48 protein-coding genes and 1 riboswitch (2 of these 49 only partly in view) are annotated in these 57,019 nt (G+C 70.7%); of the genes, 24 read left to right on the forward strand and 24 right to left on the reverse strand.

Translation table 11 applies throughout. The annotated features are described in order from the left end of the window. The 3 genes from ABFX55_RS22365 to ABFX55_RS22375 all read left to right on the forward strand — a co-directional run. Positions 1-1,393, forward strand: the 3' portion of a protein-coding gene (locus ABFX55_RS22365; RefSeq protein ID WP_346123910.1) for a beta-galactosidase. It extends 569 nt beyond the left edge of the window; 1,393 of the gene's 1,962 nt are visible here — the last part of the coding sequence; its start codon lies beyond the left edge, outside the window; it ends in the stop codon at positions 1,391-1,393. A gap of 26 nt (positions 1,394-1,419) precedes the next feature. Then, the gene (locus tag ABFX55_RS22370; protein ID WP_346123912.1) at positions 1,420-1,746 is read left to right on the forward strand and encodes a hypothetical protein; all 327 of its coding nucleotides are present in this window, start codon (positions 1,420-1,422) and stop codon (positions 1,744-1,746) included. 143 nt (positions 1,747-1,889) lie between these two features. Beyond that, positions 1,890-3,617, forward strand: a complete 1,728-nt coding sequence (locus tag ABFX55_RS22375) for a serine/threonine-protein kinase (protein WP_346123914.1) — start codon at positions 1,890-1,892, stop codon at positions 3,615-3,617. Between the two features lie 18 nt (positions 3,618-3,635). On the opposite strand, the gene ABFX55_RS22380 is transcribed toward ABFX55_RS22375, so the two are convergent. Further along, positions 3,636-4,064 (reverse strand): MarR family winged helix-turn-helix transcriptional regulator, encoded by a 429-nt coding sequence (locus ABFX55_RS22380; protein ID WP_221241034.1) that lies wholly within the window; start codon positions 4,062-4,064, stop codon positions 3,636-3,638. A gap of 54 nt (positions 4,065-4,118) precedes the next feature. On the opposite strand from ABFX55_RS22380, the gene ABFX55_RS22385 reads away from it, so the two are divergent. Beyond that, positions 4,119-4,508, forward strand: coding sequence for a PPOX class F420-dependent oxidoreductase (locus ABFX55_RS22385; RefSeq protein ID WP_346123916.1), 390 nt, complete (start codon positions 4,119-4,121; stop codon positions 4,506-4,508). A 4-nt stretch (positions 4,509-4,512) separates the two neighbouring features. Here ABFX55_RS22385 and ABFX55_RS22390 read toward each other — a convergent pair whose 3' ends face one another. The 3 genes from ABFX55_RS22390 to ABFX55_RS22400 are packed head-to-tail and all read right to left on the reverse strand — an operon-like array spanning position 4,513 to position 7,955. Then, on the reverse strand, positions 4,513-5,391 hold the full coding sequence (locus ABFX55_RS22390; protein ID WP_346123918.1) for an adenosine kinase: 879 nt from the start codon (positions 5,389-5,391) through the stop codon (positions 4,513-4,515). 22 nt (positions 5,392-5,413) lie between these two features. Next, positions 5,414-6,439, reverse strand: a complete 1,026-nt coding sequence (locus tag ABFX55_RS22395) for a LacI family DNA-binding transcriptional regulator (RefSeq protein WP_346123920.1) — start codon at positions 6,437-6,439, stop codon at positions 5,414-5,416. A 10-nt stretch (positions 6,440-6,449) separates the two neighbouring features. Next, complete coding sequence (locus tag ABFX55_RS22400) at positions 6,450-7,955, reverse strand: glycoside hydrolase family 13 protein (RefSeq protein ID WP_346123922.1); 1,506 nt, start codon at positions 7,953-7,955, stop codon at positions 6,450-6,452. 380 nt (positions 7,956-8,335) lie between these two features. Between ABFX55_RS22400 and ABFX55_RS22405 the strand changes: the two genes are divergently transcribed. Continuing rightward, a complete protein-coding gene (locus tag ABFX55_RS22405; protein ID WP_346123923.1) occupies positions 8,336-9,619 on the forward strand; it encodes an ABC transporter ATP-binding protein in 1,284 nt (427 codons plus the stop codon). 63 nt (positions 9,620-9,682) lie between these two features. Here the strand turns inward: ABFX55_RS22405 and ABFX55_RS22410 are convergent, their stop codons facing one another. Continuing rightward, a complete protein-coding gene (locus tag ABFX55_RS22410; RefSeq protein ID WP_346123924.1) occupies positions 9,683-10,300 on the reverse strand; it encodes an ACT domain-containing protein in 618 nt (205 codons plus the stop codon). 183 nt (positions 10,301-10,483) lie between these two features. Here ABFX55_RS22410 and ABFX55_RS22415 point away from each other — a divergent pair, with 183 nt between their 5' ends. After that, positions 10,484-11,644 carry a thiolase family protein gene (locus tag ABFX55_RS22415; RefSeq protein ID WP_346123926.1) on the forward strand — a complete coding sequence of 387 codons (1,161 nt, stop codon included), beginning with the start codon at positions 10,484-10,486 and terminating at the stop codon, positions 11,642-11,644. Next, positions 11,641-12,291 carry an SDR family oxidoreductase gene (locus tag ABFX55_RS22420; RefSeq protein ID WP_346123927.1) on the forward strand — a complete coding sequence of 217 codons (651 nt, stop codon included), beginning with the start codon at positions 11,641-11,643 and terminating at the stop codon, positions 12,289-12,291. The genes ABFX55_RS22415 and ABFX55_RS22420 overlap by 4 nt, the downstream gene beginning before the upstream one ends. Before the next feature lie 41 nt (positions 12,292-12,332). Here ABFX55_RS22420 and ABFX55_RS22425 read toward each other — a convergent pair whose 3' ends face one another. From ABFX55_RS22425 to ABFX55_RS22445, 5 genes are read right to left on the reverse strand one after another with little or no spacing between them, the layout of a single operon-like run. Beyond that, positions 12,333-13,574 (reverse strand): right-handed parallel beta-helix repeat-containing protein, encoded by a 1,242-nt coding sequence (locus tag ABFX55_RS22425; protein ID WP_346123929.1) that lies wholly within the window; start codon positions 13,572-13,574, stop codon positions 12,333-12,335. A gap of 57 nt (positions 13,575-13,631) precedes the next feature. Beyond that, complete coding sequence (locus ABFX55_RS22430) at positions 13,632-15,419, reverse strand: glycoside hydrolase family 13 protein (RefSeq protein WP_346123931.1); 1,788 nt, start codon at positions 15,417-15,419, stop codon at positions 13,632-13,634. Between the two features lie 9 nt (positions 15,420-15,428). After that, positions 15,429-16,268: a sugar ABC transporter permease gene (locus tag ABFX55_RS22435; protein ID WP_346123933.1), complete on the reverse strand. Its 840-nt coding sequence runs from the start codon at positions 16,266-16,268 to the stop codon at positions 15,429-15,431. Continuing rightward, positions 16,265-17,833 carry an ABC transporter permease subunit gene (locus ABFX55_RS22440; protein ID WP_346123935.1) on the reverse strand — a complete coding sequence of 523 codons (1,569 nt, stop codon included), beginning with the start codon at positions 17,831-17,833 and terminating at the stop codon, positions 16,265-16,267. Before ABFX55_RS22440 ends, ABFX55_RS22435 begins: the two co-directional genes overlap by 4 nt. A gap of 3 nt (positions 17,834-17,836) precedes the next feature. Further along, positions 17,837-19,120: a sugar ABC transporter substrate-binding protein gene (locus ABFX55_RS22445; protein WP_346123936.1), complete on the reverse strand. Its 1,284-nt coding sequence runs from the start codon at positions 19,118-19,120 to the stop codon at positions 17,837-17,839. A gap of 278 nt (positions 19,121-19,398) precedes the next feature. Between ABFX55_RS22445 and ABFX55_RS22450 the strand changes: the two genes are divergently transcribed. Further along, positions 19,399-20,889, forward strand: coding sequence for a glycoside hydrolase family 13 protein (locus tag ABFX55_RS22450; protein ID WP_346123938.1), 1,491 nt, complete (start codon positions 19,399-19,401; stop codon positions 20,887-20,889). Positions 20,890-20,946: 57 nt separating this feature from the next. After that, entirely contained in the window at positions 20,947-22,284 is a 1,338-nt protein-coding gene (locus ABFX55_RS22455) for a sensor histidine kinase (protein WP_346123940.1), read from the forward strand. Between the two features lie 4 nt (positions 22,285-22,288). Here ABFX55_RS22455 and ABFX55_RS22460 read toward each other — a convergent pair whose 3' ends face one another. Then, complete coding sequence (locus ABFX55_RS22460) at positions 22,289-24,037, reverse strand: cation:dicarboxylate symporter family transporter (protein WP_346123941.1); 1,749 nt, start codon at positions 24,035-24,037, stop codon at positions 22,289-22,291. On the opposite strand from ABFX55_RS22460, the gene ABFX55_RS22465 reads away from it, so the two are divergent. The 6 genes from ABFX55_RS22465 to ABFX55_RS22490 all read left to right on the forward strand — a co-directional run bounded on the left by ABFX55_RS22465 (position 24,012) and on the right by ABFX55_RS22490 (position 32,589). After that, a complete protein-coding gene (locus ABFX55_RS22465) occupies positions 24,012-24,281 on the forward strand; it encodes a sensor histidine kinase (protein ID WP_346123943.1) in 270 nt (89 codons plus the stop codon). The genes ABFX55_RS22460 and ABFX55_RS22465 overlap by 26 nt on opposite strands. Further along, on the forward strand, positions 24,278-24,937 hold the full coding sequence (locus ABFX55_RS22470) for a response regulator (protein WP_346123945.1): 660 nt from the start codon (positions 24,278-24,280) through the stop codon (positions 24,935-24,937). Before ABFX55_RS22465 ends, ABFX55_RS22470 begins: the two co-directional genes overlap by 4 nt. A gap of 82 nt (positions 24,938-25,019) precedes the next feature. Continuing rightward, entirely contained in the window at positions 25,020-27,068 is a 2,049-nt protein-coding gene (locus ABFX55_RS22475; protein ID WP_346123946.1) for an N-acetylneuraminate synthase family protein, read from the forward strand. Beyond that, on the forward strand, positions 27,065-28,027 hold the full coding sequence (locus tag ABFX55_RS22480) for a glycosyltransferase family 2 protein (protein WP_346123948.1): 963 nt from the start codon (positions 27,065-27,067) through the stop codon (positions 28,025-28,027). Before ABFX55_RS22475 ends, ABFX55_RS22480 begins: the two co-directional genes overlap by 4 nt. Further along, on the forward strand, positions 28,024-29,301 hold the full coding sequence (locus tag ABFX55_RS22485; protein WP_346123950.1) for an alpha-2,8-polysialyltransferase family protein: 1,278 nt from the start codon (positions 28,024-28,026) through the stop codon (positions 29,299-29,301). The genes ABFX55_RS22480 and ABFX55_RS22485 overlap by 4 nt, the downstream gene beginning before the upstream one ends. 81 nt (positions 29,302-29,382) lie before the next feature. Then, the gene (locus tag ABFX55_RS22490; protein WP_346123952.1) at positions 29,383-32,589 is read left to right on the forward strand and encodes a S8 family serine peptidase; all 3,207 of its coding nucleotides are present in this window, start codon (positions 29,383-29,385) and stop codon (positions 32,587-32,589) included. A gap of 162 nt (positions 32,590-32,751) precedes the next feature. Here ABFX55_RS22490 and ABFX55_RS22495 read toward each other — a convergent pair whose 3' ends face one another. Continuing rightward, entirely contained in the window at positions 32,752-33,675 is a 924-nt protein-coding gene (locus tag ABFX55_RS22495; protein WP_346123954.1) for an RNA polymerase sigma-70 factor, read from the reverse strand. Positions 33,676-34,322: 647 nt separating this feature from the next. Further along, positions 34,323-34,517: a hypothetical protein gene (locus tag ABFX55_RS22500; protein ID WP_346123955.1), complete on the reverse strand. Its 195-nt coding sequence runs from the start codon at positions 34,515-34,517 to the stop codon at positions 34,323-34,325. A gap of 190 nt (positions 34,518-34,707) precedes the next feature. Here ABFX55_RS22500 and ABFX55_RS22505 point away from each other — a divergent pair, with 190 nt between their 5' ends. The 3 genes from ABFX55_RS22505 (at position 34,708) to ABFX55_RS22515 (ending at position 37,784) form a co-directional block, all read left to right on the forward strand. Further along, a complete protein-coding gene (locus ABFX55_RS22505) occupies positions 34,708-35,463 on the forward strand; it encodes an SDR family oxidoreductase (protein WP_346123957.1) in 756 nt (251 codons plus the stop codon). Positions 35,464-35,501: 38 nt separating this feature from the next. Further along, entirely contained in the window at positions 35,502-35,924 is a 423-nt protein-coding gene (locus ABFX55_RS22510; RefSeq protein WP_346123959.1) for a cupin domain-containing protein, read from the forward strand. Between the two features lie 1,248 nt (positions 35,925-37,172). Continuing rightward, a complete protein-coding gene (locus tag ABFX55_RS22515) occupies positions 37,173-37,784 on the forward strand; it encodes a hypothetical protein (protein WP_346123960.1) in 612 nt (203 codons plus the stop codon). A gap of 754 nt (positions 37,785-38,538) precedes the next feature. On the opposite strand, the gene ABFX55_RS22520 is transcribed toward ABFX55_RS22515, so the two are convergent. From ABFX55_RS22520 to ABFX55_RS22540, 5 genes are all read right to left on the reverse strand, one after another. Continuing rightward, positions 38,539-39,516: an aldo/keto reductase gene (locus ABFX55_RS22520; protein ID WP_346123961.1), complete on the reverse strand. Its 978-nt coding sequence runs from the start codon at positions 39,514-39,516 to the stop codon at positions 38,539-38,541. 135 nt (positions 39,517-39,651) lie between these two features. Next, on the reverse strand, positions 39,652-40,689 hold the full coding sequence (locus ABFX55_RS22525) for a zinc-dependent alcohol dehydrogenase family protein (RefSeq protein ID WP_346123963.1): 1,038 nt from the start codon (positions 40,687-40,689) through the stop codon (positions 39,652-39,654). A gap of 275 nt (positions 40,690-40,964) precedes the next feature. After that, a complete protein-coding gene (locus ABFX55_RS22530) occupies positions 40,965-41,843 on the reverse strand; it encodes a helix-turn-helix transcriptional regulator (protein ID WP_346124121.1) in 879 nt (292 codons plus the stop codon). Positions 41,844-41,934: 91 nt separating this feature from the next. Further along, positions 41,935-43,104 (reverse strand): DUF6716 putative glycosyltransferase, encoded by a 1,170-nt coding sequence (locus ABFX55_RS22535; protein WP_346123965.1) that lies wholly within the window; start codon positions 43,102-43,104, stop codon positions 41,935-41,937. After that, positions 43,101-44,069, reverse strand: coding sequence for a hypothetical protein (locus ABFX55_RS22540; protein WP_346123967.1), 969 nt, complete (start codon positions 44,067-44,069; stop codon positions 43,101-43,103). Before ABFX55_RS22540 ends, ABFX55_RS22535 begins: the two co-directional genes overlap by 4 nt. 69 nt (positions 44,070-44,138) lie before the next feature. Between ABFX55_RS22540 and ABFX55_RS22545 the strand changes: the two genes are divergently transcribed. Continuing rightward, positions 44,139-44,963 (forward strand): aldo/keto reductase, encoded by an 825-nt coding sequence (locus tag ABFX55_RS22545; RefSeq protein WP_346123969.1) that lies wholly within the window; start codon positions 44,139-44,141, stop codon positions 44,961-44,963. An 84-nt stretch (positions 44,964-45,047) separates the two neighbouring features. Continuing rightward, complete coding sequence (locus ABFX55_RS22550) at positions 45,048-46,007, forward strand: Gfo/Idh/MocA family protein (RefSeq protein WP_346123970.1); 960 nt, start codon at positions 45,048-45,050, stop codon at positions 46,005-46,007. On the opposite strand, the gene ABFX55_RS22555 is transcribed toward ABFX55_RS22550, so the two are convergent. Beyond that, positions 45,988-46,449: an SEL1-like repeat protein gene (locus ABFX55_RS22555; RefSeq protein WP_346123971.1), complete on the reverse strand. Its 462-nt coding sequence runs from the start codon at positions 46,447-46,449 to the stop codon at positions 45,988-45,990. The two genes, ABFX55_RS22550 and ABFX55_RS22555, sit on opposite strands and share 20 nt — an antisense overlap. Before the next feature lie 135 nt (positions 46,450-46,584). Then, positions 46,585-46,719: riboswitch (cyclic di-AMP (ydaO/yuaA leader) on the forward strand. Positions 46,720-46,736: 17 nt separating this feature from the next. On the opposite strand from ABFX55_RS22555, the gene ABFX55_RS22560 reads away from it, so the two are divergent. After that, a complete protein-coding gene (locus ABFX55_RS22560) occupies positions 46,737-47,444 on the forward strand; it encodes a CHAP domain-containing protein (protein ID WP_346123973.1) in 708 nt (235 codons plus the stop codon). Positions 47,445-47,694: 250 nt separating this feature from the next. Here the strand turns inward: ABFX55_RS22560 and ABFX55_RS22565 are convergent, their stop codons facing one another. The 4 genes from ABFX55_RS22565 to ABFX55_RS22580 form a co-directional block, all read right to left on the reverse strand. Beyond that, positions 47,695-48,234, reverse strand: coding sequence for an RNA 2'-phosphotransferase (locus tag ABFX55_RS22565; protein WP_346123975.1), 540 nt, complete (start codon positions 48,232-48,234; stop codon positions 47,695-47,697). 134 nt (positions 48,235-48,368) lie between these two features. Continuing rightward, the gene (locus ABFX55_RS22570) at positions 48,369-49,319 is read right to left on the reverse strand and encodes a WD40 repeat domain-containing protein (protein WP_346123976.1); all 951 of its coding nucleotides are present in this window, start codon (positions 49,317-49,319) and stop codon (positions 48,369-48,371) included. 4 nt (positions 49,320-49,323) lie between these two features. After that, positions 49,324-50,346: a hypothetical protein gene (locus ABFX55_RS22575; protein ID WP_346123978.1), complete on the reverse strand. Its 1,023-nt coding sequence runs from the start codon at positions 50,344-50,346 to the stop codon at positions 49,324-49,326. 530 nt (positions 50,347-50,876) lie between these two features. Then, positions 50,877-51,551: a GntR family transcriptional regulator gene (locus ABFX55_RS22580; protein ID WP_346123980.1), complete on the reverse strand. Its 675-nt coding sequence runs from the start codon at positions 51,549-51,551 to the stop codon at positions 50,877-50,879. Between the two features lie 107 nt (positions 51,552-51,658). On the opposite strand from ABFX55_RS22580, the gene ABFX55_RS22585 reads away from it, so the two are divergent. The 3 genes from ABFX55_RS22585 to ABFX55_RS22595 all read left to right on the forward strand — a co-directional run bounded on the left by ABFX55_RS22585 (position 51,659) and on the right by ABFX55_RS22595 (position 54,897). Beyond that, positions 51,659-52,942: an MFS transporter gene (locus tag ABFX55_RS22585; RefSeq protein WP_346123981.1), complete on the forward strand. Its 1,284-nt coding sequence runs from the start codon at positions 51,659-51,661 to the stop codon at positions 52,940-52,942. A 52-nt stretch (positions 52,943-52,994) separates the two neighbouring features. Further along, positions 52,995-53,915 carry an SPFH domain-containing protein gene (locus tag ABFX55_RS22590; RefSeq protein WP_346123983.1) on the forward strand — a complete coding sequence of 307 codons (921 nt, stop codon included), beginning with the start codon at positions 52,995-52,997 and terminating at the stop codon, positions 53,913-53,915. Positions 53,916-54,363: 448 nt separating this feature from the next. Beyond that, entirely contained in the window at positions 54,364-54,897 is a 534-nt protein-coding gene (locus ABFX55_RS22595; protein ID WP_346123985.1) for a hypothetical protein, read from the forward strand. A gap of 182 nt (positions 54,898-55,079) precedes the next feature. On the opposite strand, the gene ABFX55_RS22600 is transcribed toward ABFX55_RS22595, so the two are convergent. Beyond that, positions 55,080-57,019, reverse strand: partial view of an alpha/beta fold hydrolase gene (locus ABFX55_RS22600; protein WP_346123986.1) — the 3' portion only. The gene runs 319 nt beyond the window's last position; the window shows 1,940 of its 2,259 coding nt (coding positions 320-2,259); the start codon falls outside the window, past its right edge — the gene reads right to left on this strand; its stop codon occupies positions 55,080-55,082.

Raw genomic sequence — 57,019 nt, forward strand, 5'->3', positions numbered from 1 at the left:
CACCGACTGGGAGGAGATCGACGCGCCCAGGGCCAACCACACCGCGGTCAACCCCGCCCAGCGCCTCGACTACGCGCGTTTCAGCGACCAGCAGCACCGCGCGCACTACGCGCTGCAGCGCGACCTCATCCGACGGGTGTCGGACCTGCCGGTGACGACGAACTTCGCCGGCACCGTCAACTGCAAGTCGACCGACCTGTGGCAGTGGGCGCGCGAGGTCGACGTCGTCGCCAACGACCACTACCTGTCGGCGGAGAAGCCCGACAACCACATCGAGCTGGCCATGTCGGCCGACCTGGCGAGGTCGGTGGCCGGCGGCAGGCCGTGGCTGCTGATGGAGCACTCCACCGCGGCGGTCAACTGGCAGCCGCGCAACATCGCCAAGCGCCCAGGCGAGATGCGGCGCAACAGCCTCGCGCACGTGGCCCGCGGGTCGGACAGCGTGATGTTCTTCCAGATCAGGGCCTCGCGGTTCGGCGCGGAGAAGTTCCACTCGGGGCTGATCCCGCACGCGGGCACCGACTCCCGCCAGTGGCGCGACGTGGTCGCCCTGGGCGCCGAGGTCGAGGCGCTCGCCGAGGTCGCCGGCAGCGCGGTCGCCGCCGAGGTGGCCGTCGTGTGGGACTGGGAGTCGTGGTGGGCGCTCGAGCTCGACTGGCGCCCCTCGGTCGACGTGGCCTTCCGCGAGCGGGTCGACGCCTTCTACGAGGCGCTGTGGCGCGAGCACGTCACCGTGGACTTCGTCCATCCCTCCGCCGACCTGTCGGCGTACAGGCTCGTGGTGGCGCCGAGCTCCTACCTGGTGACCGAGGCGTCGGCCAAGAACCTGCACCGCTACGTCGAGTCGGGCGGCCACCTGCTGACCACGTTCTTCTCCGGCATCGTGGACGCCCACGACACCATCCACCCCGGCGCCTTCCCCGGCGCGCTGCGCGAGGTCCTCGGCCTGTCGGTGGAGGAGTTCCACCCGCTGCGCGAGGACGAGCGCGTGGGCCTGTCGGGCGGCCTGTCCGGCAGGATCTGGTCGGAGCGGGTCATGCCGGCGGGCGCGCGGGCCCTTCGCTCCTTCGCCGAAGGCCCCGACGCGGGCCACCCCGCCTTCACCCGCCACGACCTCGGCGCGGGCAGCGCCTGGTACCTGGCCACCGCACCGGTCACCGGGCTGCGCGGGCTGCTGGCCGAGGTCCTCGACCACGCGGGCGTCACTCGCCCCCGTGACCTGCCCGACGAGCTCGAGCTGGTACGGCGCGGCCGCCACGTCTTCCTGATCAACCACGGCGACACCCCCGTCACGGTTCCGGGCGTGAGCGGGGTGAACCTGCTCGACGGCGGCGTCCACGACGGCTCCTGCACCGTGCCCGCAGGGGCGGTCGCGGTCGTCCGAGAGGCCTGAAACACCCCACTCCCCAGGAGGGCCCTGTGAAACGAGTCATGGCCGCCTTCCTCTGCGTCGCGGCGTTACTCACCGCTCCTCCCGCCCATGCGGAAGGCAGACCGCTCCCGATCAGGGGCGCGGACGTCTCCAGCCTCGCCAAGTCCGAGGCGCTGGGCGGCGTCTACCGCGACGCGGAGGGCCGGCGCGGCGACCCGCTGCGCGTGTTCACCTGGGAGGCAACCTGGACCGCCGTGCGGGGCAACGGATGGGACCCCGCCGACCCCGCCTCGGGCAACGCGTGGGAGAACCAGGCGCTGTTCGGCTTCGACGACAGAGCGCTGCCCGCGACGCGGGCGCTCGGCGGCCGCTGACCGTCCAGCCCGTCTCCCGTCCCGCGCGGGAGACGGGCCACCCGCGGGCCGTTCCTCGGTTAGAGTTCCGGGTGAATACGGTCATCCGGGCGGAGGACGGTCGGTTGGGACGGCGGGATCACGAAGGCGAGGGGGCAGCGACGGTGGGATCGCCGCTGACCTCTGACGACCCCGCCGCGATCGGGCCCTATCGGCTCGAGAGCCGCCTGGGCTCGGGCGGCATGGGCACGGTCTACCTCGCGACGGCCCCCGACGGGGCCAAGGTCGCGGTGAAGGCGATCAGGCGCGACTTCGCCGCCGATCCCGTCTACCGGGCGCGCTTTCACGAAGAGGTGTCCAACGCCAGGCGGGTGGCCTCCTTCTGCACCGCCCGCGTGCTCGACCACGGCGACGACGGCGGCCTGCTCTACCTGGTCACCGAGTACATCGACGGCGTCTCGCTGGAGGACCACCTCATCGAGCACGGCGCGCTGCAGCCCTCGGTGCTGCACTCGGCCGCCGTGGGCGTGGCCGCGGCGCTCACCGCGATCCACGCCGCCGGCCTGGTCCACCGCGACCTGAAGCCGGCCAACGTGATGCTGACGCTCGCGGGGCCCAGGGTGATCGACTTCGGGCTGGCGCGTTCCACGCAGGTGGGCTCGCGGCACACCAACGTGGGCCTGGTGATGGGCACTCCCGGGTGGATCGCGCCCGAGCAGGTCTTCGAAGGGCGCACCAGCCCCGCCGCCGACGTGTTCGCCTGGGGCTCGCTGATCGCCTACGCGGGGCTCGGCGGCCATCCCTTCGGCTCGGGTGACGCCTACGTGATGGCGGCGCGCGCCCGGACCGCCCCTCCCGACCTGCGCGGGCTGCCCGCACCGCTGGACCGGCTGGTCGCGGCCGCCATCCACCCCGATCCCTCACGGCGTCCCCAGGCGCGCGAGCTGCTGCTGGAGCTGGTGGGCGCGCCCGACGTGGCGGGGGCCCAGCTGGCCGCCACCCGTCACCTGACCGACTCGTGGAACCCCGCCGACCTCGGTGTACGGCAGCCGCCTCCCACGCAGGGCTGGTCGCCTCCCCCCGGCAGGGAACGGCCGCCCCCACGGCAGGCCGCTCCCCCGCCCCCCTCGCGGCAGGCTCCTCCCCCTCCGCCCGCCGAGACGACGATCCCGCCCAGGCAGGGGCCGTTCGTGCCGCCCGCAGAGACCACCGTCCCGCCGAGGCCCGGCCCGTTCGTGCCGCCCGCCGAGATGACGATCCCGCCGGCGGCCACCAGACGGGGTCCTGTGCCGCACGGCGCGAACCCGGCCGAGACGACCGGGGGCGGGCCGATGCCCTATCACGCCACCGGCCAGGGCCCGCTGCCGCAGCGCCCGCCGTACCAGATGACCGGGCAGGGGCCGCTGCCGCCCAGGCCCGCGCGCAGGGGCGGGGTGCTGAGCGGATGCCTGGTCGCCGCCGCCGTCGTGGTGGTCCTGGTGCTGCTGCTGATCGCCGCGGTCGCGTGGATCTTCAAGCCGCCCGCCATCGGGGCCGAGGGTCCCGTGCAGGACGGCAAGCTCCGCTTCACCGTCACGGGGCACAAGTGCGCGAAGGCGGCGCAGGCCGCAAAGGTGCGCACGTGCAAGGTGTCGCTGAAGGTCAGCAACATCGGCCAGGAGGGCCGGGTGCTCTACCCTGGCCAGCAGAAGCTGCTCGACGACGACGACATGAGGCACAGCGCCGCCAAGCTGCTCGACAGGGCGGGCAAGGAGATCCAGCCCATCAGGATCGGGCCGGGCGAGTCGTTCACCGGCGGGCTGGTCTTCGAGCTCCCCAAGGAGGCCGACCCTGCAGGGGTGGAGCTGCACGACTCGGGCCTGAGCAGGGGCATCAAGGTCGTTCTCGGCTGAGGGACGGGGCCGGCCGGGTCAGCCCGACACCGCGCGACCGAAGCGGGCCAGCAGCTCGCGCAGTTGGTCGCGTTCGGGCGGCGTGAAGGCCTTCTCGATCCTGCGCTCGATCTCCACGGCCGCCGCGTCGGCGACCTCCAGCGCCTGCCTGCCCTGCTCGGTGAGGTGCGTCTCGAGCATCTGGCGGTGCCAGGCGTGCGGGCGACGCTCGATAAGGCCGCGCTCGAGCAGGTTCTTCAGCACGACGTTCGAGGCCTGCGGCGTGACCAGGCACTGCCTGGCGAGGGCGGCGTTGGAGATGCCGGGGTTGCCCGCGAGGACGAGCAGCGCCGCGTACTGCGGCACGGTGAGGCCCGCCCGCTTCACGGCCGCGTGCTTGGCGGCCATGAGCAGCTGTTCGGCGCGCTTCACGTCGAGCCCGAGTCGCTCCTCGGCAGGCATTCCCATGCCAGAACCATACAGGTGTTGAGAACCATCAAAGCTTTGATAGTGTCCTCGGCCATGAGCGTGATTCCCGACAGCCATGTCGATCTGCTGACCCGCCCGCTGTTCGCCCACCTGGCGACGCTGATGCCCGACGGCACGCCGCAGGTGACGCCCGTCTGGACGATCTGGGACGGCGAGTTCCTCCGCTTCACCACGACCACGGACCGGCAGAAGGGCAGGAACGCCGCCGAGCGGCCCTCGATCTCGCTGTCGATCAACGACCCCGAGGCTCCCTACCGGTACCTGGAGGTGCGCGGCGTGGTCGAGCGGGTCGAGCCCGACCCCGAGGGCGACTTCTTCGACGTCCTGGCCAGGCGGTACGGGCTGGAGTACGAGGCGCCCGTGGGCGACGCCGAGCGGCGCGTGACGCTGGTGATGCGCCCCCTGCGCTGCACCAGCCAGTAGGGCGTCAGCTCGAGGCGGCGCGGGCCCTCAGGACCGGCTCGGTGATGGGGTTCTCGTGGGTGCCTTCGGACACGCAGGCGTGGGCCCCCGCGATCGAGCCGAGGCGGGCGCACTCCTGCACGGGCTCGCCGCGCAGCAGGCCGTACAGGAAGCCGGAGACGAAGGCGTCGCCCGCGCCGTTGGAGTCGACGACCGGCCCCGGCAGCGGCGCGGCGGGGAAGGCGCGCACATCCGCGTCACGGGTGAGCACCAGGCAGCCGCGCGGCCCGTCGGTGCACACCACGGTGTGGGCGCGCCCGTTCGCGAGGATGTGCCGCATCGTCGCGGCGGGGTCGGCCAGCGCCGTGGCCGACAGGAAGACCAGGCCGGAGCGGTAGGCGAAGTCCTTGTGGTAGTCGGAGGAGCCGTCCCAGTCGTGCAGGTCGGTGGAGGTCGGCACGTCGTCGGGCAGGTCGGCGTAGACGTGCCGGGAGAAGTCCGTGATCGAGACGTGCACGTGGCGGGCGGGCCGCAGGTACAGCTCGCGGGGCAGCACCTCACCCGGCACGCCCCTGGGGTCGAACAGGGAGGTCCTGCGGCCGTCGGGGCCCACCAGCAGGACGCTGCGGCGGGTGCCCGCGGCAGAAGGGGCCCACACGAAGTCGACTCCCTTGGCGGCCAGGTGCTCCCTGATCAGCCTGCCCTGCGGGTCGTCGCCGATGAGGTCGGCGAAGCGGGTCCTGAGGCCGAGCGCGGTGCAGCCCAGCGCCACGCCCGAGCCCGTGTTGCCGATGCGGTCGACGACAGGGGGGACGGCGTAGGTGTCGGCGTAGGGCAGGGGCAGCTCGGGCACGTAGACGGTGCTGTCGACCCCCGCGCCGCCGATGACCAGCACGTCGTACATTCGTCGTCTCCTGGAGGTTCGGTCAGCGGTTGACGAGGGGCCCGGAGCCGGTGGAGCCGCGCACCACGAGCTCGGGCTGGAAGATGAGCTCGACGCGCCGCGCCTGCGCCCCGTTGACCTCTTCCAGCAGCGTGGCGACGGCCGCCGAGGCCATGGCGCCGATCGGCTTGCGGACCGTGGTCAGCGGCGGGTCGGTGAAGGCGATCAGCGGCGAGTCGTCGAAGCCGACCACCGACACGTCGCCTGGCACTGCCAGCCCGCGCTCCCTGCACGCCCTGATGGCGCCGAGCGCCATCAGGTCGCTGGCGCAGACGATGCCGGTGCACCCCTTGGCCAGCAGCTGCGCCGCGGCCGCCTGGCCGCCCTCGACGGAGAAGAGGGAGTGCGCGACCAGGTCGCCGACATCGCCTGCCCCCAGCAGCTGCGTCATCGCCTGCTGGTAGCCCTCGATCTTCCTGATCACCGGCACGAACCTGCGGGGCCCCGTGGCCAGCCCGATGCGCTCGTGCCCGAGGTCGACCAGGTGCTGGACGGCCAGGCGCGAGGCCAGTCTGTCGTCGGGCGAGATGAAGGGCGCGTCGATGTCGTCGTTGTAGCCGTCGACCAGCACGATCGGCAGGCCGCGGTCGATCAGCCTGGTGTAGCGGTCCATCCGCGCGGTGGTGTCGGCGTGCAGGCCCGAGACGAAGACGATGCCGCTGACGCCCCTGTCGACCAGCAGCTCGGTGAACTCGTCCTCGGGCGCGCCCCCCGGCAGCTGCGTGCACAGGACCGGCGTGTAGCCGTTGTGGGTCAGCGCCTTCTCGATGGCCTGCGCGAAGGCGGGGAAGATCGGGTTGTCCAGCTCGGGTGTCACCAGCCCGATCAGCCCGTTGCTGCGCTGGCGCAGCCGCTGCGGCCGTTCGTAGCCCATGAGGTCGAGCGCGGTCATCACGGCCTGCCTGGTGGCCGAGGAGACTCCCGGCTTGCCGTTGAGCACCCGGCTGACCGTGGCCTCGCTCACCCCTGCGTGGGCGGCGATGTCGGAGAGTCGGGCGTGACCGTTCATGATGGACACTTTACGCAACCTTGGCTCTCCACCACGTGGCGGAATCGGGAGCGAGCGTGCCGGGCTCGACCGGCCCGCTCGACAGGACGGGCTCGCCGGGAGCGGGGAAGGCGATCTCCGAGCCGGTGAGGTTGACCGTGCAGACGAAGCCGTCGTCGCGGCTGAAGACCAGCGTGCCTTCCGGTGAGTCGGACCAGCGCAGCTCGCCCGACACGGTACGGCGCAGCCGCAGCGCCTCGCGGTAGAGGGAGAGCATCGAGCCGGCCTCGCCGCTCTGCGCCTCGACGCTCAGCGGGCCCCATCCGCCCGGCATGGGCAGCCACGGGCTGCTCCAGCCGTACCCCTCGGCCGAGGTCCAGGGCATCGGCACCCTGCAGCCGTCGCGGCCGCTGTCGGGGTCGCGCAGCCGCTGGGGGTCGAGGCAGAACTCCTCCGGCAGGTCGAGCACCTCGGGCAGGCCGAGCTCCTCGCCGTTGTAGACGTAGGCCGAGCCGGGCAGCGCGAGCATGAGCAGGGCGGCCGCGCGGGCTCTCTCGACGCTGCCGAAGCGGGTGACGTGCCGCTTGACGTCGTGGTTCGACAGCACCCACGTGGAGGGGGCGCCGACGGAGGCGGCGGTCTCCAGCGACTCGGTGATCACGTGGCGCAGGGGGCCCGCCTCCCACCGCGTGCCCAGGTAGTGGAAGTTGAAGGCCTGGTGGAGCTCGTCGTGGCGGACGTAGCGGGCGAGCCGCTCAGGCGTCGGCGCCCACGCCTCCGCGACGCCGATGCGCTCGCCGGGGTAGGAGTCGAGGATCTTGCGCCAGGAGCGGTGGATCTCGTGGACGGCGTCGTTGTCGAAGTACGGCACGACGTCGCTGCCGATCATGCGGACCTGGTCGGCGTGGCCGATGTCGGGCAGCCCCTCGGGCTTGACCATGCCGTGCGCGACGTCGACGCGGAAGCCGTCGACGCCCAGGTCGAGCCAGAAGCGCAGGACCGACTCGAACTCGGCGCGCACCTCGGGGTGGTCCCAGTTGAGGTCGGGCTGGCTCGAGTCGAACAGGTGCAGGTACCACTGGCCGTCCTCGACCTGCGTCCAGGCCGACCCTCCGAAGATCGACTCCCAGTCGTTCGGCTGGTCGCGGAAGATGTAGCGGTCTCGGTTGACGCCGCGCAGCGCCTCCTGGAACCAGGGGTGGGCCGAGGAGGTGTGGTTGGGCACGATGTCCACGATCACCCTGATGCCCAGGCCGTGCGCCTCGTCGATGAGCGCCTTGGCGTCACCGAGCGTGCCGAACAGCGGGTCGACGTCGCGGTAGTCGGCCACGTCGTAGCCGAAGTCGGCCATCGGCGAGGTGTAGAAGGGCGTGAGCCAGATCGCGTCGACACCGAGATCGGACAGGTAGCCCAGCCGGTCGCGGGCGCCGATCAGGTCGCCGACGCCGTCGCCGTTCCCGTCGGCGAAGCTACGCACGTACACCTGGTAGATCACGGCGTCACGCCACCAGCGGGTGGCTGCCGAAGTATGGATCATGGAAAACGTGTCCCCCGAGATACAGGTCCCTCCTTGTGACGGAACCACCTCATATGAAAGAGCTTGCCGTAAGTTTACGCAAGCCTTTCCAAAGTGGGATTTTTCGCAATAAAGCGAGGCGAAGAGGCTTACGGCCACACCAAAACCTTGCTCAGCAGGGACTCTGGGGACACGCACCGCGCCGGACCCGAGACGTTGACCTTGAAACCGAAACACGACGGTTACTGAATTTTCATGTCAAGTCTGGACACACGGGGGAACACGCGATGTACTACCTCATCAATCAGCCCCGTCACAGGTGACGTCTCACGCCCGCCAAGCAGCGGTGACTCCCCCTAACGCGGGAGTCTGATGCGTATCTACAAGGGTGGAGCGGACCCATGAGCACCGTCGTCCTGGACAAGGTAACCAAGGTCTACCCCGGGGGATACCTGGCGGTCGACAGGTTGAGTCTGCGCGCCGAAGACGGGGAGTTCCTCGTGCTGCTCGGGCCCTCCGGCTGCGGCAAGTCCACACTGCTGCGCATGATCGCGGGCCTGGAGGAGGTCACCGACGGCGACCTGTGGCTCGACGGCCAGCTCGCCAACCACCTCGCGCCCCGCGACCGCGACGTCGCGATGGTGTTCCAGAACGGCGCGTTATATCCGCACCGCACGGTGCGCGGCAACATGGCCTTCCCGCTGGAGATCGCCAAGGCCGATCCCGCGCTGGTGAAGGAGCGCGTGACGGAGCTGTCGAAGGCCCTGCACATCGACGAGACCCTCGACCGCAGGCCCGGCACCCTGTCGGGCGGCCAGCGGCAGCGCGTGGCGATGGGCCGCGCGATCGTCCGCCAGCCGAAGATCTTCCTCATGGACGAGCCGCTGTCCAACCTCGACGCGGGCATGCGCACCGAGCTGCGCATGGAGATCTCCTCCCTGGTCCGCTCCCTCGGCGTCACCACCATCTACGTCACCCACGACCAGGTCGAGGCGCTCACCCTGGCCGACCGCATCGCCATCATGAACCGGGGCGTGCTCCAGGACGTCGGCACGCCGGGGCAGATCTACAACGACCCCGCGACCGCCTTCGTCGCCGCCTTCCTCAGCTCCCAGCAGCTCAACCTGCTGGCCGCCACCGTGCGCACTCCGCAGAACCAGTACGTGCTGCTCGACTTCGGCCCCCACCAGCTGGTGATCCCGTGGAGCGATCCCAGGGCCTACGCGATCTCGCAGCACACCGGCGGCCAGATCATCGTCGGCATCAGGCCCGACGGCCTCGCCCCCGTCCAGGAGTCCTACGAGGGGCCGAGCTTCTACGGCAGGGTCAGGGCACTGGAGTACCACGGGCACGAGTGGCTGGCATACGTGGAGTGCGGCGTGCCCGCGGTGGCCGTGCCCGAGCCGCCCGACCCCCGCCAGAACGCCAACGGCAACGAGGGCGGAGGCGGCGGCCTGCGCGCGATGGTGCGCAGGATGTTCGGCTCGGAGCCCGACGAGCACGCCCAGCAGGAGCAGGTCGGCCACAACCTGCGCGACGGCCACCACCGCAGGGCCGACCTGATCGTCAGGCTCGGCGTGCGGCCCGCGTGGCGCACGGGCGACGCGGCGAAGATCGGCGTGGACGTCACGCGCCTCATGCTCTTCAGGCTCGACGGCAGCCGCATCGACCCGCCCCGCCGCTGACCTCCGTCTCCACCTCGGCCTCCACCTCGGCCTCCGCCACGGTCCGCCGACTCCCGTGCCCCCTCAGTCGTTGACAGGCTCGAAGCGGGCGGCCATGCGGGAGACCACCTCCACGATGCGGGCCGCGCGGTCGAGCTCGGCGCGGTGGAACGGCGGGCCCTCGGAGCGGGCCACGACCAGGTTGATGGCCGTTCCCTTCACAGGCAGCACCATCAGGCGGCGTTCGCCTGCCACGTGGACGGCCGGGCGGGGCGGCAGCGCGGCCAGCTCGAAGACGGGCGGCGCGGCCAGGCTCGCGTGCCGTACGACACCGTCGGCCAGCGCGAGCGCCCACTCTCCCCCGCACAGCCCGGGCAGCGCGTCCACCAGCGTGGCGAAGCCCCGCGCAGGCTCGCCCGCCACGTGCAGCAGCAGGTCGTAGTCGAGCGCCGAGCCCGGCACCTCCTTGGTCGGCCAGACCCCCTCCACCTTTACGCCCGGCACGGACGACAGGCGCTCGTGGACCGCGGCCGGGGTGGTCGTGCCCGGCCACGAGACCGTGAAGTCGTCCACGGCCCTCCCTGCCTCCCGTTCGAGCACGGTGACCTGCAGGATGTCGGCGCCGAGCGCGCCCAGCACGCGCGCCACCTGGCCGAGTCCTCCAGGGCGGTCCGGCAGGGACACCCTCAGTCGCAGCAACATCGCATCTCCCCCTTTCAGGGCTCACACAGTGCCGCAGCGAGATTTCCAGGGCGTTTCTGGGCTATGTCCAGCATGCTGCCCATTTACCCGTTTTGTCGACACTGGACACCAAAGCGTTGGAAAACCGGACTCACTAGGGATAGTGTGCATCCAGTTTTCCAACTAACAACAGGACGGGATGCGATGCGTGACGCCGTGATCGTGCAGGCCGTACGAACTCCCATCGGCAAGGGCAAGCCGCAGGGCGCCCTCGCCCATGTCCACCCTGTCGAGCTCCTCGCCCACACGCTGCGCGAACTGGTCGCCCGCAGCGGGGTCGACCCCGCGCTCGTCGACGACGTGATCGGCGGCTGCGTCGACCAGGTGGGCGAGCAGGCGATGAACACCACCCGCTACGCCTGGCTGTCGGCGGGCTTCCCCGACGAGGTCCCCGCGGTGACGGTGGACAGGCAGTGCGGCTCCTCGCAGCAGGCCGTCCACTTCGCCGCCCAGGGCGTCATCTCGGGCGCCTACGACCTGGTCGTCGCCTGCGGCGTGGAGTCGATGAGCAGGGTGCCGATGTGGTCGAACGTGCCGCAGGGCGCCGACCCCTTCGGGCCCGGCGTCGCGGCCCGCTTCCCCGAGGGGCTGGTGCCGCAGGGCATCAGCGCGGAGCTGATCGCCGCCAAGTGGGGCCTGTCGCGGGAGGCCATGGACGCCTTCTCGATGGGCTCGCACGTCAAGGCGGCCGCCGCCGACCTCTCCGAGGAGATCGCGCCGATCGACGGCGTCGACAGGGATGAGTCGGTACGGCCGGGCACCACGATGGAGGTCCTCGCCGGGCTCAGGCCCGCCTTCACCGACCCGGGATACGCCGAGCGCTTCCCGCAGATCAACTGGTCGGTCACGGCCGGGAACACCAGCCCCACCAACGACGGCGCCGCGGCCGTGCTGATCACCACCAGCGAGAACGCGGCCAGGCTCGGCCTGCGCCCGCTGGCCAGGCTGCACTCCTTCGCCGTCACGGGCTCCGACCCGCTGCTCATGCTCACGGGGGTCATCCCCGCCACCGAGAAGGTCCTCAGGCGCGCGGGACTGGCGCTGTCCGACATCGACCTGTTCGAGGTCAACGAGGCGTTCGCGAGCGTGGTGCTGGCCTGGCTGCAGGAGACGGGCGCCGATCCTGCGAAGGTCAACGTGAACGGCGGCGCGATCGCGCTCGGCCACCCGCTCGGGGCCAGCGGCGCGCGCATCATGACCACGCTGGTCCACGCCATGCGTCAGCGCGGCGCCCGTTACGCGCTGCAGACGATGTGCGAGGCGGGCGGCCTGGCCAACGCCACCGTCCTGGAGGCCCTCCGATGAGGATCGAGGGCGCCGTCGCGCTCGTCACGGGGGCCAACCGCGGGCTCGGCGCGGCCTTCGCCCGCGCCCTGGTCGAGCGGGGCGCGAAGACCGTCTACGCGGGCGTCCGCGACCCTTCCACGGTGCGGGACCCCGCCCTCGTCCCCCTGCCGCTGGACGTCACCGACCCCGGCCAGGTGGCGGCGGCGGCCGAGCGGTGCGGGGACGTCGATCTGGTCATCAACAACGCAGGGGTGCTCGGTCAGGCCGAGCGGGAGATGGCGACCAACTATCTCGGCACGATGGCGATGAGCCGCGCCTTCGCCCCCGTGCTGGCCCGCAACGGCGGGGGCGCGCTGGTCAACATGCTCTCCGTGCTGTCGTTCATCACCTTCCCCCAGGTCGCCACGTACGCCGCCTCCAAGGCCGCGGCGTGGTCGCTGACCAACGCGCTACGGCAGGAGCTGCGCGACCAGGGGACGCTCGTGGTGGGCGTGCACGCCGGCTACATCGACACCGAGATGGCCGCGCGCGTGACCCAGCCCAAGGTGAGCCCCGCACTCGTGGCGGCCATGACGCTGGACGGCGTCGAGGCGGGCCTGACCGAGGTGCTGGTGGACGAGCTCAGCCGCGCGGCCAAGGCGGCGCTGTCAGCCGCGCCCGCCTGAGGAGGGCGCGGCTGAAGGTTCGCCTGAGGGACGGCGTGGTGTCACTGCTGGTAGGCCCCGGCGTCGGGAGCGGCGCCGAGGGCCTTGCCGGTGAAGTCCTTGCCCAGCGCGGCGCCGCCGTACCAGGCGGGGCCGAGCGGCAGGCCCCTGTCGAGAGCCGGTGAGCCGGGGCTCAGGCGCAGGTCGGTGCGGGAGACGAAGCGCGGGTCGGCGATCACCGTCCTGGGGCCCGCCTTGAAGCGCTTGGAGCGCCCCTTGTAGACGCTGCCGGCCTCGTCGGCGCCCTTGCCGTCCTCCCAGCCCATCTCCCCGCCGACCACGATCACGTTGTTGCGCAGCTTGAGGATGTCGGGGGCGCACCCGTCGTGGCAGGACCAGCCGATGGTCCTCGAGCCCGGCAGGTAGACGGAGTTGTGCACCGCGACCGTGCCCTTGACGGGGCCGACGATGTGCCGTGAGCCGCGCGTCACCAGGAAGGAGCCGAGCTTGCGCGCGGAGGTCACCACGTTGAAGGCGAACACGTTGCCCGTCGCCGTCGTGCCCTTCTTGGCGCCGAGTTCGGTGAACGTGTGGTTGTCGCGGGAGAGGTTGTGCGTGACCCTGTTGCGGTCGCCGCTGAAGATCTCGACCGCGGCGCCGTCCAGGCCGTAGTCCTTGCTCGCGGCGGTGCTGCCGGTGATGGAGTTGCCGGTGATCAGGTTGTCGTCGCCGTTGACCAGCACGCCGAAGGCGCCCGAGTCGTTGTCGCCGCCTTCGTCGTTGACGCTCATCCTGTTGTTGCCGGTCAGCCAGCTGTTCCTGACGGTGTTGCGGGCTCCGTCGGGGGTGATGTGGACGCCCGCGATGTTGCGGTCGGCCGCCACCCCGACGAGCTCGTTGCCGTCGCCGGAGATCTCGAACCCCGCCCACTGGCAGTTGCTGGCCCGCAGCCCCGACACGCGCCAGTAGTTGCCGCTGATCACCACGCAGTGGGCGTCCTGGCCGCTGAGCCTCGGGGCGGCGCCCTTGCCGTACGGCTGGACCACGATGGGCCTGGCGGCGCTGCCCTTGGCGGACAGCTCCAGCGGACCGTTCCAGCTGCTGCCCCTCTTGAGGTTGACGGTGTCGCCCGGCTCCAGCGTCGCGGCGTTCAGCGTGGAAAGGCTCTTCCACGCCGTCGCCGCGCTGGTGCCCGCGGCCGAGTCGTCACCTGCCTTGGAGTCGACGTAGTACGTCGTGCCTGCCGTTCCCTCCGCCAGGGGAAGTGCGGGAAACAGCAGAAGGGCCACGGCCAGCGACTTCATCGGGGCACCACTCATCTAGTTGAAAGGCGAATCGTCAGGGGCAATACCGTAGCGTGATCACGCCTCCACCGACAGACGCCAGATGCGCAGAGAAGGACCGTCGCCAGGCAGCACGAGCGGCGACAGGTCGCCCGCGTTGTAGACGCCCCGAGCGCCGCCCGCCATCGGCAGTTCGAGCGGCTCGCCCTGCGCCCTGCGGGCGCACACCAGCAGCGACTCCTCGGCCGTCTCCCGCAGGAACACCAGGCAGTCGGCGGAGGCGTGCAGCCAGCGAAGACCGCCCCTGCGCAGCGCGGGCTCGGCCCTGCGCAGGCCGAGCAGCGCCCGGTAGGCGGCGTGGGTCGGCTCGTCGCGGTCCTGCGGCCTGTTCCACGGCATGGGAGTGCGGGAGTACTCACCGTTGGCGCCGGTCAGACCGAACTCACTGCCCGCGAACACCATCGGTGTGCCCGGCAGCGTGGCCTGCAGTCCGACCGCCACCTCGTGCAGCTCGCGCGAGCCCGTGACGGTGCGGATGCGGGGCGAGTCGTGGGAGTCGAGCAGCTGCCAGGAGTGGACCAGCGAGCGCCACGACATGTGCGCGGCGAACTCCCTGAAGGTCGCCACGGCCGCCTCGCCGTCGCGGCGCGGCACCCCGCCAGGCACGCCGAGGAAGTGCGTCAGCTCCAGGTCGTCGCCGCGCAGCCACGTCCAGACGGGGCGGGTGAAGCCGCCGTAGTTCATGGTGCCGTGCCAGCCGTTCCTGTCGAGGTCGGCGGAGGCGTCGTGGTTGTGCTCGGCGATGAAGGCCGCGCCCTCGGGGCGCAGCATGGCGGCCACCTCGTGGTTGCGGTCGTCGGCGCCGAGCCTGCCCGTCATGTTGGCCACGTCGACGCGCCAGCCGTCGAGCACGCCGAGCCATCTGCGCAGGACGGCGGGCATGCGCGTGCGGACCAGCTCGCTGGCCCAGTTGAGCTTGGGCAGCGTCTTGACGCCCCACCAGGACTCGTAGTCGCCGGTGTCGGGGTCGAAGTAGAACATCTCGCGCTCGGGGGCGTTGACGTCCGAGATGGCCGCGGTGAACCACTCGTGCGAGTCCCCTGTGTGGTTGGTCGTGATGTCGCCGAGCAGCCTCATGCCGCGCGCGTGCAGCGCGTCGGACAGCCGGATGAGCGCCTCGTCGCCGCCGAGCAGCGGGTCGACGTGGTCGAAGCTCGCCGCGTCGTAGCGGTGGTTGGAGCGCGAGGGGAAGAACGGCGTGAGGTAGACGGTGTCGGCGCCGAGCGCCTGGATGTGGTCGAGCCGCTCGGTGATGCCGTCGAGGTCGCCGCCGTAGAGCTGCTCGGGCGTGCCGGGGCCCTCCCCGATGACGGGGTCGCCGTCCCACGAGGCGGGCAGCGCCCACGAGGGCAGGTCCTTGTGGGGACGGGCGTCGGCGAACCTGTCGGGGAAGATCTGGTAGACGATCGCGTCGGCCATCCACTCCGGCGGCGCCTCGTGGGAGACGAGCCTGAAGTCGGTGGAGTCGGTCACGTCGTGACCGGTGAGGCCCGAGGCGTTCAGCCACCGCTGGCCCTGGCCGGAGATCAGCAGGAAGCGGTACGGCACGACGGGGTTGACCGCCGTGATCGTCGCCTTCCACCAGGTGTCTGCCGCGCCGTACCCGCCGAGGCCCTTCCTCGAGGGGTCGGGGGCGGCCGCCGTGTAGCGCGGCTCGCCGTCGTAGACGGTTCGCACGTGCACCGCGTCCATGGCCAGACCCTGCGGCACGCGCAGCCACACGCTCACCTCCTCGCCGAGGGAGGGGGCGAGCGTGGAGACGTACAGGGACGAGCCGTCGTGATGCGGCTGGTCGAGGTAGTGCAAGAAAGGTCCTTACCCCTTGACCGCGCCCGCGGTCAGACCGGAAACGATGAACTTCTGCAACCAGAGGAACACACTCACGGTCGGGATCGCGGTAATGAGCGTGGCGGCGGCGAACATGCCGAAGTTGGCGTTGCGCCCGTCGCCGGCGATCATGCCGTACATGCCGACCGCGAGCGTCTTGCTCTCGGCGTCGCGCAGGAAGATGTTGGCCATCAGGAACTCGCTCATCGTGCCGATGAAGGCCAGCAGCGCGGTGACCGCCAGGATGGGCGTGACCAGCGGCATGATGATCTTCCAGAAGACCTGCGCGTGGGTGGCTCCGTCGACCGTGGCCGACTCGTCGAGCTCCTTGGGGATGGTGTCGAGGAAGCCCTTCATCAGCCAGGTGTTCACCCCGAGCGCGCCGCCCAGGTAGAGCAGCAGGATGCCCCAGGTGGTGTTGAAGCCGAACGCGGGGTACAGCTCGCTGACCCTGGTGAAGATCATGAAGATCGTCACGATGGCCAGGAACTGCGGGAACATCTGGATCAGCAGCAGCGCGAGCAGGCCGACGCGGCGGCCCGCGAAGCGCATGCGGCTGAAGGCGTAGGCGGCGAACATCGACAGCAGCAGGCTCGCCGAGGAGGAGGCCAGCGCGATGAACACCGAGTTGAACACCCAGCGGCCGAAGGGATAGGTGTCGGAGGAGAACAGCTTCGCGACGTTGTCGAAGCTCGCCCCGTTGGGCACCAGGTCGGAGGAGGCGAGCGTGCCGAGCGGGTTGATGGCCGCCGAGACCACGAACAGGATGGGGAACAGCGCGAAGGCGCACACCAGCAGCACGAAGGCGTGCCTGAGAGCCAGCTTCATGCGTACACGTCCTCCTGCTTGCGGGTGCGCCTGAAGGTGATCGCCGAGATCGTCGCGACGATCGCGAAGATGAAGACCGACATCGTCGCGGCCAGCCCGAACTGCGCCGAGCCGGTGCCGAACGCCAGCCTGACGGTGTAGCTGATCAGCAGGTCGGTGCCGCCCACGGTCGGGCTCTCCGCGGGGAAGGGTCCTCCGTCGGTGGTCAGCGCGATCGCGTTGTAGTTGTTGAAGTTGAAGGCGAAGGAGGAGATCAGCAGCGGGGTCAGCGCCACCAGCAGCAGCGGCAGCGTCACCTTGCGGAAGGCGTACCACGGCGGCGCCCCGTCGATGGAGGCCGCCTCGGTCAGCTCGCGCGGGATCGCCTGCAGCGCTCCGGTGGTGACGAGGAACATGTAGGGGAAGCCCAGCCACGTGTTGACCAGGATGACGGCGAACTTGGCCGACAGCATCCCGCCCATCCAGTCGACGTCGAGCCCGAACATCTGGTTGATCAGGCCGAAGTCGCGGTTGAACATGTCGCGCCAGACCAGCAGCATCGCGAAGGCCGGCATCGCGTACGGCAGGATCAGCGCGATCCTGTAGAACCTCGTGCCGCGCATCTTCGGGTGGTGCAGCGCCAGTGCCACGCCCATGCCGAGGGCGAAGGTGGTCAGCACCGACAGCACCGCGAAGACCATGTTCCAGGTGAACATGCCGAGGAAGTGGGCCGAGAGGGTCGGGTCGGTCAGCACGCGGGTGAAGTTGGCGAAGCCGACGTTGACCTGCCAGCCCTGCGCCAGGTGCTCGCCCTTGGCGTTGACGAAGTAGCCCTGCGACTCGTCGGCCTGCCAGCTGTCGCCGTCGCCCTTGACGCAGTCGCAGCCCACGTCGTAGGTCAGCGCCGCCCTGCCCTCGACCGCCCTGCTCAGGCCGTTGGCCTTGATCAGGCCACCCCGGGTCGGGACGGCCAGCTCGGCGATCTGATCGGCGCGGGCCGCGGCCTGCGGCGCCTTGAGCACCGTGTAGCCGGGCGCCTCCAGCACCTTGCCCGTCACACCCAGCCTGGCTCCCTGGACGGCTGCCAGCCCGTCGGGCGAGCCCTCCTGCACCTGCTTGGTCTTCGGGTCGACCAGCAGGAAGACCAGGGTGTCGCCCTTGAGCGCGGCGCTCAGGCCGTACTCGGGCGAGCCCGGGGCCTGCCGTACCGACCCCGTCTCGATCGCCGAGATCGCGGCCGCCTTGTCGCCCCTGTGGCCGTCGCCGAAGTTGGTGAAGGCGGTGCTCACCGTGTAGATCACGGGGAAGACCTGGAAGGCGAGCAGGAAGACCGTGCCGGGCACGAGGTACTTGGCGGGCACGAAGCGGCGGGTCAGGTAGAGGTAGCCGATGCCCGCGCCGGCCAGCAGGAGCAGGGTCAGCGAGATCCACGACTCGGCCGCGACCAGCGGCGGCACGGCGTAGAGCAGGATGGCGGCGGCCACGGCCAGCACGGCGATCCTGCTCACCACGAAGGCGGTGGTCAGCTCGCGACGGGGCCGCGGAGGGGTCGTGACCTCCGCGGCCTCACGCACGTCCAGGGACATGGGCTAGTTCTTCAGCGAGCCGTCGATGGTCTTCTGCGCCGACTCGGCGGCCTTGACCGGGTCGCTGCCCTTGACGACGGCGGCCTCGGCGATGCCGAACGGCTCCCAGATGGCCGACATCTGGGGGATGGCGGGCATCGGGATGCCGCCCGAGCCGGCCTCGATGAACTTGCCGGCGTCGGGGTCGGCCGCCTTGACCGCGTCGAGCGCGGCGGTCAGGGCCGGAGGACGCGGGTCGGCGTCGTAGAGGGCCTTGGCGACGTCGGGGTTGGTCACGTAGTTGGTGACGAACTCCTGGGCGAGAGTCTTGCTGGCGCCCTTGGAGGCGACGAAGAAGGCCTGGACTCCCACGAACGGGGTGGCGGGCTTGCCGTCCTTGAAGGCGGGCACGGCGGTGACGTCGTAGGCGACGCCGCTCTTCTTGACGTCGGCCATCGCCCACGGGCCGGAGACCAGGAAGGCGCACTTGCCGCCGGCGAAGGTGGGGATGCTGTTCTCGTTGGTGAGCGAGGTCTTCAGGGCCGCCTCGCCCTTCTCTCCGAGCTCGGCGAGCTTCTCGAAGGCGGCCTGCGACTCCTTGGAGCCGACCAGCACCTGCTTGGGGTCGGGGTCCCCGGCGGAGGTGGTGCCGAAGATGGCGCCGCCCGCGGAGGAGAAGAGCGGGTAGACGTGGTAGGCGTCGCCCTTGGCGGTGACGGGGAGGCAGAGCACCTCCTTGACCTTGCCGGCCTTCTTCAGCTCCTTGCCCTTGGCGATCACGTCGTCGAAGGTGGCGGGGGCGTCGGGGGCGAGCTCGGTGTTGCGGATCAGCGCGACGTTCTCCATCGCGTACGGCGCGCCGTACACCTGGCCGTTGAAGGTGACGGCCTTGAGCGCGATCGGGGAGAAGGCGGCCTTCTGCTCCTCGGTCAGGTTGACCGGGTCGATGGCGCCGTTCTGCACCAGGTTGCCGATCCAGTCGTGGGCGCCGACCGTGATGTCGGGGCCGCTGCCCTGCTGGGAGGCGGTGAGGAAGGTCTGCTGGTTGTCCTTGCTGATCTCCTTCACCTCCACCGTGACACCGTTCTCGGTGCCGAACTGCTCGGCGAAGGGCTTGAGGGCCTTCGTGCGGTTGGGGTCGGCCCAGATCACGAGCTTGCCGCTGCCCTTGTCGGCGGTGGCCGAGGCGCCGGCCGAGGGCGCGGAGCTGCTCGGCGCGGCCGACGACGTCGGCGCAGAACCACCGCAAGCGGTGGCGCCGAACGCCACGGTGGCCGCTGCGGCCACGCCCAGTGCTCGGATGCGCATGGGACCCTCCTGAGGTCAAGCGGCGCGAGTGCGGCGCGCCACTGAAAGATCCAGAAATAGCCGCCTTTGCGGCTTATGTTTCGGGGACGTTAGCGACTCTTTGCAAGAATTGGAAGAACTTGCGTAAGAGAGTTACCTCACCGCTACCTGGCACGGGACCGCATGGAGGGGGCTTGGAGGGACCTTAACCCTCTTGCAAGTTTCCGTAACTTGCGCTTGACCATCTTCGCGCGGGACCCTCTCCGTGGACATCGTGGACATCGGGGAAGGACTGACCAATGCGCGGCAACGACGACTGGTGGCGCGACGCTGTCGTGTACCAGGTGTACCCCCGGAGCTTCGCCGACGGCAACGGCGACGGAACCGGCGATCTCATCGGGGTTCGCGAGCGCCTGGGCTACCTGTCGGAGCTGGGCGTCGACGCCATCTGGCTGAGCCCCTTCTACACCTCTCCGCTCAACGACGGCGGCTACGACGTGGCCGACTACCGCGACGTCGACCCGCGCTTCGGCACCCTGGCCGACTTCGACGCGATGATCGCCGACGCGCACGCGCGCGGCATCAGGGTGATCGTGGACATCGTGCCCAACCACACCTCCTCCGAGCACCCCTGGTTCAAGGAGGGCCTGCGCGACCGCTACATCTTCCGCGACCAGCCGAACGACTGGGAGTCGATCTTCGGAGGGCCGGCCTGGACACAGGTCGAGGACGGCCAGTGGTACCTGCACCTGTTCGACCCCACCCAGCCCGACCTCAACTGGGACCACCCCGCGGTCCGCGAGGAGTTCCGCGACATCCTGCGCTTCTGGCTCGACAGGGGTGTCGACGGGTTCAGGATCGACGTGGCGCACGGCATGATCAAGGCGGAGGGCCTGCCCGACGTCGGCGACGACCTGCACGTGGAGATGCTCGGCCACGACAGCGTGCCGTACTTCGACCAGGACGGCGTGCACGAGATCTACCGCGAGTGGCGGCCCATCCTCGACTCCTACCAGGACGGCCGCATGGCGGTGGCCGAGGCGTGGGTCTCCTCCCCCGCCCGCCTGGCCCGCTACGTCGGCCCCGACGAACTGCACCAGGCCTTCAACTTCGAGTTCATGATGGCCGCCTACGGCGCCAAGTCCTTCCGCGACGTCATCGACAAGTCCCTGGCCGAGGCCGAGCTGGTCGGCGCGCCGACGACGTGGGTGCTGTCCAACCACGACAAGCCGCGCCACGTCACCCGTCACGGCGGGCTGGCCCGCGCCCGCGCGGCCACCCAGCTCATGCTGTCGCTGCCGGGCTCGGCCTACCTCTACAACGGCGAGGAGCTCGGCCTGCCCGAGGTGCTCGACCTGCCCGACGAGCTGAGGCAGGACCCCGCGTTCCTGCGTTCGGGCGAGAGCCGCGACGGCTGCAGGGTGCCGCTGCCCTGGACCTCCTCGGACGGCTTCGGCTGGCGCTCCCCCTGGCTGCCGATCCCCTCCACGTGGGGCCCGCTGAGCAGGGAGGCGCAGGAGGGCGACCCGGGCTCCACCCTTGCCTTCTACCGGGCCGCGCTGAAGCTGCGCAAGGAGCATCCGGCGCTCGGCGGCGGCGAGCTGACCTGGCTCGACTCGCCCAAGGACGTGCTGGCCTTCAGGCGCGAGCCCGGCCTGGTCGTGCTGGTCAACTTCGGCGAGACCCCCGTCGCCGGCCCCGGCGAGGTGCTGCTGTCCAGCGGCCCGCTCGGGGCCGACGGCTCGGTTCCTCCCGACACCGCGGTCTGGGCGAGCGCTGGGGAAGGATGACCTAATTTTTCCCTGATCGCGGGCTTTCGCGAAGTGGGTCGTGAGTAATCTCGGGGCGTGTCACGGATATGGGCGAGATCCCTCCGCGGACGGGTGACGCTCATCGCGACTGCCGTCGCGGCCATCGTGCTGGTCCCCACGGGGATCGGCGGCGCGGCGGTCACCAGGACCGTGGTGACCGCCAGCGTGTGGAAGGACACCAGGGACGCCGCCGCCGCGGTCACCCCCGATCTGCGCGAAGGCCATTTCGTGTCGGGCCGGATCCCGGTGACCGTCGACGAGGTGGACCTCATCCAGGTCGTCAGCCCCGACCGCAGGGTGATCGCCTCCAGCAGCGCCGCCGCGCTGCAACCGCCGCTCACCGACATCTGGCCCACGCCCGACGACCGGGCCGTCAGCACCACCAGCTGTGACAACGGTGACTGCGTCCACCTCACGGCGATCAGGGTGTCCAGGGCTGCGGACTCGCCCGTGGTCTACGCGGCCAGGCCGACGCCGGGCGTGCTCGGCACCCGCGTCCTGGAGCTCGCCATCGCCGCCCAGGTGGCGCTGGTGATCGCCCTGGTGGCCTGGGTGACCTGGCTGGTCACGGGCCGCACGCTGAGCCCGGTGGCCGAGATGCGCAGCGAGCTCGACACGGTCAACGCCACCGACCTGAGCAGGCGGGTGACCGTCCCCAAGGGCGAGGACGAGGTGGCGCAGCTAGCCAGGTCCGTCAACGGCACCCTCGCCCGGCTGGAGCGCTCGGCCGAGCAGCAGCGGCAGTTCGCCTCCGACGCCTCCCACGAGCTGCGCACCCCCATCGCGGGACTCAGGGCGCAGTTGGAGAGCGCCCAGCTCTATCCGGAGGACACCGACCTCGAGAAGCTGCTGGACGGCGCGCTGAACGACACCGACCGGCTGGAGGCCATCGTCAGCGACCTGCTGCTGCTCGCGCGGATCGGCTCGCGGGTGGACGTGGTCAAGGAGCGGGTGGATCTGGCGCAGCTGGTGCGTGAATGTCTTCCTGGCCGCCGGGACAGGATCCCCGTACGGTGCGACCTGGCCGAGGGCGCCTTCGTCGAGGGCGTCGTCGTGCAGTTGCGGCGGGTGATCGACAACCTGTTCGACAACGCCCAGCGGCACGCCGACGGCTCGGTCACGGTGTCGGTCCGCACCGAGGACGGCTCGGCCGTGCTCACCGTGCAGGACGACGGGACGGGCATCGCCCCCGAGGACAGAGACCGCGTCTTCGAGCGCTTCACCAGGCTCGACGCCGCCCGCAGCAGGGACGCGGGGGGCACAGGGCTCGGCCTGGCGATCGCCAGGGAGGTGGCGGTCGCGCACCGTGGGGCCGTCTGCGTGGCAGACAGCCCCCGCGGCGCGCGCTTCGTCATGCGACTGCCGCTCGCCTGAGCGCTCAGACGCCCGACATTTCCACGTCCTTGACGGGCGGCTGCTGTTCCTCGTCGAGGAGCGTGGCCTCGTCGAAGGGCAGCCTGCCCGCCAGCACCTCGCCGGCCCGTGCCCTGTCGAACTCGCCCGTCCAGGTGGCCACCAGCACGGTGGCCACCGCGTTGCCCGCGAAGTTGGTCAGCGCGCGGGCCTCGGACATGAACCTGTCGATGCCGACGATGAGGCCGACGCCGTCCACCAGGTCGGGCCTGTGCGACTGCAGGCCGCCCGCGAGCGTGGCGAGGCCCGCCCCCGTCACGCCCGCCGCGCCCTTCGACGCGATGATCATGAAGAGGAGCAGCGAGACCTGCTCGCCGACCGCCAGCGGCGCCCCCGTGGCCGAGGCGACGAAGAGCGTGGCCATGGTCAGGTAGATCGCGGTGCCGTCGAGGTTGAAGGAGTATCCGGTCGGCACCGTGATGCCCACGACCGGCTTGGAGACGCCGAGGTGCTCCATCTTGGCGATGAGCCTGGGCAGCGCGGACTCCGACGAGGACGTGGAAAGGATCAGCAGGAACTCCCTGCCGAGGTAGCGCAGCAGCGACCAGAGCCCGACCCTGGCCACCAGCCACAGCAGCGGGCCGAGCACCAGGCCGACGAAGAGCGCGCAGGTGGCGTAGAAGCCGACCATGATGACCGCCAGCGACTCCAGCGCCTTGATGCCGGTCGACCCCACGACCGCGGCGATGGCCCCGAACGCGCCGACGGGCGCCGCCCACATGATCATGGCGAGGATGCGGAAGACCAGCCGCTGGATGTGCTCGACACCCCTCAGGATCGGCGCGCCCCTGCTTCCCATCGCCTGCAGCGCGAAGCCCGCCAGGAGAGCGACGAGCAGCGTCTGCAGGACCTGGCCCTCGGTGAAGGCAGACACCAGCGTGGTGGGGATGATGCCGAGCAGGAAGTCGACGGTGGAGGACTCCCCGCCCTTGGCCGCCTCGGCCTCCGCCGCCTGCCTGGCCGCGTCGGTCAGCTGCAGGCCCGCGCCAGGGTCGAGCAGGTTGCCGACGACCAGGCCGATGCCATCCTGCACGCGGTCAGGGAGGGGCTGCTCCTGGTCGCCAGGGACGGCACGCTGACGCTGTGCAACGACGGCGCGCGCACCCTGCTCGGCCTGCCGTCCGACGCCGAGGGCCGCGATGTCCGCGACCTGGGCATCGCCGACCTGGTTCTGCCCCTCCCCCTCGAGACCCCCGAGCCGTCTCCACCCGCCCTTTCCGGGGGAACCGAACCGACGTCGCCGGTCGCGCCCTGCGGGGAAGGCGAGCCCACGTCCGTGCGGGAGCGGGTCCACCTCGTCGGCGACCGCGTCCTGGTCGTCGACGTCGCGCCCAGCCGCCTCGGCTCCGTCGTCACCCTGCGCGACCGCACCGAGCTGCAGGCCCTCACCGGCCAGCTCGACGCGGAGCGCGGGTTCGCCGACTCCCTCAGGGCTGCCGCGCACGAGGCGGCCAACCGGCTGCACACCGTGATCACCCTGGTCGAGCTCGGCAGGACCGAGCAGGCCGTCGCCTTCGGCACCGCCGAGCTCAGGGCCGCGCAGGAGCTGACCGACAGGGTGATGGGCGCGCGAGCCCGTCCTGGCCGCCCTGCTGCTCGGCAAGTCGGCCGAGGCCGCCGAGCGAGGCACCGAGCTGGTCATCGCCCCCGACAGCGAGCTCGACGATCTGAACCTCGACTCTCGAAGGGTGGTGACGATCGTGGGCAACCTCATCGACAACGCGATCGAGGCGGCGAGCAGGGTGGAGGTGCATCTGAGGGCCGATGCGGACGCCTTCGTGATCAGGGTGTCCGACGACGGGCCCGGCCTGTCCGACCCCGCGGCCTTCGGCAAGGGCTGGACCTCCAAGGGCGACGGCAGAGGGCTCGGCCTGGCCCTGGTCGGCCAGGCGGTACGGCAGCTCGGCGGCACGATCGAGGTGGCGGGCTCGGCCTTCACGGTGAGGCTGCCGCTGTGATCAGGGTGCTGGTCGTCGAGGACGAGGAGGTCACCGCCGAGGCCAACCGCCTGTTCGTGGAGCGGGTCGAGGGCTTCACGGTGGCGGGCGTGGCCAGATCGGGCGGGGATGCGCTGCGCTTCCTCCGCACGAGCGAGGTCGATTTGATCCTGCTCGACCTCTACCTGCCCGACATGCACGGGCTCGAGGTGTGCAGGGCCGTCAGGGCGGCCGGGCTGGCCTGCGACGTGATCGCGGTGACCTCGGCCCGCGATCTGGCCGTGGTACGCGACGCGGTGTCGCTGGGCGTGGCGCAGTACCTGCTCAAGCCGTTCACGTTCGCGACGCTGAGGGAGAAGCTGCTCCGCTACGCGGCCTTCAGGGCCAGCGAGGGCGAGGTGACGGGGCAGGGTGACGTCGACAGGGCGCTGGCCACGCTCAGGGGTCACTCCTCGCTGCCGAAGGGGATGACGCAGGACACCCTCGACGCGGTCTGCGCAGAGCTGCGCAGGTCGCCGATGAGCGCGCAGGCCGTGGGCGCGGCGATCGGGGTGTCGCGGGTGACCGCGCGGCGCTACCTGGAGCACCTGGTGGACACGGGAAGCGCGGACCGGGTGCCGCAGTACGGCGGCGTGGGCCGTCCCGAGCTGCTCTACCGGATCCGCACGCAACGTTAACAGGGAGTTCAGCTCCGATCCCCGGCCCGGTCGGATGGTGTGGCTAGCTTCCATGGCACCTCAAGCAATTCAAGGAGCCACGTTGCGAGTCCTCGCCGTCATTCCCGCCCGCGGAGGTTCGGCGGGCATTCCCCTGAAGAACCTCGCCCAGGTGGGCGGCGTTCCGCTGGTCGCGCGCGCCGTGAAGGCGGCCCAGCGCGCCGAGCTGATCGACCAGGTCGTGGTCAGCACCGACCACGCGGGGATCGCGCAGGCCGCCCGCGAGGCGGGCGCCACGGTCGTCGAGCGGCCGGCCGAGCTGTCGGGCGCCTCCGCCTCCAGCGAGAGCGCGCTGCTGCACGCCCTCGACACCCTCGCGGTCGAGCCCGAGGTCGTCGTGCTCGTGCAGTGCACCAGCGCCTTCATCGACCCCGCCGACCTGTCGGAGGCGGTGCGCAAGGTGCTCGAGGGCGAGGCCGACGCGGTGCTGTCCGGCGTGTCCAACCACGCGTTCCTCTGGACGCCCGAGGGCGAGGGGGTCAACCACGACCGCTCCAGCCGGCAGATGCGGCAGGATCGCGCGCCCGAGTTCCGCGAGACGGGCGCCTTCTACGTCATGAGGACGCGGGGCCTGCGCGAGCACGGTCACCGCTTCTTCGGCGACGTCACCGTCCAGCAGGTGCCCACGCGTCACGCGATCGAGATCGACGACCCCGAGGACCTGGAGATCGTGAGGGCGCTCGCGCCGCTGGTCGACCTGCCCGAGCCGATCGACGTCGACGCGGTCATCACCGACTTCGACGGCGTGCACACCGACGACCGCGCCTACGTCGACTCGGACGGCCGCGAGATGGTGCTGGTCAGCCGCTCCGACGGCATGGGCGTCTCGCTGCTTCGCCGCTCGGGGGTGAAGCTGCTGGTGATGTCCACCGAGCACAACCCCGTCGTGGCCGCCCGCGCCCGCAAGCTGGGCGTTCCCGTGCTGCAGGGCCTCGCCGAGAAGCGGACCGTGCTGCGCGACTGGCTGACCATCGAGGGTCTCGACCCCGCCCGCGTGGCGTACGTGGGCAACGACGTCAACGACCTGGGCCCGATGTCGCTGGTCGGCTGGCCGGTCGCGGTGCCCGACGCGCACCCCCGCGTGCGGGCGGCGGCGCGGGTCGTGCTCACCAGGCAGGGCGGCGACGGCGCCGTCAGGGAGCTGTGCGAGAGGGTGCTGGCGGCCAGGCCCGAGCTTCCCGAGCCCACCGCCCCCAAGGCCGCGCTCAGGCTCGGCGTTCCCAAGCCCGTCGCGATCGGCGACGTGCTGGTGGGCGACGGCCAGCCCGTCTACGTGATCGGCGAGATCGGCATCAACCACAACGGCGACCTGGACCTGGCGCGCCGGCTCATCGACGTGGCGGCCGACGCCGGATGCCAGGCGGTGAAGTTCCAGAAGCGCACGCCGGAGATCTGCGTGCCCGTTGAGCAGCGCTCGCAGATCAGGCAGACGCCGTGGGGCGAGATGACCTACCTGGAGTACAAGGAGCGCACCGAGTTCGGCCGCGACGAGTACACCCAGATCGCCAAGTACTGCGACGAGCGGGGCCTGCACTGGTTCGCCTCCCCGTGGGACGTGCCGTCGGTGGAGTTCCTCGAGGAGATGGACGTCCTCGTCCACAAGATCGCCTCGGCCAGCGTCGCCGACCACGAGCTGCTGCGCGCCCTGGCCTCGACCGGCAAGCCGCTCATCCTGTCGACCGGCATGTCCACGCTGAGCGAGATCGACCAGGCCGTCGAGATCCTCGGCACCGACAAGCTGATCATGATGCACGCCACCTCCACCTACCCGCTGCCGCCGGAGGAGGCCAACCTGCGCACCATCACCACGCTCAAGGAGCGGTACGGCGTGCCTGTCGGCTACTCGGGCCACGAGCGCGGGCTGCAGATCTCGCTGGCCGCTGTCACGCTCGGCGCGGTCACCGTCGAGCGGCACATCACGCTCGACCGCACGATGTGGGGCTCCGACCACGCCGCCTCCCTGGAGCCCGCGGGTCTGGAGCATCTGGTGCGCGACATCAGGATCATCGAGCAGGCCATGGGCGACGGCGTCAAGCGTGTCTTCCCCGGTGAGGAGGCGCCGAAGGCCAGGCTCCGCAGGGTCACGGTGTGATCACACTCTCGGTCGTCGTCCCCGTCCGCGACGGCGAGCGCTTCATCTCCGACGCGCTCGCCTCGCTGGCCCGCAACGCCAGGCGCGACTTCGAGTTCATCGTGGTGGACGACGGCTCGGTGGACGACACCGCCGCGATCGTCGCCGAGTCGGAGGTGCCAGGGCTCTCGCTGGCGCGCAATCCCACGCCCGTGGGCCTGGCCGACGCGCGCAACACCGGGCTGAAGCTGGCCTCCGGCACCTATGTCACGTTCATGGACGGGGACGACTGGCTCGCCCCCGGCTACCTTTCCGGGCTCGTCGCCGCGATCGACGGGCTCGGCTGCGACTTCGTCCGTACCGACCACGTGCAGGTCGAGGGACGTAAGCGGGTGGTGCACCGGGCCCCTGAGGCGCGCAGGGGCCTGGTGCTCAACCCGCGGGAGACGATCCTGCCCGCCGATGTCAGGACGATGGTCGACTACCCCTACGCGTGGGCGGGGATCTACCGCCGCACGCTGGGCGACCTGCTGCGCTTCCCCGGCTCGCTGCACACGGCCGAGGACAGGCCGTGGATCTGGCGGCTGCACAGGAAGGCCGCCTCCTTCGCGGTGGTGTCGATGGCCGGCCTGTTCTACCGGCGGGGCGTGCAGGGGTCGCTCACACAGATCGGCGACGAACGGCAGCTGCACTTCTTCGACGCCTTCGACCTCATCTTCGAGGATCTGGAGCCGGAGTTCATGCCCAAGGCGGTGCGCAACTTCTGCGCGCTGTTCGCCCACCATCTGGAGCTCGCCGAGCGGTTCACCCCCGAACTCCGGCGGCGGTTCGAGGCACGGGGCGCGGCGATGGTGCGGGCGCTGCCCGCCGACCTGGTCGCCGCGGCCGTGCCGCGCATGTCGGTCGAGCGCGAGCAGGCGCTGCGCGCCCTGCTCCCTGAGATTCCCGCCGGCGCGCGGGTGCGGAGGGAGGAAGCGTGACGCGGGTCTTCTACGCCTCGACGCTCTTCGGGGCGATGTCCCTTGCGGCGGCGATCGACGCGGGGCACTTCGGCGAGGGCGGGCGCAGGGTGCTGGTCGTCTCCACCAACACCTCTGTCCCCGAGGTGTCCACGCCGCTGGACCAGACGCCGGGCTTCGCCGCGCTGCGCTCCCGCTTCGACGAGGTGCGCTCGTGGAACGAGCTGATCGCGCCGCTGCATCCCTCGGACTGGCGAGCGCGCGTCATCGAGGTGCCGATGATCAGCAGGCTGGTCTCCGAGGCTCTGCGCCTGGACCGGGTCGAGGAGCTGGTCGTCGAGTCCATCGCGGTGCCGCCCGCGCGGACCATCGCGGGGCTCGTGCGCGACTGCCCGATCACCGTCTACTCCGACGGGCTGATGAGCTACGGGCCCACCCGCGACCCGCTGCCCGCCGAGATCTTCCGCCGCGTCACGCGCCTGCTCCACCTCGACCTGGTGCCGGGGCTGACGCCCCTGCTGCTGTCCGAGTACGGCGTGCGGCCCGAGCTCATCGACTCCGACGCCTTCCTCGAGGTGGTCAACCAGGTGGCGGCGACCGCGCCCGACATGCTGGCGGGCGAGGCGGTCATCCTCGGGCAGTATCTGTCGTCGCTCGACATCGTCACGCCCGAGCAGGAGCACGAGCTGCACGAGGCGATGCTGCGCGCCCTGGTCGCGAGAGGACACAGGAGCGTGGTGTTCAAGCCGCACCCGGCGGCAGGCAGCCGTCACACGCGGCTGCTGCGGGCCAGCGCGCAGGAGCTGGGCGTGCGGCTGGTCGTCGCGGGCGAGAGCGTGCCCGCCGAGGTGTGCTTCGCGGCGCTGCGCCCCGAGCTGGTCGTGGGGTGCTTCTCGACGGGACTGGTCACCGCCTCGCGCTACTTCGGGCTGCGGGTCGCCTCGTACGGCACGCCCCTGGTGCTGGAGCGGCTCACGCCGTACGAGAACAGCAACAGGATCCCCGCCACGATCATCGACGCGCTGCTGCCCAGACTGTCGCAGGCGGGCGAGCTGGAGACGCCGCCCGCTGTGGAGATCTCCGAACTGGCGGGCGCGGTGGGCTACTGCATGCAGAGCGAGGCCTACCCGGAGCTGCGCCCCGTCGCCGAGGCCTACCTGTCCGAGCACGGCACGGAGCGCTACTTCAAGAGGCAGCGCCTGGGCGCGCTCGGCCTGGCACCGGGCGGGCGGGCGGCCGGGGACTCCGGCGCCCTCGCGCGCCTGCGCCGCCGCCTGGCCCGCTCTCTCGGCTGACTTCTGTAACACGACGCGGCAGCCGCACATTCACCCTCCTGTGACTCCTTCTCAGCACAACAAGGACGGCGAGGGCGCTCCATGTACGTGAGAATCGCCCTCGTCCAGGCTTTCCTGGCGGCCACCATCGGCATCATCCCCGCGCCAGGCCCGGGAGCCGCCGCCGAGCGGCCAGGCGCGGGCGGAACCGACGGCGTGACTCTGCTCACCGGCGACAAGGTCGTGGTCACCGGCAAGATGTCTCGCGTGCGACCCGGCCCGGGCAGGCAGGTGGGGTTCACGAAGCAGGTCGTGGACGGTCACCTGTACGTGATTCCGTCCGACGCCCTGTCCCTGGTCAATCAGGGCGTCCTCGACCGGCGGCTGTTCGACGTCACCCAACTGCTGCAGTGGCGGTACGGCGACGCCGACACGGGTGACATCCCTCTGATCACGCAGTCGGCCACGGGCGGCCCCTCGCTCAGGGGCGCGCGGGATGCCCGGCGGCTCGCCGGGCTCGGCCTGACCACGCTCCGCGTGCCCAAGAGCGGCGCGTCGCAGACGTGGAAGGAGCTGGCGGGCGGCGCCCGCGCCTTGGCCCCGGGCAGGACGAGAATCTGGCTGGACGGGCGCCGGTCCTACGGCCTCGACCAGAGCGTCAAGCAGATCGGCGCCACCGAGGCGTGGAAGCAGGGGATGACAGGCGAGGGCGTCACTGTCGCCGTTCTCGACTCCGGCTACGACCCCGACCACCCCGACCTGAAGGGCGTGGTGACGCAGGAGCGCAACTTCAGCGAGGAACCCGGTATTCGCGATCTCCACGGCCACGGCACTCACGTCGCCTCGACCGTCGCGGGGAACGGCGAGAACTACCGGGGCGTGGCTCCCGGCGCGCGGCTGGCCATCGGCAAGGTGGGCGGCAGGTCCGGTCACATCACCGACTCCGCCCTCCTGGCCGGCATGGAGTGGGCCGCAGTCGAGGTCGGCGCGAAGATCGTCAACATGAGTCTGGGCGGCCCCGACCGCCCCGAGATCGACCCCGTGGAACAGGCGGTGAACACGCTGTCAGCGCGGACGGGCGCGCTGTTCGTCGTCGGCGCGGGCAACGACGGCGGCATGACGCCGGTGAGCAGTCCCGCCAGCGCCGACGCCGCTCTCGCGGTCGGCGCGGTCGACCGGCAGGACCGGATGGCCGACTTCTCCAGCACGGGGCCGCGAGAAGGCGACCACGGAGTCAAACCTGAGATCACCGCGCCCGGGGTCGACATCGTCGCCGCCGCGGCCGCCGGCACCGCCGACGGCTCCCACGTGGCGATGAGCGGCACCTCCATGGCCACGCCGCATGTGGCCGGGGCGGCGGCGATCCTGGCCCAGCGCCACCCCGACTGGACCGGGCAGCAACTCAAGGCCGCTCTCACCGGCAGTGCCCATCCCGTCCCCGGAGCCACGCCGTACCAGCAGGGCGGAGGGCGCGTGGACCTCGTCCGTGCTCTGAGGCAGCAGGTCGTGGCCCAGGCGGAGGGCGCCTGGGCCGCCTTCCCATGGGACGACCCCAACGAACGGCGGAAGATCGGGACCATCTCGTACACCAACTCCGGCGACGCCCCTGTCAGCCTCGACCTGACCGCTGAGGGCGAGGTGCTCGAACTCGGTGCCCGGCGGCTCGAGGTGCCCGCAAGGGGGCAGGCCTCGGTCACTCTCTCGATCGACGCGAGCGGCAAGGCGCCTGGCGACTACGTCGGGACGATCACCGCCACCTCGGGCGAGACCTCGATCCGCACCCTGGCCGGCGCGTACGTCGAGCCGGAGTCCTACGACGTCACCGTCAAGGCCGTCGACAGGAACGGTGACCCCGTCGACCCCTCCGCCCAGTTCTACGACCCCCGCACCGCCGCCATCCGGCAGGCGGTCTTCCAGGAAGGCACGGCCACGGTCCGGCTCGCCAAGGGGGACTGGAACCTCTTCGCGCAGATCCACGGGCGGACGGCCACGGTCATCGCCCACACCGCGCTGACGGTGGACCGCGCCGGCCAGCAGGTCACGGTGGACGGCCGCCAAGCCGGACAAGCGCTGGTCACCCTGGATGATCCGGCCGCAGCGCCGTTGCACCAGGCCGAGGTCGGGCTGGCGTTCGGACCGTGGTCGGTGTCGATGAGCGTATGGTCGGCCATGGACCTGCCGTCGAGATTCTTCCTCGTCCCCGTACGGCAGCCCGGGCTGCGCGCCTCCATCAGGACCTTCTGGGCGAGCAAGGACATCGCCCCGAGCCCGTACCTGTACGACCTCGTCGCCCGTTACGTCGACGGGTTCCCCGACGATCCGTCGTACGCGGCGAAGCGTAAGGACCTGGCGAAGGTGGCGGCCGCGTATCGGGCTTCAGGGGTGGCGGCCAGGGGCACGCCGCTGTTCGGGCCCCGGCTCGGCGACGACCCGGGGCCGTTGATGATGACGGGGCCGCAAGAGGAGATCGACCTGCCCGGCTCCCGCACGTACTACCGGACAGCGGGGCTGGTCTGGGACAGCGCCCTCCAGGTCGGCGACTCCCTGGTGGCCGACGGCGGCAGGGCCGTGGAGCGCGGGCACATCCAGGAGGTGTGGAACGCCGCGGTGAGCGGACCGTCACTCGCCCGGCCAGGCGGCAGCCGTACCGGTGACAGGCTCACCTTCCCGGCCGGCGCGCTCTTCGCCGACGGCGGGGCGGGCAGGGCGGGGACGGACGGCACGGCCACCGGCACGGCCACCCTCACCACGGGTGGGAAGGTGCTGGCCACGTCCGACCTCGCGGGCTGCTCGCTCGACCTGCCACAGGCATGCGAGCTGCGGACGGACCTGCCGGGAGAGGAGTCCGCCTACACGCTCAGCACGTCGATGCGCCGGCAGGTGCCGTATTCGACGCTGTCGACGGCGGTGGATGCCACCTGGACGTTCCGGTCGTCGCACACGCCGCGGGAGCAGCCGTTGCCGCTGATGGTCGTACGCTACGCCCCAGTCGGGCTCGACGACCTCAACCAGGCGAAGGCGGGCTCACGGACCCTGCTGCCAATGTGGCTGGAACGGAATCCCGGGATCCGGTCGCAGGCGGTGCGGGTCCAACTGGAGAGGTCGTCGGACGACGGGGCGAGCTGGCGCCGGGTTCCGGTGGTCCGCACCGCCTCCGGCTGGAGCGCCGTGGTGCCGAATCCGCCTGCGGCGGGGTTCGTCTCGCTGCGGGTGAAGGCGAGCGACGCCTCCGGCACCGCACTTGTCCAGACCGTGACCCGCGCGTACGCCGTTCACGCGCATCTCGAGGGCGTGCGGGGCGCCAAATGAGCGCCCTGATGTAGCGGCGGACCCGTCGCTTGGCGCGGCAGCCCGCCCTCGGCCATCCTGGGCGGGACCTGCCGCGCAGGCGAGCCCTGCGGCGGGCGGCGTGGTGGGCCGCCTGCCTCGGCGGAGTGGGCGAACACCACGGACGACGCGGGCGGTGCGGGATCATGAGCCCTGCGCGGGTCGTGGCGCGTCAGGCTTGATGGACACCGCGGTGAGCTTGGCCGGGTTCATCATCCACAGCACCTGGTCGATGCCCTGCTCCGAGGCGTTGACCGTGAGGACGGCGAACGCCTGCCCGTCGCGGCTGAGCAGGGCGGAGGTCTGCCCGTTGGTGCTCGCCCAGCCCACGTCGACTCCGGCCCAGAAGTGGCCCGCGAACGCCTTGACGTACTTCGCGACCCGCGACGCGCCCGCCACGGGGAAACGGGAGGCGCGCACGGCGCCGCCACCGTCGGAGTAGCTGGTCACGTCTGCGGCGAAGAGCTCCTCCAGCGCGGTCAGGTCGCCGGAGCGGGCCGCGGTGACGAAGGCGGTCAGCAGCCTGCGTTGTTCGGCTCCTGTCACGGGCGTGCGGCGCTCGACGAGTACGCGCTTGCGGGCCCTGCTGACCAGCTGGCGGACCGCCGCCTCGTTGAGCTGGACGATGTCGGCGATCTGCCGGTAGGGGTAGTCGAACGCCTCCCGCAGCACGTACGCCGCTCGTTCGGTGGGCGAGAGCCGTTCCAGGAGCAGCAGCACCGCGAACTCCAGGGCCTCGCCTCGCTCGGCGCCGAGGTAGGGGTCCGCGCCTGTGTCGACCGGTTCGGGCAGCCACGGACCGAGATAGGTCTCGCGCCGGACACGCGCGGACTGGGCGGCGTTGATGGCCAGCCGCGTGGTCGTCGTCGCCAGGAACGCGGCCGGGCTGTCCACCGTGGCGCGGTCGTACGCCTGCCAGCGCAGCCAGACGTCCTGCACCAGGTCCTCGGCTTCGGCCGCGCTGCCCAGCATCCGGTACGCGATTCCGAACAGGCGCGGCCGCACCCCGGCGAACACCGCTGTGGCCTGCTCGAGGTCTTCCGGACCGCCCGATTCGGCATCCGTCACCGCCATCGCCATCGCCCCCCGCCTGGCCGCCCGCCGTCGGCGACCCCATCCTTCCAGTCCCCAACCTGGACCTGTCCCCTGCCGTCTACCCCTCGAGCAGCAAGGACAGCCCAGCGGGGGTGACAGTCCCGGGAGATTCCCCTGCGGTGCGGCCGGAGGGTCATGTGGCGGACGGCGTTGCGACGTCCCGCGATCCTCACCGCGCCGAAGGCGTCTCCGACCGCCCCCTGCCCGCCCGGCTGAAGGCGGGCCGTCCTTCTCCTCGTCCATCGGACGCCGCTCGCGGCCGCCACCTCCTCGCCGACCCGCAGACCGTGCGCATCGTCACCGAGGTATCGCAAGCCTCCGGCCGCTGAGACATTCCTCGAGGGCTCACCCAGACGGCGGCGCCGACGTTGACGTTGGATGAAGGACCACTCGCCGTCGACGCCGCGGTGGAGCGCCGCTTCACCCACCGTCAACGTTGCAGGGGAGCGCCGCTTCACTCACAGTCGACGCTGCGGTGGAACGCCGCTTCGCTTACCGTCGACCCCGCGATGGAGCGTCGCTTGGAGATGTCCTCGCCGGCAGCCGCTCCGGGATCGCCCACGTCGCACGGAGTTCGTCGGCTGCGTCGGGTCATCCTGGCCCGTTCGGGATGCGGCGGCTCAGTTCGCGTCGACGAGCAACTCGCCGCTGACCTCGACGTCGCGGATGCGGCTGCTGTCGAACAAGCCGCTAGGGATCGGCGCAAGGGTGAGTCGACTTCCTGCATGGGGCGACACGCCATCGAACGTGGCGGCCCTTAGGTTCACGCGCTCGAATCGTGCTCCGGTGAGGGCCTGCTCGCGGAAGCCGGTCATGGACTTCGCTACGACCAGTCTCGTCGCAGGTCAGTGGGTGTGTCCAGAGCGAGGATCCCGGTCGCCGACGATGGCTTCGTCCCCGGCCCGAGAAAGAATCTCGCGGCAGTTGTCACAAGCCTGGGGGCTGCCCTGTCTTAGCTGGCGACCGGTCGGCAACACGTGCCCCGGCGGACAGAGAGGGTTTGCCATGAAGATCGTGGTAGTCGGCGGAACCGGCCTGATCGGGTCGAAGCTCGTGAAGACACTGGGCGAGCACGGTCACGAGGCCGTGGCGGCGTCGCCGAACACCGGGGTCAACACCCTTACCGGCGAAGGGCTGGCCGAGGTGCTGACGGGCGCGCAGGTGGTGATCGACGTGTCGAACTCACCGTCCTTCGAGCCCGCCGCGGTGCTGGAGTTCTTCGAGACCTCCACCGGCAACCTGCTCTCCGCGGAGGCGGCGGCCGGGGTCGGTCACCACGTCGCGCTGTCGGTCGTGGGTACGGAGCGGATGCCTGAGAACGGCTACTTCCGGGCGAAGATCGCCCAGGAGCAGCTGATCGAGAAGTCAGGAAGGCCGTTCTCGCTCGTGCACGCGACCCAGTTCTTCGAGTTCGTCCGGGGCATCGCCGATGAGGCCACGGACGGCGACCAGGTACGCATCGCGCCCGTACGCTTCCAGCCCATCGCGGGCGACGATGTCGCCCAGGCGGTCGGCAGGGTCGCGGTGGGCTCACCACTGAACGGCAGGGTCGAGGTCGCCGGGCCCGAGCAGTTCCGCATGGACGAGTTCTTCCGTGACGCCCTGGCCGGCTGGAACGATCCGCGCGAGGTGGTCACCGACCCGCACGCGCTCTACTTCGGAAGCACGCCGGGCGAGCGGACGCTGGTTCCGGGTGACGGCGCCACCCTGGGCGAGATCCGCTACAGCGACTGGCCAGGCCGGAACGCGACCGGGAAGTAGCCCTGGCTGCTGCCCGTAGCTCACGAGAGGTGGTTCCCATGACTGACATCCGTCCCAAGCCGAGATCGACCGCGTGGCAGACGGCGCTGACCATGCTGCAGGAGGCCGAACCGCCGTTCATCCCTGCGGGTGCGCACGCCATGACCGTGGTCATCGAGTTTCCGCCCGGCGACCCCGGCACGCCGCCGCACCGGCACTCAGGGCCCGCGTTCGGCTTCGTCCTGGAGGGCGAGATGCTGCTGGAGGTGGAGGGCGAGCCGGAGCGGGTCGTACGCGCCGGGGAGGCGTTCTGGGAGCCGGGCGGCGACGTCATCCACTACCAGGACGGCAACAACCGCGACGACATCCCGCTCCGGTTCACCGTCACCATGCTGTGCGAGCCTGGCAAGCCGATGCTCACGCTGGTGGACGAGGAGGAGCTCGCCCAGCGCAAGGACCGCCGCGCCCCGCGCCCGTCCTGAGCGTGGACCGACTGATCACCGGCGTGCGACGCCCATGCCTGACGGCGTCGGCGTCGATCGCCGAGTTCGACGGTGTCGGCGGGCTGAACCCGCCGATGCGGTCGACGGTAGCGGCGGGCGGGGCCGCGGTTCGGTCGCCCCCCCACCCGCACCCTTCTGGCTGACACGTGCCGCCGGTCTGATCGCCACCACCCACACCCTTCTGGCTGACGCATGCCGCCGATCCGGTCGCCACCACCCACACCCTCCTGGATGACACGTCCCGCCCGTCCCGTCGCCACCACCCACACCCTCAGCCCGATGCGTCGGCCCGAGCCCGCCACCGACCTGACCCGGCACCACGCCAGATCAGCCAGGCGATCATCACCAGACACGACTGTGTCGACCGGCCGGTTCGCAGTGGCCTGCGAGCCGGGGGACACGGTGGCGCGGCAGGCGGTCCTGGCGGCAGACGCGATGGTCGTGAGCGATGGCGGCGCGCGAACCGCGCGCCGCCGTACACACCTGACCCACTGACGGACGCGGTCGCCTTGGCCGCCACGGCTTCGCTGACCGGCCAGCCCGGCACCGATGTGGCCGTGGCGTCCGTGAACGGCCGGGAGGGTCTGGTGCTGCTCCAGGCGGCCAGGCCGCGTGGCGGTGGTCGGCGTGAGCGTCACCGGGGCGGAGGTCACCGTGGTGTGGATCGTGCTGAACCCCGACACGTTGCGGCGCCGGCACCGTTCATGACCAGTGTTTCCTCATCCCAGTCCGCGCGTGCCGCTGAAAGGCACGCCGGTGAACGACCCAAGTTTGTCCACGGATCACGACTGCAGCGGCTCCGCCGTGACCGGCCCGCCATTCCGGTCCAACTTGGTACAAAGCGACCGCATCCGCTATGAAATCCGGCGAATACCCCTTCATCACCATGAATGGCCCTTTCTTCAGACCCCAGGATCCGGCGTCAAAGGGTGTCCCCATTCAAGGGAGAATCCCCCATATCGATAGATGACCCAATAGGGTCACTCATTTACCGGATCTTTCCCGGTACGGGAAATTCAACTCCGGCGTGGCGTTGTGGAGCGACTCGCGGCGACTGCAACCATTGTCCTGGTCCCAGCGCTCGCTCTGTGGGTAGGCACAGGCTGCATCACAGCTTGCGGACCAGTCGCGATCACGGTCGCATTCTGAAAGGAACGGTACATGTTCACGCCCACTCCTCGAACGAACTCCACAGCCATTCCAGTCCAGCCGAAGGCGCGTTACTCGATGACGAGAATGGTGATGCTCGCCACGGCCGGCTCCCTTTCTCTGGCACTGGTCACCCCCCTGTCCTCGGCGGCGAACGCGGCAAGCAGGGACGCAGGCGACGAGACGGTGACCAGCGCCAGCGCGACCGCCACGGACAAGAGGCGGTGCAAGCCGCGCCTCCTCTACAAGATCCACCGGCTCTCGCCGAGAAACTTCTTCGTTCCCCGCACCCGCTTCATCGACGGTCCCGGCGGCGAGATGACGGCGACGGTCGAGCGGGAGGCCGAAGTGCTCGCATACGTCGAAACCGGGAGCGAAAGGGAGAAGGCGGTCACCACCGGCGACCTGGTCCGTATTCTGCGAAGGGCGGGAGTTCCCCACCTCGAGCAGCGGCACATGGTCCTCACCGGACACTCGTACACGCGGGAGATCAGCAAGGGCATGTACGGCAACATGTGGTACCGCGTCTTCGGTTACCGCATCGGCTGGTCGTCATGGTCGGTGCTCGGTTCGTGCCGCCAGATCAGGGTCTCCAGCGGAATCGCCAACGTGCCCGCCAGGGTGGAAGGCTGGCATTACTGGGAGACCAAGCACCCGCAGTACAAGGGTCGCGTGCTGTCCCCCAGGTAATGAGACGAAGTGCGACGCTGGCCGGATGAACGAACAGGCACGACCTTCAAAATCATAAGGTTCTCCACGCCGAATGATTGGAGAAGACCGTGCCTGTACCTCTTGGCCGCAACGTAGCCCTTCTCCTTATCGCCCACGGCGTTCATGCCGGGTGATCTGACGGACGTTGACAATACTCCGGCATAGATCAGCCGGTGGCGATCGCCTGAACCTTCATGTGTTTTCCGAGCGGAGGAGTGGCAGTGGCGTGAGCCGATGCTGCCCTCCTATCCGCCTTTGAAGGCGATCGCTGATGGCGATCAAAGAGCTGTTCGGCCAAGTGGTAAAAGCCCCAACTCCAGCCCGCGCCGCGGCACGGTCGCTTCACGCCGAAGGCGCGGCGTGGTCGGCGACGAACTGGAAGCGACCAAGAGAACGTCTCATGTGGCATGTCGGCGGTAGCAGATGAGGGCAGCCGCGAGAGCAACCAAGGACACGAAGTGGCCGACGCGGCGACGATAGCCGTCCAGTCGTGCCATCGTGTGCTTGCCGCCCCGTAGGTGCCGGTCCGACCGCTGGCTGGATGACACGCCGCGGCGGGCGATGCGCAGGGTGATGCCACGTCGTCAGTCGTAGCCGGGATGGGCGGCGTTCTCGCCTTCCATGGCCGACGAGAGCACCAGCTTGGTCAGCCGGGGTCAGCCGGTATTCAACGTGACGAGCGGGCCTGACCCGGCCATGGTCGAGCTTTCCCGTGGTGCGAGGTACCGCGGTGTCAGCGTTCGATCATCTGCATCTGCTCCTCGTCGTGGTGCTCGCCCGCGGCCGGGGGGAGGTTGTTCAGCTTGTCGATCTGATCGGCGGTCAGCTCGATGACGTCGGCGGCGACGTTCTCCTCCACCCGGGCGACCCGCTTGGTGCCGGGGATCGGGGCGATGTGCTCGCCCTTGGCCAGCAGCCAGGCCAGGGCCACCTGGGCCGGTGTGGCGCCCACCTCGGCCGCGATGGCCTGCACCTTGTCGGCGAGCGCCAGGTTGCGCTGGAAGTTCTCGCCGGTGAAGCGCGGGTTGTTCTTGCGCCAGTCGGTGTCGTCGAACTGCTCGGGCGAGCGGATGGTGCCGGTGAGGAAGCCGTGGCCCAGCGGCGAGTAGGGCACGAAGCCGATGCCCAGCTCGCGCAGTACCGGCAGCACCCGCTCCTCCACGTCCCGGGTCCACAGGGAGTACTCCGACTGCACGGCGGTGACCGGGTGGACGGCGTGGGCGCGGCGGATCGTGTCAGGCCCGGCCTCGGACAGGCCGATGTGGCGGATCTTGCCCTCCGCCACCAGTTCGGCCAGGGCGCCGACGGCGTCCTCGATCGAGGTGTGCGGGTCGACGCGGTGCTGGTAGTACAGGTCGATGTGGTCGGTGCCGAGGCGCTCGAGCGAGCCTTCGACGGCGGTGCGGATGTTGGCAGGGCTGCTGTCGAGGTTTCCAGGGCGGCCGCCGGCGTGCGAGATCATGCCGAACTTCGTCGCCACCACGACCTGGTCGCGGCGGCCCTTCAGAGCCCGGCCGACGAGTTCCTCGTTGACGTACGGGCCGTAGATCTCGGCGGTGTCGAGGAAGGTGACGCCCAGGTCCAGCGCCCGGTGGACGGTGCGGACGGACTCGGCGTCGTCGGTGCCCGCGCCGGTGTAGCCGAAGGACATGCCCATCGTGCCGAGGCCGATGCGGGAGACGTCCAGATCTCTCAGGGTGGTGTGCTTCATGATGACCTTTCGTGAAACGAGTTCGATCGTGGCGGCGCGGGAGTCGGGGTTGACGACGCCGCCGATGATGTTCGCGCCGCGGACACGGCCGGCTCGGCCTGGTTCTCGAAGTCCACGATGCGCTTGCGTGGCGGGTCACGGCCGGATGAGCACCTTGAGCGCGGTCCGGTCGTCCATCGCCCGATAGCCGTCGGGCACCTGCTCCAGGCCGATGGCGCGGTCGAACACCCGGCCGGGCTCGACCGTGCCGTCCAGCACGTCGGGCAGCAGCTCCTCGATGTAGGCGCGCACGGGAGCGGGGCCGCCGGTCAGCGTGATGTTGGGTCCGAACAGGCTGCCGAAGCCGATCGGCGCGTCCTCGTACTGCGGCACGCCGACGCGGCTGATCACCCCGCCGGGACGCACCACGCCGACCGCCGTCTCGTAGGCGTTCATGTAGCCGACCGCCTCCAGCACGGCGTGGACGCCCTCCCCGCCGGTCAGCTCCCGCACCCGCTCGATGCCCTCGCTGCCGCGCTCGGGCACCACGTCGGTCGCGCCGAAGTCGACGCCGAGCTTGGTGCGGTCGTCGTGCCGGCCCATCAGGATGATCCGCTCCGCGCCGAGCCGCCTGGCCGACAGCACCGCCATCAGCCCGACCGCGCCGTCCCCGATGACCGCCACCGTGGTACGCGCATTGACGTCGGCCTGCTTGGCGGCGTGGTAGCCGGTGCCGTACACGTCTGCCAGGGTGAGCAGGGACGGCAGCAGCTGCGAGTCCTCGCCGACGGGCAGCTTGACCAGCGTGCCCTGGGCCTGCGGGACGCGGATCGCCTCGGCCTGGGCGCCGCCGACGCCGCCGGAGGCCCAGAAGCCGCCGTTGGGGCAGGAGGTGTGCAGGCCTTCGCGGCAGAAGGCGCACGTGTTGTCGGAGTAGGCGAACGGGGCCACCACCAGGTCACCGCGCTTCAGCCCGGACACCTCACCGCCGAGCTCCTCGATGACGCCGAGGAACTCGTGCCCCATCGGGGTGCCCTGCTCCGAAGCAGGGAGGGAGTGGTACGGGTGCAGGTCGCTGCCGCAGACGCACGAGCGCACGATGCGTACGACCGCGTCGGTGGGCTGCTGCGGCACCGGGTCCGGCACGGTCTCCACGCGCACGTCACCGGCACCGTACATGAAAGTAGCTCGCATCAGAGTCTTCCGAATCTTTGTCTTCGTTGTCGGACCTGCCCGCGGCCGATCGACGCCATTTCCCTTCCATCAAACGCGCGTGCTCGGACACGGGGCAGGGCCTGCTGTTACAGGTAATGGCAGAACCCCTCAACCCAGGGGACCCGCTGCGCGGTCCGCGCCCCTGGCCGACGGGGGTGTGGGCCGCGGCGCGATGGACAGTGCGGGGGAATGGTTTCCCGGATTGGGTCGCACCCTTTGGTGATGCGGCGGAGCCAGGACATCGGTGACGCGGGTCAGGTCTGGTCCTGGGCCGCCTGCTGCGCCTCGGTGAGGTCCTGGGTGGCTGCCCAGCTGGCGAGCATCTTGAGTCCGTCGGCGGCGGGGCTGTCGGGGGCGGCCGTGTAGACGTTGAGGGTCAGGCCGGGCTCGGAGGGCAGCTCCATCGATTCGAAGTTCAGGTCGAGCTGGCCGACCACCGGGTGGCGCAGCCGTTTCTGACCGCTGCGGTGGAACTGCACGTCGTGGGAGGCCCAGCGCTGCCGGAAGACCTCGCTCCGCGTCGAGAGTTCACCGACCAGCTCGATCAGCGCCCGGTCGTGCGGGCTGCGGCCCGCTTCGAGCCGGAGCATGGCGGCGGCGTCGTTGGCGACCCTGTCCCAGTCGACGAAGAACTCGCGCGCGGCAGGGTCGAGGTAGAGGAAGCGGGTGGTGTTCGCCGGGCGGCGCGGACTGGCGAGGACGGGGGCGTAGAGGGCGCGGGCCAGGCGGTTCATCGCGACGATGTCGTGGCGGCCGTTGCGCACCCAGGCCGGTGCGTCGGTGATGGCGTCGAGCACCTGCTGGATCGCGGGCCGCACACTGGTCGGCGGCGTGCGGCGGCGAGTGCCGGGGCCGGCGGCCCTGGCCAGGGAGAACAGGTGGTCGCGCTCGGCCTCGTCCAACTGCAGAGCGCGGGCCAGGGCGTCCAGAACGCTGTCGGAGGCACCGGAGAGGTGCCCCCGCTCCATGCGGACGTAGTAGTCGATGGAGACGCCGGCGAGCATCGCGACCTCCTCCCGCCGCAGTCCCTCGACGCGGCGGTTGCCGCCGTAGGCGGGTAGTCCTGCCTGCTCCGGGGTGATGCGCGCCCGCCGCGAGCTGAGAAACTCGCGGACCTCGGCGCGGTGGTCGATATGGCCCATAACCCCAGGGTAAGCATGGTGGCGGGGGCGAAGAAGGTAACGCCAGTACCCCCGAACGAGGATCCCGGCCCCCTGCGGAGCGTCAGGTGAGCGCCCTGATGTAGCGGCGGACGCGTCGCTTGGCCCGGTAGCCCGCCCTCAGCATCTTCGGCGGGATCTCCACGCGCAGGCGAGCCCTGCGGCGGGCGGCGACGTGCTCGGCTCCGTCGAGGAGGGAGCGCGCGGGCGTGCGAGGACCGATGACCAGGGCGGTGAGCAGCCCGACCCAGTCGCTGCCGCCCTGAGGGTGGAAGTAGTTCTGCGCGCACCACTCGGGCGAGGGCGTCATGAAGGCGCCGCGGGCCAGCTCGTCCAGCGTGCCGAGCACCCCGCTGCCCTCGAACACCAGGTTGATCATCTCGGCGTTCACCCCGAAGTCGGACAGCACCAGCAGCGGCACGTCCTGGGCGATCGCCTCCAGGGCGGCGGTGGAGCTGACCGTGACGAACCCCGCCGAGCTGGCCAGGTGCTCGTGCATGGGGCCCGCGGCGAAGCGCACGGGCCCGGTCAGGCCGAGCTCGCGCCACAGCCGTTCGTAGTGGTGGCGCTCGTTGTGGGTCTGCCGCTCGTCCTCGAGCGCTCGCAGTTTCACCACGACGTCGAGGTCGGGGCGGGTGACGGCGAGCCTGTCGAGGGCGCGCAGGATCGACTCTCTGTCCTCGCGGCGCCTGGGCACCTTGGCCTGGGTGGCGAAGACCACCCTGTTCCCGCCCTCGACGGCGGGGACGTCACGCAGGAACGGCAGCCTGGCCAGGCCCACCGCCCCGCCCCCTCCGAGAGTGGCCGCCAGCTCGCCGAACTCGGCGACCTCGCGCCCGCTGTGCACGACGAACAGGTCGCAGCCGCTGCGGTAGAGCCACGCCTTCTCCGTCGCGGGCACCGAGATGCCGGGCAGCCCCGTGACGAACACCGGGCGCGGGCGCAGACCGTCGAAGACCTCGGCGACCAGCACGTCCACGACAGGTCCCGTGCAGGCCACGAGGATCGCGTCGGGCCTCAGCCGCTCGGCCGCCCTCCGCAGGGCCCTGGCCGACAGCACGGGGACGGCGGAGGCGCGGGTGCCCGCGACGGCGGCGGCGATCTGCTCGGCCGAGGGGGTGATCGGGGTGCGCACGACCGCCAGCTCCGTCACGCAGTCGGGCGGCAGGTCGTCCAGCAGGCTGGCCGCCCACTTCAGGTACGAGTCGGAGTCGGCCAGGGCCAGAACCTTCAACTGGGAGCTCCCGAGAACATCTGCAGGTGCGAACGGAGGGAAGGCGCCGCCCGGCTGGTCCACCAGTCGTCCGGCACGTGCACGGGTTCGACGGCGACGCCGCGCGGGCTGAGCAGCACCCGCAGCGAGCTGATCGCGGTCGAGGGAAGGCTCAGCACCCGCTGGCCGGCCGACAGCCCGCGCAGCGTCAGCTCGGCGGGCACCCCAGCGGCGTGAACGGTGATGCCGGGCCTCTCGCGGATCAGGGCCAGGTCGACGGGGTCCTCGCGGCGGTGCGGGAAGTAGGCGAACGGCTCGCGTTCGGCCAGCTCCTCCAGCCAGTGCAGGTAGCGCTCCCGGTGCACCAGGCCGTTCCTGACCAGGGAGGTGCCCAGCACGACGGTGCGCTCAGCCGGTCCAGGCACGCTGAGCGGCTGCTCGCGCAGCCAGCCGAAGTCGTGGCCGGTGAGCCCCACCCCCGCCTGCCGTACGGCCTCGGCCAGCTTGTCGGGCACGGGCAGGGCGGTGAAGACCGACAGCGAACCGCGCCTGGCGGCCGCGCGCAGCCGCAGCGCCGCGAGCAGGCCCAGCGTGCCGCGCCACGTGCTTGGAGTGGCGCGGGCCCGCAGCAGCGGCTTGGCCGGTCCAGAGGACAGCAGTTCGAGCAGCCTGATCGTGGCCAGGCCGTCGTCGACGATCACGACGCGGCCGGTGCGTGAGGTGATCCAGCGCAGCTGGACCCTGCCGGAGAAGGCGTCGCCGACGGCGTTGAGCCTGCGCGGCATGCGCTCCTGCGGCTTGGCCAGCTCCAGCCCTTCGGGCAGGGCGAGCCCCACCAGCTCGCGCCTGGTCGCGGCGAGCGGACGCAGGCCCGCTCGCGGCACCACCAGCGTGCGGTCACCCAGCAGCCCGGCGTGGTGGGCCTCGACCGCGCACAGCATCTGTAGTGGCGACTCCACCCAGGCCACGGATTCCTGTTCTCTCACGACACGCGCCACGGTAGGACGCCCACCCGAAGCGTCAGCTAACTCAGAGTGAACAATGGAGAGATGAACATGAACTCACTGCTTCTCAACACCGACGGTGTTCAGATTCCGCAGCTCGGCTTCGGTGTCTGGCAGGTGCCAGACGACGAGGCCGAGCGGGCGGTGAGCACCGCCGTAGCGGCCGGCTACACCAGCATCGACACCGCCAAGCTCTACTTCAACGAGGAGGGGGTGGGGCGCGCGATCGCCAGGTCGGGCGTGCCGCGCGAGAAGCTGTTCATCACCACCAAGCTCTGGAACGACGAGCACGACAACGCCGAGGCGGCCTTCGAGACCAGCCTGGGCAAGCTCGGCCTCGACTACCTCGATCTCTACCTCATCCACTGGCCGGTGCCCTCGCAGGACAAGTACGTCCAGGCGTGGAAGACGCTCGAACGGCTCTACCGGGACGGCAGGATCCGCGCGATCGGTGTGTCGAACTTCACCATCGAGACCCTCGAGCGGCTCATGAGCGAGACCGAGATCGTGCCCTCGATCAACCAGATCGAGCTGCACCCGCACTTCCAGCAGAAGGAGCTGCGCGCCTTCCACGAGGCCAACGGCATCCTCACCGAGGCGTGGAGCCCGCTGGGCCAGGGCAAGGGCCTGCTCGACGATCCGGGGCTGGCCAAGCTCGCGATGAAGCACGCCAAGTCGCCCGCCCAGGTCGTGCTGCGCTGGCACATCCAGCTCGGCAACGTGGTGATCCCCAAGTCCGTCACACCCGAGCGGATCAGGGAGAACATCGAGGTGTTCGATTTCACACTCGACGCCGAGGACATGGCGGCGATCGGCGCCATGAACACCGGCAGGCGCATCGGTCCCGACCCCGCCACCTTCGACTGGATGGGTTGAGCGTCAGTGAGCGCGACGGCAGGCGCCCCGCCCGGCGCGAGCCGTCCCGCGATCCTTCATGATTGACCTCTGAAGGAGGCTCTCATGGCTGATCTGGCTTGGGGTATCGCGGCGACCGGTGGGATCGCCAGGACTGTCGGCGCGGTGATCGCCGCGGAGCCCGGGATGCGGGTGGCCGCGGTGGGCTCGCGCGACAGGGGGAGGGCGGCGCAGCTGGCCGCGACCCTGGGCGCGGAGTCGGCCTACGGCTCCTACGCCGAGTTGTGCGCCGATCCCGCGGTGGACGTGGTCTACGTGGCCACCCCGCACGCCCAGCACCTGGAGGTGGCCGAGGCGGCGATCGCGGCGGGCAAGGCCGTGCTGTGCGAGAAGCCGCTGGCGGCCTCGCTGGCCGACGCCGAGCGGATGGTGAAGCTGGCCAGGCAGGCGGGCGTCTTCCTCATGGAGGCCATGTGGATGCGCTTCAACCCGCTGATCAGGGGGTTGCTGACAGAGGAGCGGTTCGGGGCGCTGCGCTCGGTCCAGGCCTCTTTCGGCTTCGTCCTGCCCTACCAGGAGGAGCACCGCCTCTGGAACCCCGTGCTGGGCGGCGGGGTCCTGCTCGATCTGGGCATCTACCCCTTCGGACTGGCGCAGTTGCTGCTCGGCGAGCCCGCTGAGACGCATCTCACAGGATCGCTCGCTCCTTCGGGCGTCGACGCCGAGGTGGGGGCGCTGTTGACCTACGAGGGCGGGGCTCGCGCGCTGCTCGACACCTCGCTCATCAGCCCGCTGGCCAACACCGCGACGGTGGTGGGCACGGGGCTGCGCGCCGACATCGCCGCGCCGTTCTGGGCGCCCCAGCGCATCACGCTGTCGGGCCCCGGGTTCGAGACCGAGGAGCACGTGCTCGACCCCGCCCTGAACGGCTACGCGGGCGAGATCCGCGAGGTGCGCGAGGCCCTGGCGGAGGGCAGGACGGAGAGCGCGATCATGCCGCTGGACGAGAGCCTGGCGATGATGCGCATGCTGGAGGAGGCCAGGGTCAGGCTGGGTGCTCGCTGAGCGCCTCGAGGTTGGCGCGGGCCCTCGTGGCCGCCTCCTCGTGGCCGGAGCCGACGGCCATCAGGTAGTGGCCGCGGGCCCTCGCGCGGTGGCCCGCCCGGTCCTCCATCAGCCCGAGGTTGAACATCGCCCGGGGGGCGGCCTCCGGGTGGCCACTTTCCACCGCCTTTGCGTACCATTGGCGAGCGGCTTCGGCGTTGCCACAGCCCTCCTCGAGGACCCCGAGGTTGAACATCGCCCGGGGGGTGGCGGCCCTGCCGTACCAGTGCCGGGCCTCGTCGATCCGGCCGTCCTCATCCTCGATGAGGGCGAGGTTGAAGGCCGCTCTGCGGGCGGCCTCCTGGTGCCCTGACTCGATGGCCAGGAGATACCATCTTCGAGCTTCGCGTGGACGGCGTCCGTCCTCCTGCAGGCCGTGGTTGAACAGGTCCTGGGGCGACATGACCTGACCGTAGATGATCGCGGGACCTTTATCAATTTGTATCCAACTTGCCTCATGTATTACCTTGGGGTCACTCCAGGCATAAACCGGACGAACCGGACATTGCCTGACATTGCAAAACACTCACAGGTCCTATGCCTGTGACCGCTGAATCCGCACCATGCGGAACCGGGGACCCAATCCTTCTGGGGTGAATCGGCACACCGTGCCGTAGGGCAGCTTCACGTCCGAACCCGTCAGCTAACCCGGTAAGCGGCATGAAGCTGAGCAAGGAGACTCCCCTTTTCATGGCCAAGCACCGTCGTAGCCGTGCCCCCAAGATGACCTACGCCCACGCCGCCCTCGGCGCCGCGGTTCTCGCAGGCACTCTTGTTCCCACGCAGGCCGCCCAGGCCGACACCGCTCCCGCCCCCCAGGACAAGTCCCACGTGGCCGCCATGGCCGCGAAGACCGACGGCAAGCAGGCCGCCGTCAAGCAGCAGCAGCGCGTCCCCGCCATGCCGACCGCCAGCGCCGTCCTGGCCGAGGCGAAGAAGCAGATCGGCGTCAAGGAGAACTCCTCCGGCGGCGGCACCAAGTTCCAGCAGTGGTACGTCAACTCCCAGCGCGCCAAGGAGACCGTCGCCCGTGACGGCGGCAGCCCCCGTGCGTACGCCAACGCCGCGTGGTGCGCGATGTTCGTCTCCTGGGTCGGTGAGATGACCGGCGCCCGTCCCCAGGTCGGCTGGGACGCCTACACCGTCGCCCACGCCAAGTGGTTCAAGAACAACGAGCGCTGGGGCACCACTCCCAAGCCCGGCGCGGTCGTCTTCTTCTCCTGGAGCGGCAGCAAGAGCATCAGCTCCATCAACCACGTCGGTTTCGTGGAGAAGGACAACGGCAACGGCACGATCACCACGGTCGAGGGCAACACGGGAAACGGCGCCGTCGAGCAGCGTGTCCGTCCGAAGTCGCAGGTCGTCGGGTACGGCTACCCGCAGTACTCGGGCGCGTAGTCCCCTCGCGATTCCCCAGCCCCGGTCTCCGGGTGCGCCTGCCTGTCTCCTGACCGGCGGATGGCACCCGGGGGACCGGGGCGGATCGCGTTCCGGGTGACGATCCCTCCGACGCTCTCACCCGTCCACGGTCCCCGCGTCGACCTGTCATCCCCCTTCCGGGGCAAGCCCCTGCCCCCCGCCAACCCGTCACGCTCCCCTGGGGATCCCCCATCCCGCCCCGGCCGGGAAACCGTCACATCCGGCGGTGTCAGCCGGGGAAGCGGAGGAACGCCGGCGGGACGGCTGCCACCAGCCACACCCCGTTGGCGCTGACCCTGAACTCGTGTCCGCCCGCGTGCATCTCCCCCGCCGCGACGACCAGCACCACGGGAACCCCCCGCCTCGCGCCGACCCGCACGGCCGTGTCCCTGTCGGCCGACAGGTGGACGTGCTGCCTCGACATCGGCAGCAGCCCCGACGCCTTGATGGCGCCGAGGCTGCGAGGGACGGTCCCGTGGTAAAGAATCTCCGGAGGCTCGACGGCCTCCAGCCCGAGATCGACCGCCACCGAGTGCCCCTGGCTCGCCCTGATCTGGTCACCCTCGATGGCGTACCGCTGCTTGTCGTTGTCCGACACCACCAGGGAGAGCTCCTCCCTGGTGATGGGGAAGCCGTGGCGGGCCGCCGCCTCCAGCAGATCGTCGATCGGGACCCAGCCCTGCGCGTCCAGCGTGATCCCGATCGCGCCCGGATCGTGGCGCAGGTGCCTGGCGAGGTACTTCGAGATCCGCACGGTCCGGTCCTTCATGCAGGCATTGTGCCGCAGGGCGGCCGGAACCTTCTGCGGATTCACATCCGCGAGCCCACCGCCCTCCTGCCGTCCGGCGACGGGGGAAGGCCCGCGGCGCCACACCTTCAGCGCGCCGCGGGCAGGGGGACCGCTCAGCCGCCGCAGGCGGCGAAGACGAACGTGTCCTTCAGCATCGAGTAGCTGTCACGGACGCGCGTCGCCCCCGACGTCACGTCGTGCTGCATCACCGTCATCCTGGTCGCCTTGCCCTCCGGGTACTGCGAGACGTGCAGGGTGACCTGGTTGTCGCCCGTCCAGTCCAGCTTGTGGACCGTCCCCTCCTTGGGCAGCTTGATCAGGTGGCTGCTGACCATCTGGTCGGAGTGCAGGTCGTACAGCGCGACCTTCGACCCCGCCACATGCACCGCGATGGTCCTGCCGTCGGCGCTGAGCGCGTAGGGGCCGTTGCTGGAAACCAGCTGCGGCGGCGTGCCCGACAGCAGCCGCCTGCCCGCCAGGTCGAAGACGTGCATCTCCATCACAGACTCGTCGCCGTCGGCGCTGGTCAGGACCTTGTCTCCATCGCCGCTGAAGCCGATGAAGTTCTGGTACCTGGGCAGCGTCCCCAGCTTGTTCCCCGTCGCCGTGTCGAACAGCCGCACCCTGGACGTGACGACCGCGAGCCGCGCGCCGTCGTCGGAGAGCTGGAGCACCACGTCGTACTGGTTGGTCCTGGGCGGCAGCGCGTCCTTCGGCAGCAGGGTGACGCCCCCGTGCACGGTGCGGACGGCCAGCCTGCCGTCCTTCCTGAAGTAGGCGACCTTCTGCCCGTCGCCGGAGACGGCCAGCGGCGCCACCGCGTAGTCGACCTCCTTGCCGTTCGCGCCGACCGCCCGTAGCTGGGCGTCCTTGAGCAGCGTGACCTTGCCTTCGTGGCTGACCAGCCGCCAGGTGCCGCACGGGACGGTGGCGCCGTCCTTCTTCACGCAGCCCTTCGCGGAGGCGTAGCGGATCGCGCCGTGCCCTGGGTCGGCCAGCGCCGTGCCCGGCAGCCCGAGCATCGCCAGTGCGACGGCGATCGCCGCCAGGATTCTGATCTTCATCTCGTCACTCTCCCGCCGTCAGCCAGGTGTAGTTCCTGGCGGTGACCGTGAACGTGTCGGCGGGCTTGACCGCGCCCGTCGTGGTGTCGACGGTGAGCACCCGTACCACCGTCGGCTTCTCGTCCCCGCCCGTGTGCGCCTTGACCGTGAGCCTGCCGTCGCCGGTCCAGTGGGCGAGGTAGACCGTCGCGTCCGGCTTGAGCGGCAGCGTCACCGCAGCCGACAGCCGGTCGGTGGTCAGGTCGTACAGGCGCAGCTTGGGCGGCACGCGCGTGTCGGCGTTGCCGCCGATGAGCACGGCGACGGTGTGACCGTCGGCCGACAGGGCGCGCGTGGAGGCGTTCATCACCACCTGCGGCGGGACCTTGGCGACGCTGTGTCCGTCCAGCCCGTGCGCGACCAGCGTGGTGGTGTTGTCGTTGTTGTGGCGCGTGGCCAGCGCCTCGTCGCCGTCGCCGCTGAACCCCTCGAGATCGTCGGCGGCGGGCAGCTTCAGGATCTTCCCCGTGGCGACCGTGACGATCTTGCCAGGCTCGCGCCCCGCCTCGTCGTTGTGCTCCACCAGCACCCTGTCCCCCGCGTGCGAGAGCCGGGCTCGCAGGCTGTCGGTGCCCTTCCTGGTCAGCGAGGCCGGCAGGACGGTCCCCCTGCCGCCCGCGACCTTCCGCACGACCAGCCGGTGGTCCTTGACGCGCTCGTAGAGGATCCACTGGCCGTCGCCGCTGATGGCGAACGCGGCCACGATGTCGGCCTTGCGCCCGCGGGCGTCCACCGCGGTGGCGGCGGCGCCGGCGACGGTGACCGTACCGCCGGCCCTGAGCCTGACGCGCCAGGTACCGCACGGGTGGCTGAGCCCGTCCGCGTCCTTGCACGCGCCCACCCACGCCATGCGGGCGGTGGCGGCGTCCGACTCGGCGGCCGTCGACTTGGTGGTGGTGGTGGTCGCGGTGGTGTCCGCGTGTGCCGGGACGATCGTCCCGCCGACGGCCAGTGCCACGGCCGCCGCCCCCAGAAGTGTCCTTTTCATGACCCCTCTCCTTCTTCAACCGGTTGGACTCCCCCATCGCGAGATCGGTTGGTCACAGGTCAGCCACAGCTGCGGTACGGCCGGCACAAGCCGTCAGGGTGTCCGGACGCGGGCAGGTGCCGCCGAGCCGATCAGAGAGGTACTCCTGGGAGGGCCGACCCTTGGGGCCCGGGGTCGAAACGGTGCAAAATCGAGGCAGACGACACCGTCAGGGGCGCTATCGGGCACGACGAGATCTCTCGGGACGACGTCACCCAGCGACGCGAACCTCCCTGGGGAGCGAAGTCCGCGCGGCCAGGTTGGTCAAGCGGGGAGCAAACCGAGGCAACGACACCGCCAGGGGCGCTTTCGGGGGCGACGAGATCTCTGGGGTCGACGTCACCAGCGGATGACATCACCCGGCAGGGCGAAGTCCATCCGGCAGGGCGAAGTCGAGCGGTCGGACGTGGAGCGGGGCGGTATCGCGTCGTACCGGCCACCGTGCAGCGAGGCCCGGCGGGTCCGACTTGGAGGTGGAAGACGTCGGCGGGTCAGCCTGCGGGTTCGTACGCCTGGAGGAGCAGCCGTTCGGCGTCGTCGAGGTAGATCTCGAGATACGTCGCCGCGTCCTCCGCCCGCCGCGCCTCCAGCAGCCCCAGGAGCAGCCGGTTGCGTTCGACGAACGGCTCGTGCAGGGAACGGGGGTTGCGCATCGCGTGGAAGACCAGCCGCAGCTCCGCCAGCAGTTGCCGCATCGTCTCGTCCAGGCGCGGGCTCTGGTTGAGAGCCACGAGGGCCTGGTGGAAGCGGCTGTTGGCGGTGCCGACGTCCTGCCACCTGTCGGCGGAGGCCGAGCGTTCGGCCTCCTCCACCGTCTCCCCGATCACCCGCAGCGCCTCGGACGAGGCCTCGGCGCAGCGCCGTACGGCGGCGCCCTCCAGCACTCTGCGCATGCGGTAGAGGTCGGCGACGTCGGCGGCCGACAGGACGCGGACGAACACCCCACGGTTCAGCTTGTGGTCCAGTAGCCGCTCGTGCCCCAGCAGCCTGAAGGCCTCACGGAGGGTGTTGCGGGAGACGCCGAGCGCGCTGCCGATCGCCTCCTCGGACAGGCGCTCCCCCGGCACGAACAGGCCCTCGATGATGCGCTCGCGCAGGATGTCGGCCACCCGCTCGGCCGTACTGCTGCGCCCCAGGCGGGACCGATCGTGCTCCAGCGCTGCCACCGCGTTATCCACAGTCCAAAGAGAATCATCGAACAAAACTCTTGTCGAATTGTTGAACGATCCTTAGATTCGATCGTAATACCCCCCACGCAGCTAGGAGCCATGACATGCACCAGACGCGGCGGGTGATCCTCGCCAGCCTGATCGGCACGTCGCTGGAGTGGTACGACTTCTTCCTCTACAGCACGGCGGCGTCGCTGGTGTTCGGCAAGCTGTTCTTCCCGACCTTCGACCCGCTCAGCGCGACCCTGCTCGCCCTGGTCACCAACGCGGTCGCCTTCGTCGCCCGCCCGCTCGGCGGCATCGTGTTCGGCCACTTCGGCGACAAGGTCGGGCGCAAGACCGTCCTGGTGGTGACGCTCCTGGTCATGGGCGTCTCGACGTTCCTCATCGGCCTGCTGCCCGGCTACGACGCCATCGGTGTGGCCGCGCCGATCCTGCTCGGCGTGCTCAGGTTCGTCCAGGGCCTCGGGCTGGGCGGCGAGTGGGGCGGCGCCGTCATCATGTCGATCGAGCACGGCGACCCGCGCCGGCGCGGCTTCAACGCCAGCTGGCCCCAGGTGGGCGTGCCCGCGGGCTTCATCATGGCCACCGCGCTGCTCGGCATCCTGAACGCGACCCTGTCCGAGGCCGCGTTCCTGTCGTGGGGCTGGAGGGTGCCGTTCCTGCTGTCCGGCGTGCTGGTCCTGGTCGGCCTCTGGGTCCGGGTGAAGATCACCGAGTCGCCGCTGTTCGCCGAGGTCGAGCAGAAGGGCGCCAAGGCCAAGATGCCACTGGTCGAGGTGCTGCGCACGCACCCTCGCGCGCTGCTGTCGGCCTTCACCGCGCGCATCGGCGTGGACGTGGCCTTCTACACCTTCACGATCTACATCCTGCTCTACATCACCACCGTGCTGAAGATGGAGCGCTCGGTCGGGCTCAACGCGGTCCTCATCGGCTCGGCCTGCCAGCTGCTGCTGATCCCGCTGTTCGGTGCTCTCTCCGACAGGTACGGCAGGCGCACGGTCTACCTGTCCGGCGTGGTCGGCGCCGCGGTCTGGGTGTTCTTCTTCTTCCCGCTGCTCGACACGAAGTCCTTCCCGCTCATCGTCGTGGCCGCCGTGGTCGCCCTGGTGACCCACGCGGCGATGTACGGCCCGCAGGCCTCCTTCATCGCCGAGCTGTTCAGCACCCGCCTGCGCTACAGCGGCGCGTCCATGGGCTACCAGGTGGCGGGCATCGTCGGCGGCGCCATCGCGCCGATCATCGCCCTGCAGCTCCACGCCACCTACGGCACGACCACCGCCGTTTCCATCTACGTGGTGATCGCGCTGGCGATCACCGCCTTCGGTCTCGCCATCGCGCCCAGGAGCGCGGAGGCGGAGGCCCAGGCCGTCCAGGCCACGAGGTAGCCGCGAAGGGACGTGGGCGGCGGCTGCCACCGCCGCCCACCCGGAGGTGCTCGTGAGAGTCATCCTGATCATCGTCGCCGCCGTGCTGGCGGTACCCGTCCTGGTCGGCCTGGTCGGCGGCTGGGAGAGCACGAACGGCGGCCAGGTCGCCGTCGTGCGCGACGGCGGGCCGCTCGACGACAACAAGGTCCGCCAGGTCATCCAGCCTGGCTCCGGCCTGACCTGGACCGGCTGGTGGTCGGCCGTCCACACCTACCCCGCCCAGCAGCGCTTCTACACCATCACCGCCGACGCCAAGCGCGCCACCGCCCTCGGCGTGGACGTCGTGACGGTCCCCAGCAGCGACGGGGTGAACCTCGGCATCGAGGGCACGCTCTACTTCACCCTCAATCTCCACCCCGCGACGTTGAAGACCTTCGACGACAGGTACGGCACGCGCACCTACAAGGGCGAGCTGTACGCGTGGGAGGGCGACGAGGGCTGGTCGGCCTTCTTCGGCCAGGCCGTACGGCCGGTCGTCGACAACGCGCTGCGCATCCAGATCGGGGGCATGCGCTGCGCGGAGCTCGTGCCGTCCTGTGCACTGCTGGGCAGTTCCACGCTCAGGGCCCAGGACAGCAACGCCACGATCGCCAAGGTGCAGGACGGCGTCAACAGGACACTGGCCCGCGACCTGGCCGCCACGCTCGGCGGCGAGTACCTGACAGGGCTGCGGTTCACGCTGGCCAGGGTGGCGCTGCCCGAGCCTGTGCAGCAGTCGGTGGACCGCTCGCTTGCGGCCAACGCCGCCGTCTCGGAGGCGCAGGCGAGGGTGGCGCAGGCCAGGGCGGAGGCCGAGGCGAACAGGGCCAGACAGGACGGCTACGACAAGTGCCCTGCCTGCGCGGAGATCGAGAAGCTGAGGGCCCTGCCGAAGGGCATCACGGTGTACGCCCCCGGCAACCCCCAGGCGGTGGTGATCCCCTCCCGCTAGCGAGCGCTCCCAGGTCCAGCCGCTCGCAAGGGGGGAGCGACCGGCCGCGGCTTGTGCCCGACAGTCCTGTGGCATCCCTGTCAGATGCTGCGAACGGCTTGACGGGGTACGCGGTCGGCGCTCTCGTGGTGCGTGTCGTGCTCGCGGCGCTGGTGGTGGCAGATGGTGGCGGCGGCCAGCGCGGCGCTCCAGATCGGGCAGAAGCACTCCGACCGCCTGCCGCGAAGGTATGGAATCCAGGGCGGGAAGACCTCGCCCCACCGCCGGGTCGGTCCGAGGGGCGCCCGCGCTGCGGGGGGTACCAGCGCTCGCGCTCCTGCCGACGTGTGTCGGCCGGCGCCGCGACCGGCGGACAGCAGCCGTGACGGTACGGCGGGGGTCGAAAGACATATGAGGTATAAACGTTCCGCCTCAAACCCCGGATCGCCCACCTATGAGATGAGTGCCGATGCTTAGCGAGTTCTTGCGTGACCAGTGCTTCACGACGGCGTGGTTCGGGTTGATGGCCTTCGTGTGGTTCGGCTGGGCGCAGGAGGACCCGCCCAGGCGCTGGCGGATCTGGCTGGGGGCGGGAGCGGTGCTGGGCGTCGGGTTGGCCGTGGCCTTCGGGGTGCTGACCGCCGCGAACTGGGACCGACCGACCGCGCTGGAGGGCAAGTACGTCTGGTTCGGAGTCCTGGTCGCGGCCGAGGTCGTCGCCGCAGGGGCCGGGTGCTTCGTGCTGGCCAGGCGCGGCGCACCCCGGTGGATGGCGTGGTGGGTGGCGATGGTCGTGGCAGCGCATTTCCTGCCGCTGGCGCTGCTGCTGAACGACCTCGGTGTGGCTGTCGTCGGCGTCGTCCAAATGATCGTGCTCGGGTCGGTGGTGCCACGCCTGCGGGGCACCACCGACCCGAGCAGCCGGGCAGCCGGACCGATCATGGGCGCGACCCTGCTGCTGGGCGCCGCGATCAGTGCGGTCATCACGGCTCCAGGCCTGTGAGGACCCGCACGGCCGCTATCGGCCTGACGACCGCCCGCTCGAACTGTCGATCCAGCACCCGGAGGTCGGGCACGTGGGGTGACTCTCAGCCCTCGTTCTGCTGCGGGCGATACCGATTCTGAACCGGTGATCTTCGCCGGCGGTTCCGCTGCGGATCGGCCGCAACCCCGCGCGGCCTGTCGTCAGCCGGTGGCCTGGCAGGTGGTGCCCTGCGGGGGGAGCCTCAGGCTCGTGAAATAGCGGTTGACGTGGGCGACGACGCAGCCGCTGTTGCCGTAGACGTAGAGCGTGTGGCCGTGGCCCTCGTACCGGACGCCTGAGGAGCCTGGCACGTGGCGGACGATGTTCGCGGTGGCCTCGTAGTCCGTCCAGCTGCCGACCGCCAGGAAGGGCACCAGCCCGCTGGTCGGCAGCGGTGCCGGCGGGTTGGTGACGGGCGCGGGCCAGCCGACACAGCCCAGCGGCCACCACGCTCGCTGCCCCGCGAAGTTCGGCGAGAGCTCTTCCGCCCTGCGTAGTGCCTTGCGGTAGGTCGCGTAGCTTGCGTACCCGTGGCCGTCGAGGCACTGCGTCATGTTCTGTCCTACGAGCGAGGGGACCTTGGGGCCGCCCGTGGCCTGCCTGACGTAGTCGGCGAAGCCGGAGGCGTCGCCGGCGGCGGCCTTCTTGATCGCGTCGGCGAGCTGGACCCAGCGGGGGACGTCGGGTTCCGTGCCGGGCGAGACGAAGCTGGGGGCGGCGGCCACCTTCAGGTCGAACCCGGTGTAGGCGGCCCCGGTCGGGTCGTTGGGCACCGGCACTGGTGAGCGGTCGGCGGCGCTCACCAGCCGGCGCCACACCTCGCCGGCGTCCTGGCCGCGCAGGGCGCAGGCCGTGGCAGAACGGCACCAGGCGGCGAACCGCTCCACCTGCCGCTCGATCCTCGCGTAGGCGCGCGGCTCGCCGGCGGCGACGTCCTCGATGTGGTCGGCGGCGCCGTCCATGACCATGGCGCGGATGCGGGAGGGGAACAGGCGGGCGTAGGCCGCGGCGGGCGTGCCGCCGTAGGAGTTGGCCAGGAAGCTCAGCCGTTGCTCGCCCAGGGCGGCGCGGACGGCCTCGATGTCGCGGGCGACGGAGGCCGAGTCCATGTGGTCGAAGAACTCCGGGTCGGCCGACCGGCACCGCTGCGCGTGTTCGCGGTTCGCCCGCGCGAGCGCGGCGTACTCGGCGCGGGTGTCCGGCAGGGTGATGTAGGGGCCGGCGGCCAGGCACTCGTAGGGCAGCACGCCGCCGGGTTTGACGGTGTTGCGCGGCGCGAAGCTGATCACGTCGAACCGGTCGCGCAGCTTGGCGAACCTGCCGTGGAACTGCTTCAGCTTGTCGATGCCCGAAACGCCGGGCCCGCCGGGGATGGAGAAGATCGCGCCGATCCGGCGTTCCGCGCCGGAGGCGGGCAACACGGCGACGGGGATGGTGATCTTCCGCCCCGCCGGCTTCTTCCAGTCGAGCGGCACCTGGACGGAGGCGCAGCGCATGTCCTTGGGGGCGTCCTTGTCGGTGCACGGCCGCCACGCCAGGTTGGAGGGGCCGGTGCCCGGCGCGTCGCCGGCCGCGGGCAGCGCCACCACTGCGGCCAGGAGGGTGGCGGCCGCTCCGACGGCCAGCACCTTGAGGCGGCCTTTCAGCGCGGTCACCGTCGCGCCCGCCGTCAGCGCCGCTGCCACGTAGACGAGGAGCAGCGCGGCCGCCACAGGCGGGGGCAGCAGGCCGCCGCCCACCCCGGCGATCTGGGCCGGCAGGTTCTCGAGCATGTACGAGCCGGCCTGCGCCCGCAGCGGCGACGGCAGGGCCTGTGCGACGACCGGGAGCACCAGGAAGATCATGACGAGGGCGACCAGGCTCCCTGGAGTGGAGCGGAGCGCCGCGCCCACCCCCAGCCCGATCAGCGCCGCAGCCGCCATGGTCAGCCCGGCGACCGCCACCGAGGCGAGCACCCCGGGCTCGGAGAGCGGGGTGCCCAGGGTCCGTCCGTCGAGCAGCAGTTGACCGGCGCGATCGCCGAGCACGGCCTGGGCGGCCAGGTGCATGGCGAAGGCCAGGACCTGGCCGGCGAGCAGGGTGACGGCGGCCAGGCCGGGGA

Origin of the sequence: Nonomuraea roseola (assembly GCF_039535395.1) — a bacterium.
Lineage (GTDB): Bacteria > Actinomycetota > Actinomycetes > Streptosporangiales > Streptosporangiaceae > Nonomuraea > Nonomuraea roseola.

What these genes read in the sequence shown, in the direction of transcription:
- ABFX55_RS22570 (WP_346123976.1), bottom strand. Translation starts at nt 49,319, where the DNA reads ATGAAGATCAGAATCCTGGCGGCGATCGCCGTCGCACTGGCGATGCTC.
- ABFX55_RS22520 (WP_346123961.1), bottom strand. Translation starts at nt 39,516, where the DNA reads ATGAAGCACACCACCCTGAGAGATCTGGACGTCTCCCGCATCGGCCTC.
- ABFX55_RS22445 (WP_346123936.1), bottom strand. Translation starts at nt 19,120, where the DNA reads ATGCGCATCCGAGCACTGGGCGTGGCCGCAGCGGCCACCGTGGCGTTC.
- ABFX55_RS22410 (WP_346123924.1), bottom strand. Translation starts at nt 10,300, where the DNA reads ATGTTGCTGCGACTGAGGGTGTCCCTGCCGGACCGCCCTGGAGGACTC.
- ABFX55_RS22390 (WP_346123918.1), bottom strand. Translation starts at nt 5,391, where the DNA reads ATGTACGACGTGCTGGTCATCGGCGGCGCGGGGGTCGACAGCACCGTC.
- ABFX55_RS22385 (WP_346123916.1), top strand. Translation starts at nt 4,119, where the DNA reads ATGAGCGTGATTCCCGACAGCCATGTCGATCTGCTGACCCGCCCGCTG.
- ABFX55_RS22395 (WP_346123920.1), bottom strand. Translation starts at nt 6,439, where the DNA reads ATGAACGGTCACGCCCGACTCTCCGACATCGCCGCCCACGCAGGGGTG.
- ABFX55_RS22585 (WP_346123981.1), top strand. Translation starts at nt 51,659, where the DNA reads ATGCACCAGACGCGGCGGGTGATCCTCGCCAGCCTGATCGGCACGTCG.
- ABFX55_RS22560 (WP_346123973.1), top strand. Translation starts at nt 46,737, where the DNA reads ATGGCCAAGCACCGTCGTAGCCGTGCCCCCAAGATGACCTACGCCCAC.
- ABFX55_RS22550 (WP_346123970.1), top strand. Translation starts at nt 45,048, where the DNA reads ATGGCTGATCTGGCTTGGGGTATCGCGGCGACCGGTGGGATCGCCAGG.
- ABFX55_RS22545 (WP_346123969.1), top strand. Translation starts at nt 44,139, where the DNA reads ATGAACTCACTGCTTCTCAACACCGACGGTGTTCAGATTCCGCAGCTC.
- ABFX55_RS22460 (WP_346123941.1), bottom strand. Translation starts at nt 24,037, where the DNA reads ATGAGGTTGCCCACGATCGTCACCACCCTTCGAGAGTCGAGGTTCAGA.
- ABFX55_RS22380 (WP_221241034.1), bottom strand. Translation starts at nt 4,064, where the DNA reads ATGGGAATGCCTGCCGAGGAGCGACTCGGGCTCGACGTGAAGCGCGCC.
- ABFX55_RS22400 (WP_346123922.1), bottom strand. Translation starts at nt 7,955, where the DNA reads ATGATCCATACTTCGGCAGCCACCCGCTGGTGGCGTGACGCCGTGATC.
- ABFX55_RS22415 (WP_346123926.1), top strand. Translation starts at nt 10,484, where the DNA reads ATGCGTGACGCCGTGATCGTGCAGGCCGTACGAACTCCCATCGGCAAG.
- ABFX55_RS22490 (WP_346123952.1), top strand. Translation starts at nt 29,383, where the DNA reads ATGTACGTGAGAATCGCCCTCGTCCAGGCTTTCCTGGCGGCCACCATC.
- ABFX55_RS22425 (WP_346123929.1), bottom strand. Translation starts at nt 13,574, where the DNA reads ATGAAGTCGCTGGCCGTGGCCCTTCTGCTGTTTCCCGCACTTCCCCTG.
- ABFX55_RS22450 (WP_346123938.1), top strand. Translation starts at nt 19,399, where the DNA reads ATGCGCGGCAACGACGACTGGTGGCGCGACGCTGTCGTGTACCAGGTG.
- ABFX55_RS22420 (WP_346123927.1), top strand. Translation starts at nt 11,641, where the DNA reads ATGAGGATCGAGGGCGCCGTCGCGCTCGTCACGGGGGCCAACCGCGGG.
- ABFX55_RS22510 (WP_346123959.1), top strand. Translation starts at nt 35,502, where the DNA reads ATGACTGACATCCGTCCCAAGCCGAGATCGACCGCGTGGCAGACGGCG.
- ABFX55_RS22440 (WP_346123935.1), bottom strand. Translation starts at nt 17,833, where the DNA reads ATGTCCCTGGACGTGCGTGAGGCCGCGGAGGTCACGACCCCTCCGCGG.
- ABFX55_RS22500 (WP_346123955.1), bottom strand. Translation starts at nt 34,517, where the DNA reads ATGACCGGCTTCCGCGAGCAGGCCCTCACCGGAGCACGATTCGAGCGC.
- ABFX55_RS22595 (WP_346123985.1), top strand. Translation starts at nt 54,364, where the DNA reads ATGCTTAGCGAGTTCTTGCGTGACCAGTGCTTCACGACGGCGTGGTTC.
- ABFX55_RS22515 (WP_346123960.1), top strand. Translation starts at nt 37,173, where the DNA reads ATGACGAGAATGGTGATGCTCGCCACGGCCGGCTCCCTTTCTCTGGCA.
- ABFX55_RS22405 (WP_346123923.1), top strand. Translation starts at nt 8,336, where the DNA reads ATGAGCACCGTCGTCCTGGACAAGGTAACCAAGGTCTACCCCGGGGGA.
- ABFX55_RS22435 (WP_346123933.1), bottom strand. Translation starts at nt 16,268, where the DNA reads ATGAAGCTGGCTCTCAGGCACGCCTTCGTGCTGCTGGTGTGCGCCTTC.
- ABFX55_RS22525 (WP_346123963.1), bottom strand. Translation starts at nt 40,689, where the DNA reads ATGCGAGCTACTTTCATGTACGGTGCCGGTGACGTGCGCGTGGAGACC.
- ABFX55_RS22505 (WP_346123957.1), top strand. Translation starts at nt 34,708, where the DNA reads ATGAAGATCGTGGTAGTCGGCGGAACCGGCCTGATCGGGTCGAAGCTC.
- ABFX55_RS22555 (WP_346123971.1), bottom strand. Translation starts at nt 46,449, where the DNA reads ATGTCGCCCCAGGACCTGTTCAACCACGGCCTGCAGGAGGACGGACGC.
- ABFX55_RS22565 (WP_346123975.1), bottom strand. Translation starts at nt 48,234, where the DNA reads ATGAAGGACCGGACCGTGCGGATCTCGAAGTACCTCGCCAGGCACCTG.
- ABFX55_RS22575 (WP_346123978.1), bottom strand. Translation starts at nt 50,346, where the DNA reads ATGAAAAGGACACTTCTGGGGGCGGCGGCCGTGGCACTGGCCGTCGGC.